Here is a 57,671-nt window from a genome sequence, read left to right as displayed (position 1 = left end):
AGGTGCAGGTTGTAGCGACCCGGCGCTTTCCCCACCAGCCCCAGCTCGGCCAGCATCGCGCGACCGCAGCCGTTCGGGCAGCCCGTCACGCGCATAACAATATGCTCGTCCGGAATACCGTGTTTTTCCAGAATCGCTTCCACTTTGTCAGTGAATGACGGCAGGAAACGCTCGGCTTCGGCCATCGCCAGCGGACAGGTCGGGAACGACACGCAGGCCATCGAGTTTTCACGCTGTGGCTTCACCGCATTCATCAACCCGTGCTCGCGCGCCAGCTCCTCAATTTTCGCCTTTTCGCTTTCCGGCACGCTGGCGACGATCAGGTTCTGGTTAGCGGTGATACGGAACTCGCCTTTGTGGATCTTCGCGATTTCCAGCAGACCGGTTTTCAGCGGGCGGCCCGGATAATCCAGAATACGGCCATTTTCAATGAACAGCGTCAGGTGCCAGTTATTGTCGATGCCTTTCACCCAGCCGATGCGATCGCCGCGACCGGTGAATTCGTAAGGGCGGATCGGCTCAAATTTGATCCCCGCACGACGCTCCACTTCCTCTTTGAACGTTTCAACGCCCACCCGCTCCAGAGTGTACTTGGTTTTCGCGTTTTTACGGTCGGTACGGTTGCCCCAGTCGCGCTGGGTGGTCACTACCGCTTCCGCCACGGCCAGCGTGTGCTCCAGCGACAGGAAGCCGAACTCGCTCGCGGTGCGGGCGTAGGTTTTCTTGTTACCGTGCTCAATAGACAGGCCGCCGCCCACCAGCAGGTTAAAGCCAATCAGCTTGCCGTTTTCGGCAATCGCCACGAAGTTCATGTCGTTGGCGTGCAGATCGATGTCGTTCTGCGGCGGGATCACCACCGTGGTTTTGAACTTACGCGGCAGGTAGGTCTGACCGAGGATCGGTTCTTCGTCGGTGGTGGCGACTTTCTCCTGATCGAGCCAGATCTCCGCATAGGCGCGGGTACGCGGCAGCAGGTGCTCGGAAATTTTCTTCGCCCACTCATACGCTTCGGCGTGCAGCTCGGACTCGTACGGGTTCGAGGTGCAGAGCACGTTACGGTTCATGTCGTTGGCGGTCGCCAGCGCGTCCAGACCCACGGAGTGCAGCATCTGGTGCACCGGCTTCACGTTCTTCTTCAGAATCCCGTGGAACTGGAAGGTCTGACGGTTGGTCAGGCGGATGCTGCCATAAATCGTGTTTTCACCTGCAAACTTGTCGATCGCCTGCCACTGTTTGGTGGTGATCACCCCGCCCGGCAGACGGCAGCGCAGCAGCATCGCGTGGCGCGGCTCCAGTTTCTGTTCTGCGCGCTCGGCGCGGATATCGCGGTCGTCCTGCTGATACATACCGTGGAAACGGATCAGCAGGAAGTTGTCGCCTTTGAAACCGCCGGTCAGGCCGTCATTCAGATCTTCAGCAATGGTGCCGCGCAGATAGTTGCTTTCCAGCTTCATGCGCTCGGCGTCTGTCAGTTTACCTTCGACCACCAGTGGCCCTGGATGTTTTTCGCTCATTAGTAGACATCTCGCTGATAACGGCGCTCAACGCGCAGCTCACTTAAAAATTCATCCGCCGCTTCGGCATCCATACCGCCGAATTCGGCAATCACTTCCAGCAGTGCCTGCTCAACGTCTTTCGCCATGCGATTGGCGTCGCCGCAGACATAAATGTGGGCACCGTCATTAATCCAGCGCCACAGCTCTGCGCCCTGTTCGCGCAGTTTGTCTTGTACGTATACTTTTTCTTTCTGATCGCGGGACCAGGCCAGATCGATGCGGGTCAGTACGCCCTCTTTGACGTAGCGCTGCCACTCAACCTGGTAGAGGAAATCTTCGGTAAAGTGCGGGTTGCCAAAGAACAGCCAGTTTTTACCCGGCGCGTCGTCCGCGGCACGCTGCTGCATAAAGGCGCGGAACGGCGCGATGCCGGTGCCCGGGCCAATCATGATCACCGGCGTCTCCGGATTCGCCGGCAGGCGGAAGTTGTCGTTGTGCTCGATAAAGACGCGCACCTCGCCCTCTTCTTCCACGCGGTCCGCCAGGAAGCTTGATGCCCCACCCGCGCGGGCGCGGCCTTCGATGTCGTAGCGCACCACGCCGACGGTAACGTGAACTTCGCTTTCCACTTCCGCCTGGGAAGAGGCGATAGAGTACAGGCGTGGGGTCAGCGGACGCAGCAGACCGATCAGCGCATCGGCATCCAGCTGTGCCGGAGAGAAACGCACCATATCGACAATCGGCGTCGTCGCGGCGTAATGCTGCAGCTTCGCTTTGTCGCCCACCAGCGGCAGCAGGGATTCGCTGCGCGTTAGGGTGGCATAATTCTCGACGATATTCGGGGTGTTCACCGTCAGCTCGAAATGCCACTGCAGCGCCTCTGAAAGTGGCTGGGGTTTGCCGTCAACGGTGACGGGCTCGTCACCCTTCAGCCACAGCAGTTCCACCAACTCTTTCACCAGCGCCGGATCGTTCTGATACCAGACGCCCAGCGCATCGCCAGGCTGATAGCGCAGGCCGGAGTCGCCAAGATCGATTTCAATATGGCGCACGTCTTTTTCCGAGTCGCGGCCCGTAATTTTCTGGTTCACCGACAGGCTCGCCGTCAGCGGCGACTCTTTGGTGTACGGGCTGGTGTGGATCTCATTGACGGTGCCCGCAGCGGTCACCGCGGCCTGTGCTGGCGTCTCTTTCGGGACGCGGGCTTTCAACACCTCAACGATGCGCGCACGCCATTCAGCGGCGGCAGTCTGGTATTCCACATCCGCGTCCACGCGGTCCAGCAGGCGCTCCGCGCCCAGCTCCGCCAGCTTGCTGTCGAAATCTTTACCGGACTGGCAGAAGAATTCATAGGAGGTATCGCCCAGGCTAAAGACGGCAAACGCCGTGCCGTTCAGCTTCGGCGCTTTTTTCGAGAACAGGAACTTGTGCAGCGCCACCGCTTCTTCAGCGGGTTCACCTTCCCCCTGGGTCGAGGCGACCATCACCAGCAGTTTTTCTGACGCGATTTGTTTGAATTTATAATCCCCGGCGTTGACCAGGTTCACGTTCAGTTTGGCGGCCAGCAGATCATCACGCAGCGCTTCGGCCACGCGGCGGGCGTTGCCCGTCTGCGAGGCGCTAATCAGCGTAATGGCAGGAATTTCCACGGCCGTTGCCGGTGCGCCAGCCACCGCGCCAGGCTGCTGGTTGAGCATTCCCCAGAAATAACCGGAGACCCAGGCAAGCTGAGTGGGAGAAAAATCAGAGGTGGCAGCCTGAAGGCGCGCCAGTTGCTCCGGGTTAAGGGGAAGCAAATTTGAAGGTGGGGCCTGTGTTGTCATGCGTCGTTATGTTCCAGTAGCCAAGCGGACTTTAAGCGAATAAATCCAAACTGAAGATAAGGTTAACGGCGTGGATAATAACAATTAAAGAAGGGATGGAAATAATAAATAACCAAATGGACTAACCTGTTTTAGTTATCGTTCTTAGCGATAAAAACGATTGAATAACCATTTGAAATAAAACAATAAAAACCAATAATCGCCCTGAATACCGGGCGTTCACCGTTCAGAGCCGTTTTAGTTAATGCTAAAAATTGTGCTTTCCGGTACTATGCGGCGGTTTTTTCCGCATTACTGAGAGCGATCATGTCCACCACACTGTTTAAAGATTTCACCTTCGAAGCCGCCCACCACCTTCCGCACGTTCCTGCAGGACATAAATGCGGCCGCCTGCACGGGCATTCGTTTATGGTGCGTCTTGAGATCACCGGTGAAGTTGATCCGCATACCGGTTGGATCATGGACTTTGCCGAGCTGAAGGCCGCGTTTAAGCCGACCTACGATCGTCTGGATCACTACTATCTCAACGATATTCCGGGTCTGGAAAACCCGACCAGCGAAGTGCTGGCAAAATGGATCTGGGATCAGATGAAGCCGCTGGTACCGCTGCTGAGCGCGGTGATGATCAAAGAAACCTGCACGGCAGGCTGCGTGTATCGCGGAGAGTAAAAAAAAGCCCGGCAAAACCGGGCTTTTTTTTAGGCAATATTCAGGTATTTGTGCGTCTGCATCGACAGCCGCCAGTTGCGCGCAATGCAGGTTTCAATGCACAGGCGCGTCGCATCCTCTTTCTGGCTGATCGGCTGCAGGGCGATTACCCGCTGCTTCTCATCCGTCAGCGTCGCCAGCAGTTCATCCAGCGCTTCGATATCACGTACGCGTCCTACCGGATGCTTAATTTCATCCGCGCGCTCCAGCGCCTGAGACAGCACGTCATACCCGCCACGCATATTCACTTTTGGCGATACCGTCACCCAGGTGGTGTGTGAACAGCGCACTTCATGGGTGCCGCTGGTCTCAATCTGGCAGCTGTAGCCGTTCTTTTCGAGCAGCTCGGTCAGCGGCGTCAGATCGTGAATGCAGGGTTCGCCGCCGGTGATGACGACGTGGCGAGCCGTCCAGCCCTGGCGACCAATAATGGCCAGCAGGTCTTCTGCACTGCCCGCGCCCCACTTATCGCTCTCTTTGGTTTTCGCCAGAATGCTAAACAGCGACACTTCCCGATCTGCGAGCTTATCCCACGTATGTTTGGTATCACACCAGGCACAGCCAACCGGGCATCCCTGTAAACGAATAAAGATAGCGGGAACGCCGGTAAAGTAACCCTCGCCTTGCAGGGTCTGGAACATCTCGTTAATCGGGTACTGCATAGTCATCTCAGTAAAGGGGATAAACGATAAGTATCGCAGATCCCCGCCGGATGGTCATGCTCCATCGGTGCTTTGCGCGCTAATCGCCGCCATAAAGCGCGCGGTAATTTGCTGTGGGCGGGTGATCGCCCCGCCGACAACGACCGTATGCGCGCCCAGCGCCAGACACCGGGCCGCGCGCTCGGGCGTATCCACGTTGCCTTCGGCAACCACGGGGACCGTCACGGCCGCCAGCACCGCTTTCAGGAACGCACAGTCATTCTCCGGAAGCGTATGGCCTGCCGTTTCCGCCGTATAGCCGTACAGCGTGGTGCCAACGCAGTCAAAGCCAAGCGTCTGCGCCGTCACGGCTTCGTCTACGGTGGAAATATCTGCCATCAGCAGTACCGAGGGGTAACGTGAGCGGATGGCCGTGACCAGTGTTTCCAGGGATTCACCGCCAGGACGTTCCCGCGCCGTCGCATCAAGGGCAATGATTTCCGGAGAGACGGCCATGAGCTCATCCACCTCTTTCATCGTAGCGGTGATAAATACTTCGCTCCCTGGATAGTCCCGTTTGATGATGCCGATAACCGGTAAAGATACCTGCTGCTTAATGGCCTCGATATCCACCACGCTGTTGGCGCGAATGGCGAAGGCTCCGCCCTGTGCCGCCGCCAGCGCCATTCGCGACATGATAAACGGGCTGTGCAGCGGTTCGTTTTCCAGCGCCTGACAGGAGACGACCAGTTTTCCCTTCAGGTTATCCAGTACATTTTTCATTACGATAAGATCTCTTCCACTTCGTTTTTGATAATCGTGACGTGCGGGCCATAAATGACCTGTACACCGTTACCGCGCACGATAACGCCGCGCGCGCCGGTGGCTTTCAGCGCCGCGTCATTCACTTTGCTGCCGTCTTTGACCGTCACGCGAAGCCGCGTGGCGCAGCAGTCCACCTCTTCCAGATTGTCTTTTCCGCCTAACCCGGCGATCACCGCCGCAGCGCGCTCGCTTTGCGGCAGGCTGACGTCATCAACCATCGCCTCCTTTTCACGGCCCGGCGTGGCGAAATCAAAGCGGTTAATCAGGTAGCGGAAAGTGAAGTAGTAGAGGAAGAACCACGGCACGCCGACCAGCGGAACGAACATCCAGTTGGTTTTGGCCTCCCCCTGCAATATGCCGAACAGCACGAAGTCAATAAAACCGCCGGAGAAGGTCTGCCCGATGGTGATGTGCAGCATGTGCGCGAGCATAAACGCCAGCCCGTCAAACAGCGCGTGAATGACGTAGAGCACCGGGGCAATGAACAGGAAGGAGAACTCGATGGGCTCGGTAATTCCCGTCAGGAATGAGGTTAACGCCGCGGAGAGCAGCAGCCCGGCAACGCGCTTTTTGTTCTCCGGTTTCGCCGTGTGGTACATCGCCAGACACGCGCCGAGCAGGCCAAACATCATCGTGATAAAGCGCCCGGACATGAAGCGTGACGTGCCTTCATAGAAATGCTGCGTGTTCGGGTCGGCGAGCTGAGCGAAGAAGATCCGCTGCGTGCCCTCAACCAGGTGGCCGTTGACGATCTCGCTGCCGCCGAGCGCGGTGGTCCAGAACGGCAGATAGAAGATATGGTGCAGACCAAACGGGCCAAGCATGCGCAAAATAAAGCCGTACAGCAGCGTGCCAGGATAACCGGTGGCATCCACCAGCCCGCCCAGACCAAAAATAAGCTTCTGGAAATGCGGCCAGACCACGGTCATGATCGCGCCAACGAGTATTGCCGCCAGCGAGCTGATAATAGGGACAAAGCGCGAGCCGCCAAAAAAGCCCAGGAACTGCGGAAGCGCTATCTTGTTAAACCGATGATGCAGCGCGCAGGTCACGAGACCAATCACCACGCCGCCAAACACCCCGGTTTCCAGCGTCTGAATACCCAGCGTCATGCCCTGCCCTACAGCGCCCGGGTTCTCGTGCGCCAGTTTGCCGGTGAGGATCAGCAGCGCGTTGATGGTGGCGTTCATCACCAGAAACGCGAGTAGCGCTGCCAGCCCCGCCGTGCCCTTATCGTTTTTTGCCAGCCCGACAGCCACCCCAACCGCAAACAGCACCGAGAGGTTCGCAAACACAATCGAACCCGCACTGCTCATGATGGTGAAAATGGCCTGCAGCCAGCTCACATCTAAAAACGGATAGGCCGCCAGCGTATTGGGGTTCGATAACGCCCCGCCGATACCGAGCAGCAGACCCGCCGCGGGCAATACGGCGATAGGCAACATAAAGGATTTGCCAAAGCGCTGCGCTTTTTCAAACCATCCACCCGACGAAGCGCCACTGAATATTTGCATCATTTTTTCATCCCCCATTAAAAGATGAAAATTTTTACCATATAAATATTATATAGTGAAAATTATCATCACAAACCAGGAGGCCGATCATACTTTTTTAAAATGACTGGCATCTTTCCCCCGCTTTCCGCCACACTAGTCGCAGTGAAACACATTAAGGACGTGGCATGTCGGACCATGAAAACCTGCTGCTGAAGCTCCGCCAGGAGGCTTCCGGGTACAGCCCAACGCAACAAAAACTCGGTGAGTTTGTCCTCAGCGACCCTGCCCGGGTGCTCTACCTGACCATCACCGAACTGGCGCGAGAGAGCCACACCAGCGAGGCCAGCGTGACGCGTCTTTGCCGGACGCTGGGGTGCAAGGGGTATAACGAATTCAAAATGGCGCTGGCGCTGGATATTCAGCAGGGTCAGCCCGCGCGTCAGGCGGGGGATGAGATTGACAGCGTGGTGGATGAATCGGTGCAGGCTCTGCAGGATACCGCGAGACTCCTCGACCGCGCGCTGCTTGAAAAAGCCGCACTGGCGCTGCATCAGGCGCAGTCCGTGCAGATTTATGGCGTCGCGGCCAGCGCAATCCTCGGGGAGTATCTGCATTACAAGTTATTAAGGCTGGGTAAATCCGCACAGCTGTTTAGCGATATGCACCGCGCAGCCATGAATGCGACCACGCTTTCGGCAGAGACGCTGGTGGTGGCGATCTCCAGCTCCGGTTCAACGCGAGATTTACTTCACGTAGTGAAACTTGCCCGCAAGCGCGGGGTGAAGGTTCTGGCGCTCAGCAACACGCCCCGCAGCCCGCTGGCGTCTCTTAGCGATATGCTGCTGGTGGCCGCCAAGCCAGAAGGCCCTCTTAGCGCGGGCGCGCTCAATGCCAAAGTTGGGGTGATGCTGCTGGTCGAATTACTTACGACATCCATGATTGCGCTGGATGGTCATTACGCTGACGTCAGCCAGCAAACGGCCAGCGCCACGCTTCCTCTTCTGCTCTGAAAACCCTTCGCAGGCTAAATAAAATAGCCTGCGTTTTATTTTTCTCAATTTAACTTAAGCAGAGCTCAATTCATTTATATGATAAATGTTTGGTGTAACAAATTATTTTATTTATTACAGTTTGAATTATTTCCCTCGCGCCACCCCAGAGACAAAAACAGATTAAAATCATTAATTTAAAATAAAAAAAGAATAAATTGAATTTTTCCGCTTTCTGCAATGTCCAATATTTTCACCTGATTTCCTTTCCTTAAAATAAGCTTAAGACGCTGTCGGTCCCGACGTTTTATTATTTAAACGCCGTTTACTTTTGCGCGCCTACAATCCGCCTCATCAATCATAATGAGACGGTAATAATGAAGATGTTATTAATTACAGGCGTGACCGGGTTTCTGGGCGGTGCAGTACTTGAAAAAATCCTGACCAGCGATCAATCCGTAAAACTCCTTTTGCTTGCCCGTGCCGGCGATCCGCAAAGCGGGCTGGCGCGCGTGCAGGAGAACATGCGTAAGTTCAACATTTCTGAGGAGAAACTGGCCTCCCTGAGCGTGGATAATATCCTCATCGGCGACCTCAGCCAGCCGGAAGCCTTTCTGAACGATCCCCGTCTGGACCAGGTTACGCATGTCGTTAACTGCGCGGCAGTTGCGTCTTTTGGCAATAACCCGCTGATCTGGAAGGTGAACGTAGAGGGTACGCTAGCGCTGGCGCGCCGCATGGAGCAGGTCGCAGGGCTGCAGCGTTTCCTGCATGTAGGCACCGCAATGTCATGCACGCCGGAGCAGGATTCGCTGGTCGCCGAAAGTGCGGAATTCAGAGAAAACGCTGAGCACCTGGTGGAATATACGTATTCGAAGTCAACCATCGAACAGCTGATGCGCCAGGAATGTCCTAACCTGCCGCTGCTCATCGCCCGTCCGTCCATCGTCGTCGGCCATACCCGCCACGGCTGCACGCCGTCGAGCAGTATCTTTTGGGTCTTCAGCATGGGCCTGATGCTGCAGAAGTTTATGTGCTCGATGGAAGACCGGATCGACGTTGTCCCGGTAGATTATTGCGCCGACGCAATGTTAATGCTGCTGAGCAGCAACGCGCGTCCGGGGGAAGTGGTACACATTTCAGCCGGGGAAGAGAACAGCGTTCGCTTTGCGGATATCGATCGGGCAATGGCGCAGGCGCTGGAGAAAGCGCCCGTTGGCGATAAGTATGCGCAGGTCAGCTACGAAACGCTGGTCAAAATGCGCCGTGAACTGAAAACCATTTTTGGTCCGTGCAACGAACGTCTGATGCTGAGAGCGATGCGCTTATACGGTGCCTTTGCCACGCTGAACGTGCGCTTCAGCAACGATAAGCTGCTCAGCATGGGGATGCCGAAGCCACCTCGTTTTACGGATTATATCGCCCGCTGCGTGCAAACCACCCGGGGACTGACCATTCCCGAGCAGATGGCGGTCGATTTTAAATAACCAAAAAAAATGCCAGTCATTCGACTGGCATTTTCATGTTAAGGCTTAAGCAATTATGCCTGGCCTTTGATCTCTTTACGACCGTTGTAAGGTGCTTTTTCACCCAGCGCTTCTTCGATACGAATCAGCTGGTTGTATTTAGCAACACGGTCAGAACGGCTCATAGAACCGGTTTTGATCTGGCCAGCAGCGGTACCAACAGCCAGGTCAGCAATGGTCGCGTCTTCAGTTTCGCCAGAACGGTGAGAGATAACAGCGGTGTAGCCAGCGTCTTTCGCCATTTTGATCGCAGCCAGCGTTTCGGTCAGAGAACCGATCTGGTTGAATTTGATCAGGATGGAGTTAACGATGCCTTTCTCGATGCCTTCTTTCAGGATCTTGGTGTTGGTTACGAACAGATCGTCACCAACCAGCTGGATTTTGTCGCCCAGTACTTTGGTCTGGTATGCGAAACCATCCCAGTCAGACTCGTCCAGACCGTCTTCGATAGAAACGATTGGGTACTGTTTGGTCAGGTCTTCCAGGAAGTGAGTGAACTCTTCGGAGGTGAACGCTTTGTTGCCTTCGCCAGCCAGAACGTATTTACCGTCTTTGTAGAATTCAGATGCTGCACAGTCCATCGCCAGGGTGATGTCTTTGCCCAGCTCGTAGCCTGCTGCTTTAACCGCTTCAGCGATAACAGCCAGTGCTTCTGCGTTAGAACCCAGGTTTGGCGCGTAGCCACCTTCGTCACCAACAGCAGTGTTCATACCTTTAGCTTTCAGAACTTTAGCCAGGTTGTGGAACACTTCAGAACCCATACGAACCGCTTCTTTCAGGGTTTTCGCGCCAACTGGCTGAATCATGAATTCCTGAATATCAACGTTGTTGTCTGCGTGCTCACCACCGTTGATGATGTTCATCATTGGTACAGGCATAGAGTATTTGCCTGGGGTGCCGTTCAGTTCAGCGATGTGCTCGAACAGTGGCATACCTTTAGCAGCGGCTGCTGCTTTGGCGTTCGCCAGGGAAACGGCCAGAATTGCGTTCGCACCGAAGTTAGATTTGTTTTCAGTACCGTCCAGATCGATCATGATCTTGTCGATGCCAGCCTGATCTTTGGCATCTTTGCCAACGATAGCCTGAGCAATAGGACCGTTAACAGCGCCAACCGCTTTCAGTACGCCTTTGCCCATGAAACGGGATTTGTCGCCATCACGCAGTTCCAGCGCTTCACGGGAACCCGTAGAAGCACCTGATGGAGCAGCTGCCATACCGACGAAACCACCTTCCAGATGAACTTCGGCTTCAACGGTCGGGTTACCACGGGAGTCGATGATTTCACGACCGATGACTTTAACGATTTTGGACATTAGATTTTCCTCAGTACAAGTTAAACTAAAACTCCAGACAAACAACGCGTACCGTTGGTACGCGTTGCCGTTCTAACTTTTTTACTTCGCCTGACGCTTCTGGTACTCGCTGGCGGCTTTCACGAAGCCTGCAAACAGCGGATGTCCATCACGCGGCGTTGAAGTAAATTCCGGGTGGAACTGGCAGGCAACAAACCACGGATGGTTTGGCACCTCGATGATCTCGACTAACTGATCGTCCCCGGAGCGACCCGCAACACGCAGGCCCGCGGCTTCAATTTGTTTCAACAACATATTGTTGACTTCATAGCGGTGACGATGGCGCTCGGTGATGACCGGCTCGCCGTACAGCTTGCGAACCACGCTATCGTCGGACAGCTGGCAGGCCTGCGCGCCAAGACGCATAGTGCCACCCAGATCGCTCTTCTCGGTACGGACTTCGACGTTACCGTCTTCGTCGCGCCATTCCGTAATCAGCGCCACGACAGGGTACTTACAGTCTGGCACAAATTCCGTAGAGTTCGCGTTTTCCATTCCCGCTACGTTGCGCGCAAATTCGATCAGCGCAACCTGCATACCCAGGCAGATGCCGAGGTATGGAATATTGTTTTCACGCGCATAGCGTGCAGTGGCGATCTTGCCTTCAACACCACGGTAGCCGAAGCCGCCAGGGATGAGGATAGCATCCAGATCTTTCAGAATTTCAACGCCACGTGTTTCAACATCCTGCGAATCAATCAGCTTGATGTTCACGGAGACGCGGTTCTTCAGACCACCGTGCTTCAGCGCTTCGATAACGGACTTATAGGCGTCCGGCAGTTCGATGTACTTGCCGACCATACCGATAGTCACTTCGCCTGCCGGGTTCGCTTCTTCATAAATAACCTGTTCCCATTCAGACAGGTTAGCTTCCGGACAGTTCAAGCTGAATCGTTTACAAATATAATCGTCCAGACCCTGTGATTTCAACAGGCCCGGGATTTTATAAATGGAATCGACATCTTTCATTGAAATAACGGCTTTTTCAGGCACGTTACAGAACAATGCAATTTTCGCACGTTCGTTCGCTGGAATGGCACGATCGGAACGGCAAACCAGGATGTCAGGCTGAATACCGATAGAGAGCAGTTCTTTAACGGAGTGCTGAGTCGGTTTGGTTTTCACTTCACCTGCCGCCGCCATGTAAGGCACCAGCGTCAGGTGCATGAACAGCGCGTGTTCACGACCAATGTCTACCGCCAGCTGACGAATCGCTTCGAGGAACGGCAGGGATTCGATATCACCCACGGTACCGCCGATTTCAACCAGCACAACGTCATGCCCTTCGCCACCGGCAAGGACACGCTCTTTGATGGCGTTAGTGATGTGTGGGATAACCTGCACGGTCGCGCCCAGGTAGTCACCGCGGCGCTCTTTACGCAGAACGTCAGAGTAGATGCGGCCAGTCGTAAAGTTGTTACGACGGGTCATTTTGGTACGAATGAAACGCTCGTAGTGGCCAAGATCCAGATCGGTTTCAGCGCCGTCTTCAGTAACGAACACTTCCCCGTGTTGGGTTGGGCTCATGGTGCCAGGATCGACGTTGATGTACGGATCCAGTTTCATCATGGTCACATTGAGGCCACGGGCTTCAAGAATGGCTGCGAGGGAGGCTGCGGCAATGCCTTTACCCAGAGAGGATACGACCCCGCCGGTCACAAAAATATAGTTCGTTGTCATGCTGAACCTGAGAAGTTAGGGTGAAACGATGGAATAACCAGGACGGGAAAGTAGTATACCCGAACACGGCGAGCGCCACAAACTTTCATTCTCCGTCTCCATTCCAGGCCATGACAAACATAAGGAGTGAGAAAATAGCCCCTTTTGGGTAAATGTTTTTGACGCAAATCAAGCGCTTGTCATTTAAAAAATCACACAAATTGCGCTTGATCGCAAAATTCCGTTAGAGATCAGATTCCTGGCGTTTTACTTCCTGCCAGACTTCTTCCATCGCGTCGAGGTCAATTCCGGTCATTTCCAGGCCGCGCGAGGCCACAATCCGCTCGACTTCACGAAAGCGTCGTTCGAATTTCAGGTTGGCTTTTTGCAGCGCGGTTTCCGCTTTTACCCCTAAATGGCGAGAAAGGTTGACGGTGGCGAACAGCAGGTCGCCCATCTCTTCCTCCAGCTTTGCTTCATCGACCACCGCCTGCTGCGCTTCGTGCATCACTTCGTCGATCTCTTCATGCACTTTATCCAGCACGGGTCCCAGGGAATCCCAGTCAAATCCTACCGCCGAGCAGCGCTTTTGAATTTTGTGGGCGCGCATCAGCGCGGGCAGGCTCAGCGGGATGTCGTCCAGCGCAGAGTGCTGGGACTTTTCAGCGCGCTCGGCGCTTTTAATCTGCTCCCAGCGTGCCAGCACCTCTGCGCTGTTTCCTGCGGTGGCATCGCCAAAGATATGCGGATGGCGGCGCTCCAGCTTGTCGCTGATAGCGGCACAGATATCGTCAAAGTTAAAGCGTCCTTCCTCCTGCGCCATCTGGGCGTAGAACACTACCTGGAACAGCAGGTCGCCGAGTTCACCGCGCAGGTCATCGAAATCCTCGCGTGAAATGGCGTCCAGCACCTCATAGGTCTCTTCGAGGGTATAAGGTGCGATGGTCGCGAAAGTCTGCTCCTTGTCCCACGGGCAGCCGTTTTCCGGGTCGCGCAGGCGTTTCATGATGCCGAGCAGGCGGTCGATTTGAGTCATGGTTTTTCCCATTTAAAAAAAGGGCCGGGTGGCAGCGAAGCTTTACCCGGCCTTCATAAGAGTGTGTTTAGCCGCCGTGCAGACGACGCGCGTCAATCACATCCGGCACCTGGTTCAGTTTGCCCAGCACGCGGCCGAGCACCTGCAGGTTGTAGATTTCGATGGTCATATCGATGGTGGCAAGCTGCTCGCGGGTATCGCTGCGGCTGGCGACGCCCAGCACGTTGACCTTCTCGTTGGCGAGAATGGTGGTGATGTCGCGCAGCAGCCCGCTGCGATCGTTGGCGGTGACGCGCACCACCAGCGAGTAACCGGCGGAATAGCTCTCACCCCAGACCGCTTCCACGATACGCTCCGGCGCGTGGGACTGCAGTTCGGCAAGCTGGTCGCAGTCGGAGCGGTGGATCGAGATCCCGCGCCCCTGGGTGATAAAGCCGACGATATCGTCCCCCGGAATCGGCTGGCAGCAGCGGGCAATGTGGTGCATCAGGTTGCCCACGCCCTCGACCACCACGCGGCCGTTGTCTTTGCTGCGCTGCTGCGGGGCATAGGTTTTCTGCTGCAGCTGCTTCAGCGCGGCCGCATCCTGCTCTGCTGCGCTTGGCTTGTTGAACTGCGCTTGCAGGAAGTTCACCATCTGGTTCAGCCGGATATCGCCGCCGCCAATGGCCGCTAACAGTTCGTCCAGCTCGTTGAAGTTGTAGCGCGGCAGCAGGAATTTCTCTGCTTCTTTCAGGCTGATCCCGATATGCTCCAGCTCGTCGTCAAGGATCTGGCGACCGGCAAGAATGTTTTTGTCACGATCCTGCTTGCGGAACCAGGCGTGAATTTTGGAGCGCCCGCGGCTGGTGGTGACGTAACCGAGGTTCGGGTTAAGCCAGTCGCGGCTCGGGTTTGGCTGCTTCTGGGTAATGATTTCAATCTGGTCGCCCATCTGCAGCTGATAGGTAAACGGTACGATACGTCCGCCGATCTTCGCCCCGATGCAGCGGTGCCCCACGTCGCTGTGGATGTGGTAGGCAAAATCGAGCGGGGTGGAGCCAGCAGGCAGGTCGACAACGTCCCCTTTCGGGGTAAAGACGTAGACACGGTCATCAAAGACCTGGCTGCGCACCTCGTCGAGCATTTCGCCGGAGTCGGCCATCTCCTCCTGCCACGCAATCAGCTTGCGCAGCCAGGCGATGCGGTCTTCGTGGCCGGAGCGTGCCCCGCCAGAAGTGCCCTCTTTGTACTTCCAGTGCGCGGCTACGCCCAGCTCGGCGTCTTCGTGCATCTGTTTGGTGCGGATTTGAATCTCGACCGTTTTGCCGCCGGGGCCAAGCACCACGGTATGAATGGACTGGTAGCCGTTCGGTTTTGGGTTCGCGACATAGTCGTCAAATTCATCCGGCAGGTGGCGGAAGTGAGTATGTACTATCCCCAGCGCGGCGTAGCAGTCCTGTAGACGCTCCGCCACGATACGCACGGCGCGCACGTCAAACAGCTCGTCAAAGGCGAGGTGTTTCTTCTGCATTTTGCGCCAGATGCTGTAGATGTGCTTAGGCCGACCGTAAACTTCGGCACGCACATTCTCTTCTTTCATGGCCTGGCGCAGCCCGCTGACAAACTCGTCGATGTAGTGCTCACGATCGATACGGCGCTCATGCAGGAGTTTGGCAATGCGCTTGTATTCTGCCGGATGCAGATAGCGGAAGCAGTAATCTTCCAGCTCCCATTTCAGCTGACCAATACCTAAGCGGTTCGCCAGCGGCGCATAGATGTTCGTACACTCTTTGGCGGCCAGCACGCGCTCGTCTTCCGGCGCATCCTTCACCTCCCGCAGGTGGGCAATACGCTCGGCCAGCTTGATGACCACGCAGCGAAAATCATCCACCATGGCCAGCAGCATCCGGCGGACGTTATCAACCTGCTCAGAGGAGACGGAATCGGTATGCGCGGCTTTTAGCTGGCGAATGGCCGCCATATCGCGCACGCCGTGGATCAGCGCAACGACGGATTTGCCGACGCTGTCGCGCAGCACATCTTCGCTGACCACATCCGCATCCGCGAGGGGGAACAGCAGCGCGGCCTGCAGCGTTTCGATGTCCATGTTCAGCATGGACAAGATTTCAACCATCTCCACGCCGCGCCATAAGAGTAGATCGGCATCCGGGTGTCCCTGCGTGGTGCGCAGACAGTAGGCCCAGGTTTCGGTTAAGCGTTCACACGACTGCTGGCTGGAAATTCCCAGACTTGCGATCCATTTTTGTGGGTCAAACTCCCCAGCTTTATTGAGATGTGCACTTCTTACCGCAACCATTGTCCTCTCCTTTAGGGACCAGGGCCTGTCGAAGTCGACAAGCCAAACAAATTAGATGTGCTCGAACAACGCCATCGATTCCAGATGTCCAGTGTGCGGGAACATGTCCAGCATTGCCAGACGTCGAATCTGGTAACCCGCGCTGATTAACGCCTCACTGTCACGGGCAAGCGTTGCCGGGTTACAGGAAACATAGACCACGCGCCTGGGCGCGAGTTTAATAATATGCGCCATGACGCCTGGGGCACCTGCACGCGCCGGGTCGAGCAGGATTTTGTCGAAACCCTGCTTTGCCCACGGCTGTTGAGTGACATCTTCCTCAAGATTTTGATGAAAGAATGTCACATTTTGCAAGCCGTTCTGCTCTGCGTTTTCCTGGCCTTTGGCCACCAGCGCCTCAACGCCTTCCACACCGACCACGCCTGCCGCTCTGCGCGCCAGCGGCAGGGTAAAGTTACCCATGCCGCAGAACAGATCGAGCACACGGTCAGTGGGCTGTACGTCAAGCCATTCCAGGGCCTTCGCCACCATCTGCTGGTTTATGCCGTCGTTGACCTGGATAAAATCTCGCGGACTGAACGTTAAGCGTAGCCCGTCTGACGCATACCAGGGAGCTTCGCCCGATACCTGTTCAAGTATCTCGCTTTGCGGCGCGAGGAAAAGCGCAAGCTCATGAGAATGCGAAAAGCGTTCCAGTTTTTCGCGATCTTTTTTCGACAGCGGCACGGTATGGCGCAGCACCATCAGCGGGCCGTTGTTCGCCAGCACCAGTTCAACGTGGCCCAATGAACGCACCCCGTCGAGCGATGCAAGACAGCGGTGCACGTCCGGAAGTAACGCCTCAAGATGGGGCACCAAAATGGGGCACCGCTTCACGTCTACAATATCGCTGGAGGCCGCTTTGCGAAAACCCATCTCCAGCCGCTCCGTTTTGAGCTGATAGCTCAGGCTCAGGCGCGCGCGGCGGCGATAGCCCCAGGGCTCATCGGCGATAATCTCGTCAACCTCGTGTTTAAGGAGGCGCGCCAGCGCGCGGCTTTTACTTTTTTGCTGTAATTCTGTGCTCGCATGCTGTTGCTGGCAGCCTCCGCACACGCCAAAATGGGGACAGCGGGGCTCCACGCGCTCCGGGCTCGCGTTGAGGCGACGCTTCACCTGTCCGCGCGCGTACTGACGCTTGTCTTCCGTCAGCGTAATTTCTGCTCGTTCTCCTGGCAGCAAACCTGTTATAAACAGAGTCTTACCGTTGTGACGAGCCACTCCCTGACCAAACGGATCAAGGTCCGTGGCTTCAACAGTAATGATTTGACGCGTCGTCACGCGTCGCTTTGCAGAGTAGAATTGCGCCATCGCCGAGATTTTTCTCACATAAACATAATTATCTTTATTGTCCCATAACGGAACGCCATGACCAACTACAGCCTGCGCGCGCGCATGATGATTTTGATCCTCGCCCCCACCGTTCTCATCGGTTTGCTGCTGAGTATCTTCTTTGTGGTGCACCGCTATAACGATTTGCAGCGACAGCTGGAGGACGCGGGCGCCAGCATTATCGAACCGCTCGCCGTCTCAAGCGAGTATGGGATGAACCTGCAAAACCGTGAATCCATTGGGCAGTTAATCAGCGTGCTTCACCGTCGCCACTCGGATATCGTCCGTGCCATTTCCGTCTACGACGAACATAACCGCCTGTTTGTCACCTCAAACTTTCATCTCGATCCGACCACGCTGAAGATCCCTGACGGTACGCCCTTCCCGCGCCACCTCACCGTACTGCGGCGCGGCGACATCATGATCCTGCGCACGCCGATCGTGTCGGAAAGCTATTCACCCGATGAGTCTGCGCAATCCGATGCCAAATCCAGCAATAACATGCTGGGATATGTAGCGCTTGAGCTCGATCTCAAGTCGGTACGGCTGCAGCAGTACAAAGAAATTTTTATCTCCGGCGTGATGATGCTGTTCTGTATTGGTATTGCGCTGATCTTCGGCTGGCGTCTGATGCGCGACGTCACGGGCCCCATCCGCAACATGGTTAATACCGTTGACCGCATCCGTCGGGGACAGCTCGACAGCCGCGTGGAAGGGTTTATGCTGGGCGAGCTGGATATGCTGAAAAACGGCATTAACTCGATGGCGATGTCGCTGGCGGCCTATCACGAAGAGATGCAGCATAACGTTGACCAGGCCACCTCTGACCTGCGCGAAACGCTGGAGCAGATGGAGATCCAGAACGTTGAGCTGGATCTGGCGAAAAAGCGCGCTCAGGAAGCGGCGCGTATTAAGTCTGAGTTTCTGGCCAATATGTCGCACGAGCTGCGTACGCCGCTCAATGGCGTGATCGGCTTTACCCGCCTGACCCTGAAAAGCGAGCTGAATCCTACTCAGCGGGATCACCTGCACACCATTGAACGTTCGGCCAACAACCTGCTGGCGATCATTAACGACGTGCTGGACTTCTCCAAGCTGGAGGCCGGCAAACTGATTCTGGAGAGCATCCCGTTCCCGCTGCGCAGTACGCTCGATGAAGTAGTGACGCTGCTCGCGCACTCGTCGCACGACAAGGGCCTTGAGCTAACGCTCAATATTAAAAACGACGTGCCGGACAACGTTATTGGCGATCCGCTGCGCCTGCAGCAGGTCATTACCAATCTTGTCGGGAATGCCATTAAATTCACCGAAAGCGGCAACATCGACATCCTGGTAGAAAAACGCGCCATCAGTAATAACAAGGTGCAGATTGAGGTTCAAATCCGCGATACCGGTATCGGCATTCCGGAGCGGGATCAGTCGCGTCTGTTCCAGGCCTTCCGCCAGGCAGACGCCAGCATTTCCCGCCGCCATGGTGGTACCGGACTGGGGCTGGTGATCACGCAGAGGCTGGTAAACGAGATGGGCGGCGATATCTCTTTCCACAGCCAGCCAAACCGCGGCTCAACCTTCTGGTTCCATATTAACCTCGACCTCAATCCGAACGTGCTGACCGACGGCCCGGTGACGGACTGTCTGAAAGGTAAGCGCCTGGCCTACGTCGAGCCTAACGCGGCAGCGGCGCAGTGCGCGCTGGATATCTTAAGCACCACGCCGCTGGAGGTGGTTTACAGTCCAACCTTCTCAGCCCTGGCCGTTGATCATTACGACATTTTGCTGATGGGGATCCCGGTGACCTTTACCGGCGAGCTGACCATGCAGCAGGAGCGGCTGGCGAAAGCCGCGTCGATGACCGACTATCTGCTGCTGGCGCTGCCCTGCCACGCCCAGCTTAATGCGGAAGAGTTGAAAAACGACGGGGCGGCCGCGTGCCTGCTTAAACCACTCACCGCGACCCGCCTGCTGCCCGCCCTCACGGAGTATTGCCGTCTTAGCCAGCACGCACTGCCGTTGATTAACGACGAGCAAAAACTGCCCATGAGCGTGATGGCGGTGGATGATAATCCGGCAAACCTGAAGCTAATCGGCGTATTGCTGGAAGACCAGGTTCAGCATGTTGAGCTGTGTACCAGCGGCGCCCAGGCGGTCGAACTGGCTAAACAGATGCAGTTCGACTTAATTCTGATGGATATTCAGATGCCGGGCATGGATGGCATTCGTGCCTGCGAGCTGATCCACCAGCTCCCGCATCAGCAGCAAACCCCGGTGATTGCGGTCACCGCGCATGCGATGGCCGGTCAGAAAGAGAAGCTGCTGAGCGCCGGGATGAATGATTACCTGGCGAAACCTATCGACGAAGAGAAGCTTCATAACCTGCTGTTACGCTATAAGCCGGGGCACATTGGCGGAACATATACGGTTTTCAGCGAGCCGGTTGAGGTAAGCGTTAATCAAAATGCGACCTTTGACTGGCAGCTGGCGCTGCGCCAGGCGGCAGGGAAACCCGATTTAGCACGCGAGATGCTGCAAATGCTGGTCGCGTTTCTGCCGGAGATCCGTAATAAGGTTGAAGAACAGCTGGTGGGCGAGAACCCGGAAGAGCTGCTGGAAGCGATCCACAAGCTGCACGGCAGCTGCGGCTACAGCGGCGTACCGCGGCTGAAAAACCTCTGCCAACTGCTGGAGCAGCAGCTGCGCGCGGGTACGCCGGAATCGGAGCTTGAACCGGAGTTCCTGGAACTGCTGGATGAGATGGATAACGTGACGCGGGAAGCGATGAAGGTGTTGGGGAGCTGAGGAAAAAGCCCGGTGGCGGCTTCGCCTTACCGGGCCTACGATTGCGGGTGCGGCCTGATGCCCTCACCCCGCCCCTCTCCCACGGGGAGAGGGAGAACTACATCCCCTGCCCCACTTTCAGCACCGCCGCGATATTCCTTGCGGCCATCTGTACATTCTCGCTGGCATTTTCCAGCGCGTCCTCCAGCGAGCAGATGGTGTAGATCACGCTAAACACCGCGTCTAAGCCGTGATCGTGTACCACGCCAACATCCGCCGTCAGGCTGCCTGCAATGCCGATAACGGGCTTATTAAAGCGTTTCGCCACTTTCGCCACTCCTACCGGCACTTTGCCATGGATCGTCTGGCTGTCGATGCGGCCTTCCCCGGTGATCACCAGATCCGCATCGGCCACCTGGTCGGCCAGGTGTAGCGCATCGGTCACAATCTCAATGCCCTGGCGCAACTCCGCGCCACAAAAAGCGTACAGCGCTGCGCCCATGCCACCCGCCGCACCGCCGCCAGCAAGGTTGAGCACATCAATGTCCAGATCCCGGGCAATGACTCTCGCATAGTGCGCAAGCGCGTTGTCCAGGGTGACGATCATCTCGGGTGTAGCGCCCTTTTGCGGGCCAAATACCGCTGACGCGCCATCCTTACCGGTGAGCGGATTCGTCACATCGCAGGCGACTTCTATCCGGCACTCCGCCAGACGCTGGTCGAGGCCGCTCAGGTCGATCCGCGCAAGATTATCCAGCTCGCCCCCGCCCTGCCCCAGCGGCTGTTCATTGTCGTCCAGCAGCTTAGCCCCCAGCGCCTGCACCATCCCGGCGCCGCCGTCATTGGTTGCGCTGCCACCGATACCGATGATGATATGCTTAACGCCCGCATCCAGCGCGTGGCGGATAAGTTCCCCCGTGCCCCAGGAGGTCGTTTTCAGAGGGTCACGCAGTGAAGGGGCTACCAGTTCCAGACCGCTTGCCGCCGCCATTTCAATAAAGGCGCTCTGCTCGTCACCGGATATTCCATAAAATCCGTCCACGCGCTCGCCCAGCGGACCGGTCACCGGAACGTGCACAATGCGTCCCCGGGTTGCCGCGATCATCGCCTCAACCGTGCCTTCACCACCATCAGCGACCGGCAGTTTGACGTACTCCGCCTCAGGGAAAATCTCGCGAAAACCGCGCTCGATCGCTGTCGCAACCTCAAGCGCACTCAAACTTTCCTTATACGAGTCCGGTGCGATAACAATTTTCATAAGCCATCCTTACGCATAGTCGTTACGTTAAGCATACACCACGTAGGAAACCGCTCATGGGAGCGGTCCCAATGCGTTTATCGTACCATGCACGGACGTTTATTGTCGAATGTCCAGTCAGGGATCAGGTACTGCATCGCCATCGCGTCGTCGCGCGCGCCCAGACCGTGTTTTTGATACAGCTCGTGTGCTTTCATTACCTGATCCATATCCAGCTCAACGCCCAACCCCGGCGTGGACGGCACCTGCACCATGCCACCTTTGATCTCAAACGGCTCTTTGGTGAGGCGCTGATTACCCTCCTGCCAGATCCAGTGCGTGTCGATAGCGGTAATAGCGCCCGGCGCGGCGGCGGCAACGTGGGTAAACATCGCCAGCGAGATATCGAAGTGGTTGTTGGAGTGCGAACCCCAGGTCAGGCCAAACTCGTGGCACATCTGCGCCACGCGCACCGAGCCCTGCATTGTCCAGAAGTGCGGGTCCGCCAGTGGGATATCCACCGATTGCAGAGAGAGCGTGTGCCCCATCTGACGCCAGTCGGTGGCGATCATATTGGTCGCGGTCGGTAGCCCCGTAGCGCGACGGAATTCCGCCATGACTTCGCGGCCCGAAAAGCCTTGCTCAGCCCCGCACGGATCTTCCGCGTACGCCAGCACGCCTTTCAGCTGCTTGCCAATATCGATCGCTTCATCAAGCGACCACGCGCCGTTCGGATCCAGCGTCACGCGCGCCTGCGGGAAACGTTTTGCCAGCGCGGTAATGGCTTCCGCCTCCTCTTCCCCCGCCAGCACGCCGCCTTTCAGTTTGAAATCATTGAAGCCATATTTTTCATACGCGGCTTCTGCCAGCCGCACCACCGCATCCGGGGTCATCGCTTCTTCGTGACGAACGCGGTACCAGTCACATTGGTCATCTGGCTGGCTCTGATACGGCAGCGGCGTCAGCTTGCGGTCGCCGACAAAGAACAGATAGCCGAGCATCTCCACTTCACTGCGCTGCTGGCCCTCGCCCAGCAGCGACGCGACGTTAACGCCCAGGTGCTGGCCCAGCAGATCCAGCATCGCGGCTTCAATGCCGGTCACCACGTGGATAGTGGTGCGCAAATCGAAGGTTTGCAGGCCGCGTCCGCCGGCATCGCGATCGGCAAAGGTATTGCGCACGGTGTTGAGGACATTTTTGTACTCACCCAGCGTTTTGCCCACCACCAGCGGAATGGCATCCTCCAGCGTTTTGCGGATCTTCTCCCCGCCTGGAATTTCACCCACGCCGGTATGGCCGGCATTGTCTTTGATAATGACAATATTGCGCGTGAAGAACGGCGCATGCGCCCCGCTCAGGTTCATCAGCATGCTGTCATGACCTGCGACCGGAATGATTTGCATGGAGGTGACGACAGGGGTCGTAAAAGTACTCATCGTGTAATCCTTTTATCAGTGACGTCCAAAAACAGGGCGCTTACGGTCAAATGTCCAGCCGGGGATAAGGTACTGCATCGGGCCCGCGTCGTTACGCGCGCCGCCCGGTAGCTTTTTATACGCCTCATGGGCTTGATGAACCTGATCCCAGTCAAGCTCCACACCCAGCCCCGGCGCATCGGGTACGGCAATTTTACCGTTTTTGATCTCCAACGGATTTTTCGTCAGGCGAGCTTCGCCTTCCTGCCAAATCCAGTGGGTGTCGATGGCGGTCGGGTTACCCGGCGCCGCCGCGCCAACGTGGGTAAACATTGCCAGCGAGATATCGAAATGGTTATTGGAGTGGCAGCCCCAGGTCAGGCCCCAGTCATCGCACAGCTGCGCCACGCGAACCGCGCCGGAGAGCGTCCAGAAGTGCGGGTCTGCCAGCGGAATGTCGACGGCGTTCAGCATCACCGCGTGGCCCATTTCACGCCAGTTGGTGGCGATCATATTGGTCGCAACCGGCAGCCCGGTTGCGCGGCGGAATTCGGCCATCACTTCACGGCCTGAGAAGCCCTGCTCGGCGCCGCACGGGTCTTCCGCGTAGGTCAGCACGTCCCCGAGACCTTTACACAGGCTAATCGCCTCATCCAGCAGCCAGGCGCCGTTCGGGTCAACGGTGATGCGCGCCTCCGGGAAGCGTTTTTTCAGCGCCCGGGCCGTTTCAATCTCCTGCTCGCCGGGCAGCACGCCGCCTTTCAGCTTGAAATCCTTAAAGCCGTAGCGATCCTGCGCTGCTTCAGCCAGGCGCACAACCGTCTCGCTGGACAGCGCTTCCTGATGGCGCAGCTGATACCAGTCGTGGTCACCCGGTGAACGAGCCAGATAGGGGAGATCGGTTTTATTGCGATCGCCAACGAAGAACAGATAGCCCAGCACGGTGACCGCATCGCGCTGTTTGCCCGGCCCCAGCAGTTCGCAGACCGGAACGTTAAGGGCTTTACCGAGTAAATCCAGCAGCGCCGCTTCCAGGGCGGCGACCGCATTGACGCGCAGTTCAAACGTCCACGCGCCCTTGCCGAAGGTATCAAAGTCCGCCGACTGATTGCCCTTATGCACCCGCTGAACCACCTTGTTCAGACGAGCCACTTCCTGGCCTACAACCTGTGGAATAGCCTCTACCAGGGTCTGGTAGATCACTTCCCCGCCGGGGGCTTCACCTACCCCGGTATTGCCTGCACTATCGGTCAGCACCACGATATTGCGGGTAAACCATGCGTTATGCGCGCCGCCAATATTGAGCAGCATGCTGTCCTGACCGGCCACCGGGATAACTTTCATTTCCGTAACGACAGGGCTTGATTGTGTTGTCATCATCCGCGCTCCACAACAGGTTTAAGTTCGACGCGTTTAATATCACCCACCAGCACCAGGTAACTCAGCACCGCCACCAGGGCATGCACACCGACGTAGATCAGCGCGCCGTTGAAAGACCCCGTGGTGCCGACGATGTAGCCGATAGCGATAGGTGTAACAATCCCGGAAACGTTGCCGAACATATTGAACAGACCGCCGCTCAGGCCGCTGATCTCTTTCGGTGCCGTATCCGCCATCACCGCCCAGCCCAGCGCGCCAATCCCTTTGCCGAAGAAGGCCATCGCCATAAAGCCGATAATCATCCACTCGGCACTGACGTAGTTACAGAACACCATGGTCATGGAGAGCAGCATGCCGAGCACAATCGGCGTTTTACGCGCGATGTTCAGCGAACCCGTGCGGCGCATCAGCCAGTCGGAAATGACCCCGCCAAGCACGCCGCCGATGAAGCCGCAGATTGCCGGGACCGAGGCAACAAACCCCGCTTTGAGGATCGACATGCCGCGCGCCTGCACCAGATAAACCGGGAACCAGGTGATAAAGAAGTAGGTTAAGGCGTTGATACAGTACTGACCGAGATAGATACCGATCATCATGCGCGAGCCGACGAGCTGCTTGATCTGCGCCCATTTCTGGCTGAAGGGGACTTTTGCTTTGTCAGATTTCTGATCCATATTGATCAGCGCCCCGCCCTCAGCAATGTATTCCAGCTCCTTCTTGTTCACGCCAGGGTGCTGATTCGGTTCGTGGATCACTTTCAGCCAGATAAAGCTGATGACGATCCCAAGCCCGCCCATAAAGAAGAAGACGTGCGACCAGCCCACCTCATGCGTCAGCCAGCCCATAATGGGCGCAAAGATCACCGTCGCGAAATACTGGGCAGAGTTAAAAATTGCCACCGCTGTTCCCCTCTCCTGCGCAGGAAACCAGGCCGCGACAATGCGGCTGTTGCCCGGGAAGGAAGGGGCTTCCGCCAGGCCTACCAGAAAGCGCAGCGTAAAGAGCGCCACGATAATGCCAAAGCCGCTGAAGATATCGACGAAACCCTGCAAAAGGGTAAAAGCAGACCAGATAAAGATGGACCAGAAATAGACGCGTTTAGAGCCAAAACGGTCCAGCAGCCAGCCGCCAGGAATTTGGCCGATGACGTAGGCCCACGAGAATGCAGAAAAAACGTAACCCATGCCCACCGGATCAAGGCCGATGTCTTTTGCCATTTCCGAGCCGGCAATCGACAGCGTGGCGCGGTCACCATAGTTAAAGGACGTGACGATAAACAGCATCACCACTATCCAGTAGCGGGCATTAGTGCGCTTTTCAGCGCTGCTCGCTGCGTGGCTTAATGTACTCATTGTTGCACTCCTGAAACATAGCTTTCGCCTGTTCATTCTGTACAGCACCGGTAGGGTAATCAGAATGAGATAAGTTTTGTCGTTTTAGTACGGCCTGGAGCCGTTTTATTGTGACCGGAAAAGTATATGAAGGAGTGACAGGTTCGCTCACCGTGCAGAAACACAACATTGAGGAGTGTGGGGAACGTGGTTTGAGGCATAAGCCCAAAGCAGTGGAAGATACTTCACGGAATTGAGGATTTGATGCGGCTTTGTTGCCGGGTGGCGGCTACGCCTTACCCGGCCTACGAAACTATTTAAGTAGCGTTGCCCAGTGTTCAACCCACGGGTTCGACTCGCTTTCGGGTTCAGGATGCTCACCGGCATCAATCAGCAGCATCTCGCCGACGCGCTGGGCGCTCTGTTCCTGAAGAAGCGCATCGAACTGCTTGCCGCCACCGCAGAAGTTGGCGTAAGAGCTATCGCCAAGGGCAATGATGCCGTAGTGAACGTCCGGCTGGTAGCCAAGCCGATCTTTAATGCCCTGGAAAAGCGGCACGATACTGTCCGGGAGATCGCCCTGACCGGTGGTGGAGGTCACTACCAGAATGTATTTATCTTTATACTTTTCCCAGTCCGCCAGCTCCGGGTCTTCATAGACCGTGGCTTTATGGCCCTGGCTTGTCAAAATCGCCTCAGCCTCTTCCGCTACCAGCAGCGAGTTGCCGTACATTGTGCCGACAAAAATGCCTACTTCAGCCATGCTTTGCTCCCGTAATTATTGCGCTTACCGTTCATCCTGAACGTTGCCTGATACAAACTCAACCCTTTCATTTTCGGGGAGTTGTCCCCGCCAGCCAAACTGTGACAGCGCCTGCGTCCAGACGTCGTCCAGCCCGGCACGAATAATCAGTGGTTCACCGGTAAACGGGTGAGTCAGGCTAAGCTCGCTGGCGTGCAGCATCAGTCTGTTACAGCCAAAATGCTCTGCCGCGCTGCGGTTCTGGCGCAGATCGCCGTGCTTGCTGTCGCCAATAATCGGGTGGCGCAGGTGCGCAAGATGACGGCGAAGCTGGTGCTTGCGTCCGGTTTTGGGCAAAAGCTCAACCAGGCTGTAGCGCGTGGTGGGGAATTTGCTGGTTGCTACCGGCATTTCCGTTGTCGCCATGCCGCGATAATCCGTCACCGCGGGCTGCGGGCCTTTGTCATCGCGGGCAAATTTATCGGCGATTTTGTCCAGCTCCTCCACCAGCGGATAGTCCAGCGTGGCGGATTCGGTCAGCCAGCCACGAACGATCGCGTGGTAGCGCTTCTGGATCTTGTGCTGTTCGAACTGCTGCGCCAGCAGGCGGCCCGCCTCGCTGGAAAGCCCCATCAGCAGCACGCCGGAAGTCGGTCTGTCGAGGCGGTGCGCGGTAAACACATGCTGACCAATCTGGTCGCGCACGGTTTGCATCACCACCACTTTCTCGTCGCGATCCAGCCAGCTGCGGTGCACCAGCCAGCCAGACGGTTTATTCACCGCCACCAGCCACTCGTCCTGATAGAGGATTTCCAGCGTCATGCCTCTTCACCGGCAAACAGGGCGTCCAGTTTTTCCAGTTCAACCAGCATCACATCGCGAGCAGGGTGCGTCGCCTCAAGCGCCATTTCATAGTAGGGAGAAACGGCGAACGCCTGCGGCAAAGGGTGGCCGCCTTCCAGCAGCGCGTGCATGCGCGGGATTAATACCCACTGAAGCCACTCGAACGGTGCCAGCGTATCCAGGCAGAATGGCTGGGTACTGGCAAACGCTTCCGGATTCGGCGCGGTCTCCTGCCACAGCTGATGCTGGCGCAAAAGGGCTTCGATGGCGTGCAACTGAGCACGAACGCTATCGTGTTGCGTCATAGTAACCTCAACTGAAAAAGTGAACGGCGCGCAGCATAGCATTGCGGAAGACAGAAATAAAAAAGGGAGCACTGTAAAAACAGTGCTCCCGGTTCGTTTCGCAGCATTCCAGCTACAATTCGTGCTCCCTGCTCTTCCGTGACAACTTTTCCTGATGCCCGAAGGCCTGGTCATCCTTATACCTTTTGCATCCTGCACACATCTTCCTGACGTGTTTGTTTCGTCCTGAAACGTCCTGGCCTTCCTGACCCACCGACCATCCTGTTCGGTTCTCGTTCTCCTTCCTGGAGGTGTCCCTTACGCGTCCTGCGTTATCCTTTTGCTTCATCCTGAAGCCTTCCTGCAGCGCCATCCTGGCGTGTCCTGAGTAAGAAACGCCATCATCCTGATGTTCGTTTCTCGTGTCGGCATCCTGTCGACGGAGATAGAATCCGCTATTCCGCTTCGTCTTACAACCCACCCTTGCAGCACTGTAAGCCGTAAGAAATCCCTAAAAAAGATGCGATGAACAACTAATTCTTTGAAAAACAGAGTGATATTAATCTGAATTAAATAAGGCAATACTGAATGATCCAGCGATCTCTCACAAACCTTGTAAGAGATCTCTCACACGCGTCGTAGCATCATGGATTACAGAAGTGGCTCAAGCCGGGTAAGGAAATCCGCAAGAGAGGGGGCGAGCGTTTCGCGATTGCGGGTACCGATGGTCTCTTTAATCACTTCCCCGGACAGGTTGCAGACGGATATCACATCCAGTTCGCTGTCCAGCGTGGCAATAAAGAGCGTCGGAGAAAGCTTAAGGCGTTTTTGCGTGACCAGATGACCAATCAGGTTTTCCTGAACACGCTGCAGATCGTCTTCGCTCCAGGTCTGCAACAGCGTCAGCGTCAAATCACCCAAGCGCGCGGGCATATCACCTGCAAACTGCGTGGCATAAAACGCGTGAACCGCTGGTTGTACCACAAGGTCCATAGCCCGTTCAACTGCATTTACATTTTGCTCAGCGGTATTGGGCTTCGGCTGCCAGATAACATAGTCATCCTGCGAAGAGATAATGCACGGCGACGGCACGCCATATAAATCAGCGCTTTGCGGCCATGTTCCGTGCTTTTCATGCCACGCGTCGCAATAGCGGGTTGTGAAGGTAGTAAGGGCATTTGCAGTTTCGATGTCCACCGATTTCTCTCTTCTTGTAAGACAGGATAAACTCTGCCCATAAGTGTACCTGTAAAGTGGCTATGAAACATGTCTTACGAAAATCATCAGGCGTTAACCGGCCTAACGCTGGGTAAATCGACCGATTACCGCGATACCTACGATGCAAGCCTGCTGCAGGGCGTGCCGCGCAGCCTGAACCGCGATCCTCTTGGACTGCATGCGGACGCATTGCCGTTTGTCGGCGGCGATATCTGGACGCTGTACGAACTCTCCTGGCTTAACGCGCACGGTCTGCCGCAGGTGGCCGTGGGCCACGTTGAGCTGGACTATGCCAGCGTGAATCTGGTCGAGTCCAAAAGCTTTAAACTCTATCTCAACAGCTTCAACCAGACCCGATTCAACAGCTGGGACGAGGTTCAGCAAACGCTGGAGCGGGATTTAGCCGCCTGCGCGCAGGGGAACGTGTCCGTCTCGTTATACCGCCTGCACGAGCTGGAAGGACAGCCCATTGCCCACTTCCACGGGACCTGCATCGACGAGCAGGACATCGAGGTGGAGAATTATGAATTCAGCGCCGATTACCTCGAAAACGCGGCGGGCGGAAAAGTGGTTGAAGAGACGCTCGTCAGCCATTTGCTGAAGTCCAACTGCCTGATTACCCACCAGCCGGACTGGGGTTCGGTGCAGATCCAGTACCGCGGCCCGAAAATTGACCGGGAAAAACTGCTGCGCTATCTGGTGTCGTTCCGCCATCACAACGAATTTCACGAGCAGTGCGTGGAGCGTATTTTTAACGATATTCAGCGTTTCTGCCAGCCGGAGAAACTGAGCGTTTACGCGCGCTATACCCGCCGTGGCGGGCTGGACATTAACCCGTGGCGCACCAACACCGATTTTGTGCCAGCAACGGGCCGGCTGGTGCGTCAATAATATAAATATTTTCACAATATGCGTGCGGTATTCCGCCGAAGTGTTGTGAAACGTCACGCGCCAGGGCTATTGTAATCAAAGGGAATGACGATAATCGTCCCATAAGGAGCTCACTTGATTACACATATTAGCCCGCTTGGCTCAATGGATATGTTGTCGCAGCTGGAAGTGGACATGCTTAAACGCACGGCCAGCAGCGATCTTTATCAACTGTTTCGTAACTGTTCACTTGCCGTACTGAACTCCGGAAGCCTGACAGATAACAGTAAAGAACTGCTGTCCCGCTTCGAAAGCTTTGATATTAACGTGCTGCGCCGCGAGCGTGGCGTGAAACTGGAAGTGATCAACCCGCCGGAAGAGGCCTTTGTCGACGGGCGTATCATTCGTTCCCTTCAGGCCAACCTGTTTGCCGTCCTGCGCGACATCCTGTTTGTTAACGGGCAGATTCACAACGCGGGCCGCTTCCAGCATCTCGACCTGGAAAGCTCCGTTCATATCACCAACCTGGTGTTCTCTATTCTGCGCAACGCCCGCGCCCTGCACGTTGGCGAAGCACCAAACATGGTCGTCTGCTGGGGCGGCCACTCGATTAACGAAACCGAATATCTCTATGCCCGTCGGGTCGGAACGCAGCTTGGCCTGCGCGAGCTGAATATCTGTACCGGCTGTGGTCCGGGTGCAATGGAAGCACCAATGAAAGGTGCAGCCGTGGGTCATGCGCAGCAGCGTTACAAAGAGGGGCGGTTTATCGGCATGACCGAGCCGTCAATCATCGCCGCTGAGCCGCCTAACCCGCTGGTCAATGAGCTGATTATCATGCCGGATATCGAGAAGCGTCTTGAGGCGTTTGTTCGTATCGCTCACGGGATTATCATCTTCCCGGGCGGCGTGGGAACGGCGGAAGAGCTGCTCTATCTGCTGGGGATTCTGATGAACCCGGCCAACAAAGATCAGGTTCTGCCACTGATCCTGACCGGCCCGAAAGAGAGCGCCGACTACTTCCGCGTGCTGGACGAGTTTATCGTGCATACGCTGGGAGAAGCCGCGCGTCGTCACTATCGCATCATCATTGATGATGCGGCGGAAGTGGCTCGCCAGATGAAAAAAGCGATGCCGCTGGTGAAAGAGAATCGTCGTGATACCGGTGATGCGTACAGCTTTAACTGGTCAATCCGTATTGCGCCTGACCTGCAGATCCCGTTCGAGCCGACCCATGAAAATATGGCGAACCTGAAACTCTACCCGGACCAGCCGGTGGAAGTGCTGGCCGCCGACCTGCGTCGCGCCTTCTCCGGGATTGTGGCGGGCAACGTGAAGGAGATGGGCATCCGCGCGATTGAGCAGTATGGTCCGTACAAGATCCACGGCGACCCGGAGATGATGCGCCGTATGGACGACATGCTTCAGGGCTTTGTGGCTCAACACCGCATGAAGTTGCCAGGTTCAGCCTACATTCCGTGCTACGAAATCTGCACGTAACGCTCAGTTTCTTCTCCTCAAAGCCGGGGCACCCTGTAGCGGATCCCGGCTTTTTTTATTACCGAATCAATTCATAGGCTTCACTTATAAATTTAACAAACTTACGGCAAACGCAATCGATTACCTCCATTTAACAACCGTAATTTATCAGCCTTAAACTAAATTACCCGCAAGAAAATCCTAAAAACCCATATCTTTACAGCGGAAGACACCTATATTGCGGGCCGCTCTTTTAGCCCACATGTCGTTGGTGGTAGCCTTCGCGCCCGTAAATTCTATTTGATGTTTTTTTAACAGATAAATGGTCTAAAGATGCCCACATCATAAGTGGATTATTGCATTTGGGATCGCGATCACTGATAGATTCATAACGAGAATGTATCTTTCCGCCCGCCAATAGTTACGGGCGAAAATTATTAAAAAACCGTCACTGAACGAATTTCATATTACCGTCAGGCACTTTTTCATCGGATTTGACTAAAAACCTGACAATTTGCTTCCTCCAGGAGATACAGATGGAAACCACTCAAACCAGCACCGTTGCTTCGATTGAATCCCGAAGTGGTTGGCGCAAAACGGATACCATGTGGATGCTGGGCCTTTACGGCACGGCAATCGGCGCTGGTGTACTGTTCCTTCCTATCAACGCAGGCGTCGGCGGTCTGATTCCGCTGATCATCATGGCCATCATCGCCTTCCCGATGACCTACTTCGCACACCGCGGTCTGACCCGCTTCGTGCTGTCCGGTAAAAACCCGGGCGAAGACATCACCGAAGTGGTTGAAGAACATTTCGGCGTTGGCGCAGGTAAACTGATTACCCTGCTCTACTTCTTCGCGATTTACCCAATCCTGCTCGTCTACAGCGTGGCGATCACCAACACCGTTGAAAGCTTCATGACGCACCAGCTGCACATGACGCCGCCACCGCGTGCCATTCTGTCTCTGATCCTGATCGTCGGCATGATGACCATCGTGCGCTTCGGCGAGCAGATGATTGTTAAGGCCATGAGCGTGCTGGTCTTCCCGTTTGTGGCTGCGCTGATGCTGCTGGCCTGCTACCTGATCCCACAGTGGAACGGTGCAGCGCTGGAAACCCTGTCCCTGAGCAGCGCGTCTGCGACCGGTAACGGCCTGCTGATGACCCTGTGGCTGGCGATCCCGGTAATGGTCTTCTCCTTCAACCACTCCCCAATCATCTCCTCTTTCGCCGTGGCGAAACGCGAAGAGTACGGTAATGGTGCAGAGAAGAAGTGCTCCAGCATCCTGGCCCGCGCTCACGTGATGATGGTGCTGACCGTGATGTTCTTCGTCTTCAGCTGCGTACTGAGCCTCTCCCCGGCGGACCTGGCGGCAGCGAAAGAACAGAACATCTCTATTCTGTCTTACCTGGCGAACCACTTTAACGCACCGCTGATTGCGTGGATGGCACCGATCATCGCGATGATCGCCATCACCAAATCCTTCCTGGGCCACTACCTGGGCGCGCGTGAAGGCTTCAACGGTATGGTGATTAAATCTCTGCGCGGTAAAGGCAAGAGCATTGAAATCAACAAGCTGAACAAAATCACTGCACTGTTCATGCTGCTCACCACCTGGGCGGTAGCGACCCTGAACCCAAGCATCCTGGGCATGATTGAAACCCTGGGTGGCCCGGTTATCGCGATGATTCTGTTCCTGATGCCGATGTACGCAATTCAGAAAGTGCCTGCCATGCGCAAGTACAGCGGCCAGGTCAGCAACGTGTTTGTGGTTATCATGGGCCTTATCGCTATCTCTGCGATCTTCTACTCCCTGTACACCATGTTCTGATGAACGCCCGCGCCGCCTTCGGGCGGCGCACTCCTCCCCCTCTGACTGAAAGCAATGGACGCATCATGATTAGCGTATTCGATATTTTCAAAATCGGTATTGGTCCTTCCAGCTCTCACACCGTCGGACCAATGAAAGCCGGTAAGCAGTTCACGGATGACTTGATTGCACGCGGCATTCTGCACGACATCACCCGCGTGGTTGTCGATGTGTACGGCTCGCTTTCCCTGACCGGGAAAGGCCACCATACCGATATCGCCATTATCATGGGCCTGGCGGGAAATCTGCCGGATACCGTTGATATTGACGCGATCCCTGGCTTCATCCAGGACGTGAACACCCACGGTCGTTTGCTGCTGGCAAACGGTGAGCATGAGGTTGAATTCCCGGTTGACCACTGCATGAATTTCCATGCGGACAACCTGTCGCTGCACGAAAACGGCATGCGCATTACCGCGCTGGCCGGCGACAAAGCGGTTTACAGCCAGACGTATTACTCCATCGGCGGCGGCTTTATCGTCGACGAAGACCACTTTGGTCAAACCACCACCTCTTCTGTTGAGGTGCCGTATCCGTACAAAACCGCGGCAGATCTCCAGCGCCACTGCCAGGAGACGGGGCTTTCCCTCTCCGGCCTGATGATGAAAAACGAGCTGGCCCTTCACAGCAAAGAGGAGCTGGAACAGCACTTCGCTAGCGTCTGGGAAGTGATGCGCGGCGGCATTGAGCGCGGGATCACCACCGAAGGCGTTCTGCCGGGCAAGCTTCGCGTACCGCGTCGTGCGGCGGCGCTGCGTCGTATGCTGGTGAGCACCGACAAAACGACAACGGACCCGATGGCCGTCGTCGACTGGATCAACATGTTCGCCCTGGCGGTGAACGAAGAGAACGCCGCAGGGGGCCGCGTCGTCACGGCGCCAACCAACGGTGCCTGCGGTATCGTTCCCGCCGTGCTGGCGTACTACGACAAGTTTATCCGTGAAGTGAACGCTAACTCCCTGGCGCGTTACCTGCTGGTCGCCAGCGCGATTGGTTCTCTGTACAAGATGAACGCCTCCATTTCCGGTGCGGAAGTAGGCTGTCAGGGCGAAGTCGGCGTGGCATGCTCCATGGCGGCAGCGGGCCTGGCGGAACTGTTGGGCGCAAGCCCGGCGCAGGTCTGCATCGCTGCGGAAATCGGCATGGAACATAACCTGGGGCTAACCTGCGATCCGGTTGCCGGACAGGTACAGGTGCCGTGCATCGAGCGTAACGCCATCGCCTCCGTCAAGGCGGTGAACGCGGCGCGTATGGCGCTGCGCCGCACCAGTGAGCCGCGCGTCTGTCTCGATAAAGTTATCGAAACCATGTACGAAACCGGTAAAGATATGAACGCCAAATACCGCGAAACCTCTCGCGGCGGCCTGGCGATGAAGATCGTAACCTGCGATTAAGCCTCTGAGGAAGCCTCGTTTTGCGAGGCTTCTTCCTGTTTTCCCTCACGCTATTCGTTTCATCCTGCCGACAGTGATACCCTTTACCCATTAGATTTAAGGGAGAATATCTGTGGCTGTTCATTTGCTTATCGTCGACGCGCTCAATCTGATTCGCCGAATCCATGCGGTACAAGGCACGCCCTGCAAGGACACCTGCCTGCACGCGCTGGAGCAGCTTATTCGCCACAGCGAGCCGACGCACGTCGTGGCCGTGTTTGATGACGAAGCGCGCAACAGCGGCTGGCGACATCAGCGCCTGCCCGACTACAAAGCCGGACGCGCACCGATGCCGGACGATCTGCATGCCGAAATGCCCGCCCTGCGTGCCGCCTTTGAGCAGCGTGGCGTCCCCTGCTGGGGTGCACAGGGCAATGAAGCCGACGATCTCGCGGCCACCCTGGCCGTAAAAGTGGCAAGTGCCGGGCATCAGGCCACTATCGTTTCAACTGACAAAGGCTATTGCCAGCTGCTCTCCCCCACGATCCGCATTCGCGACTATTTTCAAAAACGCTGGCTGGACGCGCCGTTTATTGCCAGCGAGTTCGGCGTCTTGCCTGAGCAACTGCCGGATTATTGGGGTCTGGCAGGCATCAGCAGCTCTAAGGTTCCGGGTGTCGCCGGTATTGGACCAAAGAGCGCCGCCCAGTTGCTGACCGATTTTCAGAGTCTGGAAGGGATTTACGCCCGTCTTGATGAGGTGCCAGAAAAGTGGCGCAAGAAGCTGGAGGCGCATAAAGAGATGGCGTTTATCTGCCGTGAGGTGGCGACGCTACAGACAGATTTACAGCTGGACGGGAATTTACAGCAGTTGCGGTTAGAACGTTAAAACGTCAACACCGTTTTGTAGGCCCGGTAAGCGCAGCGCCACCGGGCAAAACAAAGCACGCACTATCGCTCGTCGCGACGTCCGCCTACAGCCGCCCACCAGCGACGGATGTGTACCGTCACCTCTTCGCGGTCGTGGTACAACTGACGCGCCTGGATCTCCACGTTAATACCGTGCTCATCCAGCTGTGCCTGAATGTAGGCCAGGTTCTGGGATACCTCCTCGTAGCGCTTTTTCATCGGCAGCTTGAGGTTGAAAATGGTCTCACGGCACCAGCCGTTCACCAGCCAGGAGGCCATCAGCGCGGCCACTTTCGCCGGCTTCTCCACCATGTCGCACACCATCCACGAGATGTTGTTGCGGGTTGGGCGATAGCGGAAACCGTCTTCTCGCAGCCAGGTGACCTGTCCAGTGTCCATCAGGCTTTGCGCCATTGGGCCGTTATCCACAGACGACACCCACATGTTGCGTTTCACCAGCTGATAGGTCCAGCCGCCCGGGCACGCGCCAAGGTCGACGGCATACATGCCGTTAGCCAGACGCTCGTCCCACTCATCTGCCGGGATAAAGACGTGAAACGCCTCTTCCAGCTTCAGGGTAGAACGGCTCGGCGCATCTGCCGGGAACTTCAGGCGCGGGATGCCCATAAAGAATGGCGAATTGTTATTGGTGTACGAATAGCCCGCATAGCAGCAGCCTGGAGCGATAAAGAAGATATGCACCACCGGACGCTTCGGCGTTTCGTAGTTTGTCAGTATGCCCGCGTCACGCAGCGCTGCGCGCAGCGGCACGGTGAACTTACGGCAAAACTTCATCAGCTCTTTGCTTTCGTTGGTATCGGCAACCTCAACGCGCAGGTCGCCGCCCTTCTCCACCACGCCCTGCAGCATGCCCACAATCGGCGTGATGCGATCTTCCGGCGGAAGATCTTTCAGCAACTCACCCGCGACGAACATCTGGCGGGCGAAAATCAGCGAGCTGAACGGCAGCTCGCGCGCCAGCTTGTCGGCGTCTTCAGGCTGATAACACTCGAATACCACATAGCCCGCATTTTCTTTTACGCGAGCAAAGCCGAAGACTTCGCGCTTCGCCGCTTTATCGGTAATTTCCGCGGCGCACTCTTTCTCAAACCCCGGGCGACAATATAAAACAACCTTATTCATGAACAACGCCCTTGCGTTTCAGACGGATAGCTCCGATAAACATTAATACCCAACCCGCCAGGAAGCTCACGCCGCCGACAGGTGTAACAAACGCCCACAGGCGCAAATGCGAGAGGGCCAGACAGTAAAGGCTGCCGCTAAACAGCACGGTACCCAGCGCCATAAATACGCTACTCCAGTAAAACCAGATGCTTATCCGGCGCTGCATCGCTACCGCCAGCCCAAAAATAGCCAGCGTATGAAACGCCTGGTATTCAAGGCCGGTCTGGATCCAGCCCATCTCGACGGCGCCCAAAGACTTGCTCAATACGTGCGCGCCAAAGGCGCCCAGTGCAACAAAAATAAAGCCACTCACCGCGGCAAAAATCAGCATGAATCGGCTGGTCATGTTTAAGTCCTGAATTAATGCGTGCCCGGCACACAAACGTTATTGTTCATACCTGAAGCGGAATTTTTCTTGCTCGCTTGCCGCTTTCGCCAGTATCCACTGCCGGAAGGCGGCTATTTTACCCAGTTCTGCCTGACTGTCATGACAAACCAGATAAAATGCATTCTTGCTGACCAGTACATCATTAAAAGGGCAAACCAGACGGCCTGCCTCAATTTCGGACTGCGCCATCACGTTGTTCGCCAACGCCACGCCCTGTCCGTGAATGGCAGCCTGTAGCACCATCGCACTATGGCTAAAAATGGGGCCCTGCTGCACGTTTATATGACTAAGACCTAATTGACGGGTATAAGTTTGCCAGTCGCGGCGAGAGGCATCATGTAAAAGCGTATGCTGCGCCAGGTCAGCGGGTGTTTTCAGCGCCTTGTCGCCTGTTAAAAGCAGAGGCGAACAGACCGGCAGCAGATATTCTGCGTATAATTTCTCGACACGCAAGCCCGGCCAGTTGCCGCGACCATAAAAAATGGCGACATCCACATCATCGGCCAGCTTGTCTTCCTGACGATCCACCGCCTGGATTCGAACGTCGATCCCCGGATAAGCTGAGTTAAAGCTTGAGAGTCTAGGCACCAGCCACTGAATGGCAAAACTGGGCAATAAACTAACAGTCAGGGCACCTTTTGCACTGCGGGCCTGCAGCTTACGCGTGGCTTCCGTGAGCTGGGAAAAAATCTCTTTAATATCCTGAAAATAGCTCTGCCCCTCTTCGGTCAACAGCAAGGAACGATTACGTCGGCGGAACAGCTTAAGGCCCAGGAAATCCTCCAGGGACTTGATTTGGTGACTTACTGCGGCCTGTGTCACAAAAAGCTCATCTGCCGCACGGGTGAAGCTCAGGTGACGTGCTGCTGCATCAAAAACGCGTAATGCATTAAGGGGTGGCAATCGCTTTGACATGGTTATCTGGCTTAGATGTTAACGGAATTTAACAAACAGGAAACAACGTTTAACCTATTAGTTTTTTTTATCTGAGCCATTATAATTTGTCCGTTGAGGAACTACCAGCAAATACCTATAGTGGCGGCACTTCCTGAGCCGGAACGAAGAGCTTTTTTCGGAATGCGTGTTCTGAAGGGCTTTTGGCTTACGGTTGTGATGTTGTGTTGTTGTGTTTGCAATTGGTCTGCGATTCAGACCACGGTAGCAACGCTACCAATTTTTCACTTCCTGTACATTTACCCTGTCTGTCCATAGTGATTAATGTAGCACCGCCAATTTGCGGTGCTTTTTTTTCGCCTGCGATCGGTTAATGCTCGATCTCTTTCATCTCTTTCACGTCCGTGCGGTTGATCTGCTGCTTGTTCCCGTTAGCATCTTTGTACGAAATCATCCCGGTATCGTTATCGGTAGTCGGTTTCCCTTCCGAAACGATAGAACGACCATCGTTTGTGTGCATCACGTAGTTGTTACCAGAACAGGCGCTCAGGGCAAAAGTAAACGCACAGGCAGAAATGATTGCAGCTGTCTTATTCATGATTATTCTCCTTTAGCAATTAATGCTATTCAAACCTCGATTTATAACAGGCTAAAATATCCGCCTAACACTATTTAGCATAACCTGCTTTTTCGATGTCGCCAGGATAAGCAGACAAATCTGATAGATATCAACCTCCTTGCCCTGCCGCTGAAATTGCGCGACGATCTCTCTATCGACACGAGGAATTCCATGAACGCTTTCAGTCCTGCGCAGTTTCGCGCACAGTTTCCGGCGCTGGCCGATGCCGGTATTTATCTTGATAGCGCCGCCACGGCCCTGAAACCCCAGGCGGTGATCGAGGCCACGCAGCAGTTCTACAGCCTGAGCGCCGGCAACGTACATCGCAGCCAGTTTGCCGAAGCGCAGCGCCTGACCGCGCGCTATGAAGCCGCACGCGATCAGGTTGCACGCCTGATCAATGCCGAAAGCGGGAAAAATATCGTCTGGACGCGCGGCACGACCGAAGCCATCAATATGGTGGCCCAGTGCTATGCCCGCCCGCTGCTGCAGCCAGGGGACGAGATCATTGTCAGCGAAGCAGAGCACCACGCTAACCTGGTGCCGTGGCTGATGGTGGCTGAGCAAACGGGCGCGCGCGTTGTTAAGCTCCCCTTGAGTGCAGACTTCCTGCCTGACGTGGCCCGTCTCCCTGAGCTGATTACCCCCCGCAGCCGCATTCTGGCGCTGGGGCAGATGTCCAACGTCACCGGCGGCTGTCCGGATCTGGCTCGCGCCATTGAGATTGCCCATGCCAGCGGCGTGGTGGTGATGGTCGACGGTGCTCAGGGCGTGGTTCATTTCCCCGCTGATGTGCAGGCGCTGGATATCGACTTCTACGCCTTCTCCGGACACAAACTCTACGGGCCAACCGGGATTGGCGCGCTGTACGGTAAGCCAGAACTGCTGGCAAAAATGACGCCGTGGCTCGGCGGCGGCAAAATGATTACCGAAGTGACCTTCGACGGTTTTAAAACGCAGGAGGTGCCTTACCGTCTGGAAGCGGGCACGCCGAACGTGGCCGGGGTCATCGGCCTCAGCGCCGCACTTGAATGGCTGGCGGAAACGGACGCGGTTCAGGCGGAAAGCTGGAGCCGAGGACTGGCGACGCTGGCAGAGGAAGAACTGAAAAAACGCCCGGGTTTCCGCTCGTTCCGCGTTCAGGATTCCAGCCTGCTCGCCTTTGATTTTGCTGGCGTGCATCATAGCGATATGGTGACGCTGCTGGCCGGATACGGCATTGCCCTGCGCGCAGGACAGCACTGCGCCCAGCCGCTGCTGGCGGCGCTCGGCGTAAGCGGTACGCTGCGCGCCTCGTTTGCGCCGTATAATACCCAAAGCGATGTCGACGCGCTGGTTAGCGCCGTTGACCGCGCCCTTGAAATACTGGTGGATTAATGACTAGCGCTGCTTTAGCCGGACATCCGTTTGGCACGGTCATCACTGAAGAGACCTTAAAACAGACCTTCGCCCCGCTCCAGCAGTGGGAAGATAAATATCGTCAGCTGATCCTGCTGGGTAAACAGCTCCCAGCTCTTTCCGACGATCTTAAAGCGCAGGCGAAAGAGATTGCGGGCTGTGAAAACCGCGTCTGGCTGGGCGTGAGCGTCTCCGGCGAGAAGCTGCATTTCTTCGGCGACAGCGAAGGGCGCATCGTCCGGGGCCTGCTGGCGGTCCTGTTAACCGCCATTGAGGGGAAAAGCGCGGCGGAATTGTCAACGCACTCGCCGCTGGCGCTGTTCGACGAGCTGGGGCTGCGCGCACAGCTTAGCGCCTCGCGCGGTCAGGGCCTGATCGCGCTCAGCGACGCGGTGCTGGACGCCGCACGTCAGGCTCAGGCCTGACGTTCCGCCTTCGCCATCATCTTCTTCAGGGCGTGAGAGACCGCCACAAAGCCAAAAGAGGCGGTTACCATGGTGGCCGCCCCAAAGCCTGACGCGCAGTCCATGCGTTTTGGCCCTTCCGCCGTGCTTTTCATCGCACAAACTGAACCATCCGCCTGCGGGTAGACCAGCGCTTCGGTGGAGAACACGCAGTCAACGCCCAGCTTGCCCTTGCTGTTCTTCACCACATTGAAGTCGCTCTTCAGGCGTTCACGCAGCTTGGCAGCCAGCGGATCCTGAATGGTTTTCGCCAGATCGGCAACCTGGATCTGCGTAGGATCGATTTGCCCGCCCGCGCCACCAGTCGTGACCAGCGGCACCTTGTAACGACGGCAGTATGCGATCAGCGCCGCTTTAGGCCGCACGCTGTCGATGGCGTCAATCACATAGCTGTAGCCTTTGCTCATGTACTCCGCGACGTTATCTGCCGTCACAAAGTCGTCGATCACCGTCACCCGACACTCCGGATTGATGAGGCGAATGCGCTCCGCCATCACCTCGGACTTCGCCAGGCCGACGTTATCACGCAGGGCGTGGATCTGACGGTTAGTGTTGGTCACACAAACGTCATCCATATCAATCAGCGTGATTGCGCCAATCCCGGTTCTCGCCAGCGCTTCCGCCGCCCAGGAGCCGACACCGCCAATGCCCACGACGCAGACGTGCGCATCCGCAAACAGCTGCAGGGCTTTTTCACCATAGAGACGTGCCGTGCCGCCAAAACGCTGGCGCCAGGCATCGCTGATTACCACAGACATAAAACCTCAGATGTAAAAAGGGTGAGGTTTTCCTCACCCTGAACAGTAATCCGTATTGCGCTCAGAATACCACAATCAGCCGCTGAATACGTTTCCGGTGCCCGGCGCGGCCTTCAGCACCCATACGCGTCCGTAGTGGTTATACCAGCCTGCACGGTGACCGGCATCCGGGCCAATGCCCTGATAGATATCAAAGTGCTGTCCCTTAATCGCTCCGCCCACATCCAGGGCTACCATCAGACGCAGCTCATATTTGCCGTTGAACTTGCCGTTGTTGTCGAGCAGAGGGACTTCCGCTAGCAACGTGGTACCCGCAGGAATGATAGAACGATCCGATGCCACCGACGCGCGGCCAATCAGCGGCACGGCGCTGGCCCCTTTCACCGGGGCGAAGTTTTGCGGCTTGAAGAAGACGAACGATGGGTTCTGCTCCAGCAGTTCGCGCACCTCGGCTTCACTGTGCTTTTCGCCCCACTCGCGGATCGCCTGCATCGACATATCTTCTTTTTTCACTTCGCCGCGGTCAATCAGCACCTTACCGATGCTGCGGTAGGCATGGCCGTTTTTCCCGGCATAGCTGAAGAAGTTAAGCGGTGAACCGTCGCCAAAATCAATGTAGCCGCTGCCCTGCACGTCCATGATGAAATTATCCATCAGGGAGTTGCTGTAGGCCAGGACGTAGTTTTCGCTCAGCGCACCGGCGTAGATTTCGGCGCGGGACGGCAGACGGCCGCGTTTTGGCGGCATACGGTAGATAGGGTACTGGAACTCGCCCTGGCGTGTGTGTCGCGCCTGAACCACGGGCGTGTAATAGCCGGTGAACTGGACGTTGCCGTAGTTATCCGCCCCTTCCATTTGCCAGGCATCAATACCAAACTGGCGCATGTTGCGCGTATCGCCGCCCGCCTTCAGCCAGTCCTGTACCGCGCTATAAACATTGTTCTGTGAGCTATACAGACGCGGCGAGGCATTGCGGATCTGGTAGACCTGCTCGGAGAAATCACCGGCGTTGATCGGCGCGCCAACGGCGTCAGGCTGATTAACTAAAGAGAAAGGCTGGGATAACTTCCCGTCTTTATACTGCTGACCGCGATCGGTCGGTTTGGAAGAACAGGCCGCAAGAATCGCTACCATTGCGCCCGCCATCAGATACTTCGCCCAACGTCCTTTCATTATATCTCGTCTTTAAGTTGCCCATTTCCGCGTGATGAAGATAACAAACCGACAAAGCGAATGAAATGCGATCGCATGCCCTTTGGCAAATTCAGAGCAAAAAATAGTCTAAATGTCGCAATGCCGTTCACTTTACATACAAAGTTAATGATTTATGTGAAAAAGGGGTTGCATCACAAACCTATCCGAGTATAGTGCGCTTCCACGGACGCGGGGTGGAGCAGCCTGGTAGCTCGTCGGGCTCATAACCCGAAGGTCGTCGGTTCAAATCCGGCCCCCGCAACCAACACTTCTGAAAACAATAAACACCCTTAAGGGTGTTTTTTTGTATCTGCCGTTTGTGAATTTGCCGGGCATTTCACCCGGCTAAAAACCTACCCGCGCCGCGCCAGCGTCGCCCCGTCTGAGAAATACGCCCGTATCCCCGCCAGAATCGACTCCGCCACCTCCTGCTGGAACTTTGCCGTCTTGAGCTTACGCTCTTCTTCAACGTTACTGATAAACGCGGTTTCTACCAGAATGGACGGGATATCCGGTGCCTTCAGCACCGCAAACCCGGCCTGCTCAACGCTGTTTTTGTGCAGCTTATTGATGTTCCCCAGCTTGCCCAGCACCGCTTTACCAAACTTCAGGCTGTCGTTAATGGTCAGGGACTGCACCATGTCGAACATGGTGTGGTCGACGTAGCGGTCGCCGCTTTTGCTCACGCCACCGATCAGGTCCGAGGCGTTCTGGGTGTCCGCAAGGTATCGCGCCGCGGTACTGGTCGCACCCTTGGTTGAGAGCGCAAACACCGACGAGCCGCTCGGCTGGCGGCTGGTAAAGGCATCCGCATGGATCGAGACGAACAGATCGGCACGCTGCTTCTGCGCTTTCGCCACCCTCACCTTCAGCGGGATAAAGACATCCTCATTGCGCGTCATGTAGGCGCGCATATTGCCCTCTTTATCAATTAACGCCTTCAGACGACGGGCAATTTGCAGCACCACGTCTTTTTCACGCGTATGGTATTTCCCCACCGCACCGGAGTCTTCGCCGCCGTGGCCGGGATCGAGCATGATCACAATCGGACGATCGCGCCCTGCTTTCCCGGGCTGCGGGCCGCTTTGCGCAGGCGGCACCTGACGCTGAAGATCGCCTTTGTTGTAATCCTCCAGCAGGGCGAGAAGCGGATCCTGAATATCCGTCGCATTCGCCGGGTAAAGATCCATCACCAGACGCTCTTTAAACGTCGCGACGGGCGCCAGGGCGAACAGCTGCGGCTTAACGTTCTGCTTAAGCTCAAACACCATGCGCACGGTTTGCGGATCAAACTGACCGACGCGCGCCGATTTAATAAACGGATCGTCACCGCGGATCTGCGCCGCCATGCCTTTCAGCACGGAGTTGAGGTTCACCCCTTCGAGATCCACCACCACGCGTTCAGGGTTGCTGAGGGCAAATTGCTTATATTTCAGCACGCGATTGGATTCAACCGTCACGCGCGTATAGGTCGACGACGGCCAGACGCGCACCGCCACCACCTGACTCGTGGCGGCAAGACCGACCTGGCTGACGCTAAGCAACCACATTGCCCCGGCCCCTTTTAACAAACGGCGGCGGCTTATTGCTGAATTGGATCCCGACATGCTTCTCCCGAGCAAGAAAACAAACTGATATACAAAAGTGCAGATTGACCGAAAACTTTAACGAATGACGCATAAACTGTCATCTATAAAAGGGTAAACAATCATACGTTAACGCACGGATTACTTATTAATTTCTGTAGGTCGCAGAAAATTTGCACTTGCACACGCGCCCACAATCGAATAAAAATACATAAATTACGAATAAACATTCATTAAGGGTTGTGCCATGGTGAAGGAACGTAGAACCGAACTGGTCCAGGGATTCCGCCATTCTGTTCCCTATATCAACGCCCACCGGGGAAAAACGTTTGTCATCATGCTGGGCGGCGAAGCCATTGAGCATGAAAATTTTTCCAGCATCGTCAATGACATTGGCCTGCTGCACAGCCTCGGGATCCGCCTGGTGGTGGTCTATGGCGCGCGCCCGCAGATCGACGCCAACCTGGCCGCTCACCACCACGAGCCGATTTACCACAAACATACCCGCGTCACGGATGCCAAAACCCTGGAGCTGGTGAAGCAGGCGGCGGGTCTGCTGCAGTTGGATATCACCGCTCGCCTGTCGATGAGCCTGAACAACACGCCGCTACAGGGCGCGCATATCAACGTCGTGAGCGGCAACTTTATCATTGCCCAGCCGCTCGGCGTGGACGATGGCGTAGATTACTGCCACAGCGGCCGCATTCGTCGTATTGATGAAGAGGCCATTCACCGTCAGCTCGACAGCGGTGCCATTGTTCTGATGGGGCCGGTGGCGGTTTCCGTAACCGGTGAAAGCTTTAACCTGACGTCCGAAGAGATTGCCACCCAGCTGGCGATCAAGCTGAAGGCGGAAAAAATGATTGGGTTTTGCTCCTCCCAGGGCGTCGTAAACGATGAAGGGGTGATTGTGCCGGAACTCTTCCCGAATGAAGCGCAGGCCCGCGTTGAAGCGCTGGAAGCCGAAGGGGATTACCACTCCGGCACCGTCCGCTTCCTGCGTGGCGCCGTGAAGGCCTGCCGCAGCGGCGTGCGCCGTAGTCACCTGATCAGCTATCAGGAAGACGGAGCTCTGCTGCAGGAGCTGTTCTCCCGCGACGGTATTGGCACCCAGATTGTGATGGAAAGTGCAGAGCAGATTCGCCGCGCGACCATCAACGATATCGGCGGCATTCTGGAGCTGATCCGTCCGCTGGAACAGCAGGGTATTCTGGTTCGTCGCTCCCGCGAGCAGCTGGAGATGGAGATCGACAAATTCACCATTATCCAGCGCGATAACCTGACCATTGCCTGCGCCGCCCTCTATCCGTTCCCGGAAGAGAAAATCGGAGAAATGGCCTGCGTGGCGGTGCACCCGGATTACCGCAGCTCTTCACGCGGCGAAATGCTGCTTGAGCGCGTGGCGGCACAGGCGCGTCAGATGGGGCTGAGCAAGCTGTTCGTCCTGACGACGCGCAGCATTCACTGGTTCCAGGAACGCGGGTTCACGCCGGTGGATATTGATTCTCTGCCGGAAACGAAGAAAGAGATGTACAACTATCAGCGCCGTTCGAAAGTGCTGATGGCCGACCTGGGGTAATCCTTTCTTTGCCGGCGTCGTTCAGAGAGAGTCAAATATCGCGCTCAGCCCGCTTCGGCGTTCCGTGCGAGTGGCAATCGCCTGTACCAGCACCCGTTCATCGGTATACAGCGACAGGCGCTGACGCGCGCGCGTAATGGCGGTATAGATCAGCTCGCGGGTAACGACGGGGGAAAGCTGTGTGGGCAGGATAAGTGCCGCATGGTTAAACTCAGAACCCTGGGATTTATGCACCGTCATCGCCCAGGCAGTTTCATGCTCGGGCAAACGGCTCGGCTGGAAGGACTTCACGCTACCGTCCGGCATCTGGAACCAGACGCGGAGCCCCTGCCCGCGATCGAGCGCAATCCCGATATCCCCGTTAAACAACCCCAGCGCGCTGTCGTTGCGGGAGATCATCACCGGCCGGCCTTCATACCAGCGCGAGTGCGGAGTACGGTTGATTTTACGCTTTTGCGCCAGCAGCTGTTCCAGCCTGTCGTTCAGGCCGCTGACGCCAAAGGGCCCTTCCCTCAACGCGCAGAGCAGCTGGTATTCGCCAAACGCGGCAATGACCTGCTCCGGCGTGCTTTGCTGCTGTACGCCCGTCAGAAAATGTTGATACCCCAGCAGGGCGTCATCCAGCATCGCCTGATACTCTTCCCCGGTTTGCAGCGATTTTTTCTCAATATCGGTAAAGGTACCGTCAAATACCGCACAGGTAGCGTGCCGGTCGCCCCGGTTCACCGCCGCCGCAAGCTGACCAATGCCGGAGTCGCTGCCAAAACGGTAGCTTTTTTGCAGCAGACACAGGCTGTCGCGCAGCGCCCCCGCAAGTAAATGGTTTTCAGCCGCGAGCGAACATCCGGTCAGGCGCGCCAGCTCCTCAGCGCGTTCTGCGGTATACCCCAGGCTGGCATAGGTGCAGATATCGCCCAGCACGGCCCCGGCCTCAACGGAGGCAAGCTGATCGCGGTCACCGAGGAAAATGACGCGCGCGTGCGGCGGTAACGCATCAATCAAACGCGACATCATCGTCAGGTCAATCATCGACGCTTCATCCACCACCAGCACGTCCAGATGCAGCGGGTTACCGGCATGGTAGCGCAGACGCTGGCTACCCGGCTGCGCACCGAGCAAGCGGTGCAGCGTGCTGGCTTCGTTAGGGAAAAGCGCAAGCCGCTCCCCGGTGAGCGGCAGTTTTTGCAGCGCGCCGCCTAACGACTCCGTCAGACGTGCAGCCGCTTTACCGGTAGGTGCCGCCAGGCGGATACGACACTTTTGCTCACCCGATAACTGAATCAGCGCGGCAAGCAGCTTAGCCACGGTGGTCGTTTTACCGGTGCCCGGCCCGCCCGAAATCACCGATATCCGCCGCGTTAACGCCACTGCTGCCGCCACTTTCTGCCAGTCTGTCTCGTCGTCAGAGGTAAACAGCGTATCCAGCGTTTGTCGGAGCAGTGCTTCATCGCACGGAAGCGGAGTATTGGTCTCGCTGAAGAAGCGCGCCACCGTCAGTTCGTTACGCCACAGCCGGTTCAGATACAAACGTTCACCCGTCAAAATCATTGGCGTACCGGTATCGGCGCTGCTGACGGCGGGCGAGCGGAGTAATATTTCTTGCCAGTCCACTGCCTCACCCAGAAGCGCGAAACACGCCTGTAAAGCCGGCGGCATTTTCTCATCCACCACCAGACGTGAAAGCGGCAGACAGACATGCCCTTCTCCCGCATCTTTACTCAGGATCGCCGCGGCAAGCATGACGGCAGGCTCTTCGCTCGCCACCATCATGGCAAATTGTACGTCCAGGTGGCGAAGTGCACGTTGTTCAATTGCGTCCAGCAGTAGCGCCTGCATCGTCATGCTACTTCCTCCGTGCTTGCAGCAAACAGGTTATCCATCTTTTCAATCAACTCCGCAGCCGGGCGGGTGCTGAAGATACCCGAACGCGGGTCGTTAGCATCCACGCCGCGCAGAAACAGGTAAATGACGCCGCCAAAATGATCTTCATAGCGATAATCGGCCATGCGATGGCGCAGGTAACGGTGCAGCGCCAGGGTGTAAAGCTGATACTGCAGATCGTAGCGATGCATTTGCATCGCTGAGGCCATCGCCTGCTGGGTATAAGCTTCGCTGTTTGCCCCCAGCCAGTTCGATTTGTAATCCAACAGGTAGTAGCGCCCTTCATGGCGGAAAACCAGGTCGATAAAGCCTTTCAGCATCCCCTGCACCTGGCGAAAATTCAGCGGCGGACACCCGGCGGATAACGGATCGTACTCGCGGATCAGCGCATCAAGCGCCTCGGCCCTGAGCGGGCTGGCGATGGGGAGGTAAAACTCCATCTCCACCTGCTTATCTTTGGCGGTCAGCTGGCTCAGCGAGATCCCCTGCGCCGTGAGCGGCGCGTGCAGAACAGCGCGGATCCATTCAGTGAGAACAGGCTGCCACTGTGCGTCGTAGCCTCCGCTCTGTAACATCTTCAGCACCCACTCTTCTGATACCGGTTGGGTAAAATCCAGCTCTTCAAACAGGCTGTGCAAAAACGTGCCCGGCGAGGCGCCGCGCGGAAACTGATGCGGCGTGAGCGCCGGCTCGACGGGCACGCTCCCGGCCCCAGCGGCATCCACGTCCAGTTTTGGCATCAGATCCTGCGCAATACTCTGTCCGTGCTGCTGTAAACCGGAGTAACTGGTGACGCGCCAGTCGTCAGCGATTGTGCGAGCCACCTCGCGGGCATGCAGCGCTGACTCTCCCTGCTCCGGCGTCTGCCAGCGGCTGCTGTCGGGCTGGGAGGGAATATGCAGGGCAACATGCTCTGAGCAAAGTGATTCGATGCACTGGCGCAGCCCTGCGGCATCTTTAGGCTCGCCGCGCTGAATAAGCCGCCCCAGCGCGCTCAGATGAAAATCACTCTCGCCGCTCTTTTCGCCACGGCGACGGAACAGCGGCGCGACGCCCAGGGAACAGTGCCAGACCGAACGGGTCAGCGCCACGTATAGCAGGCGCAGGTCTTCCGCGAGACGCTCCGCTTCGGCCAGCTCGACGCTGGACTCCGCGTTGCTGAGGTCGAGTACCGCTTCGAACGACTCGCGATCGTGGTAAAAAGCCTGGTCCTGCACGCGATAATTGGCGATAAACGGCAGCCAGACCAGCGGATACTCCAGGCCTTTCGACTTGTGAATGGTGACGATCTGCACCAGATGTTTATCGCTCTCGAGGCGCATCTGCTGGCTGGAAGAATTGCTGTTAGGGTCGGCAATCTGCTGGGCCAGCCAGCGCACCAGAGCATGCTCGCTCTCCAGTTGCGTACCCGCTTCCTGGAGCAGCTCGCTGATGTGCAAAATATCGGTCAGACGGCGTTCGCCGCCCGCTGTCGCCAGCATGTTTTCCGCAATGTGACGCTGTGCCATGAGCTCGCGCACCATCGCCATCACGCCGCGCTTCTGCCATTTTTCACGGTAGCGCACAAACTCTTCTACCACAGCATCCCACGCGGATTCGTCAGTATTAAGCGCATCAATGTCACGCGCGTTCAGCCCGAGCATCGCGCTCGCTAAGGCGCTGCGGAGCGTGCTTTCACGCTCCGGGGCCAGCACAGCCTGCAGCAGCCATAGCATCTCGAGGGCTTCCAGCGTTTCAAAAACGCTGTCGCGGTTGGAGAGGTAGACGGACGGTATATTCAATAGCGTCAGGGCGTCGCGGATAAGCGCGGCCTCCTGACGGCTGCGCACCAGCACCGTGATATCAGATGCCTTTACCGGGGCTGGTTTATCCTCCTTCCACAGCAGCGCATCGCCGCGCGCGCCTGCGCTGAGCCAGTCCCTAATTTGCGCCGCACAGTGCTGGGCCATAGCATTTTGATAGTCCGCGACGCCCCAGCCTTCCCCATCAAGTAGCCAGAAGTTCATGGCTGGCTGCGTTTCGCCATTAACCTCGAAGCGCAACGCGGTATTTTTAGGGGCGAACTTGACCGGCTGGAAAGGGATCTCCCGGAACATAAACGCCGTATCCATGCGGCTGAAGAGCGCATTGACGCTTTCCACCATGCCGGGAGAAGAGCGCCAGTTGGTGTCGAGCGTGTAGTGCGCGTCAACCTCGCTACGGGCTTTCATGTAGGTAAAAATATCCGCACCGCGGAAGGCGTAAATGGCCTGCTTAGGATCGCCGATTAACAACAGCGCGGTGCCGGGCTGCTGGCGCCAGATACGGCGGAAAATGCGGTACTGCTGTGGGTCGGTGTCCTGAAATTCGTCAATCATCGCGACCGGGAAGCGGGTGCGAATCGCGGCGGCAAGCGCTTCGCCATTTTCACTGCACAGCGCCGCATCAAGTCGGCTCAGCATATCGTCGAACCCCAGTTCGCCCCGGCGACGCTTTTCACGCGCGACGGCGTCGCGGATCTCCGTCATGGCGCGAGTGATCATCAGATCGTTGAGCGTCAGGGGCTCCGCCAGCAGGGTTTCAATCGCCAGAAACAGGGGATGTTCAGGCACGATGCCGTCTGCTTTGGTCCGCTCAACCAGGAAACGCCGGGAGAATTTCTCCAGCGCATCCGGGAGCTGGTAACCGCGCGTCTCTTCCTGCGCCCACGCGCTGATCTTATCGATCCATTTGCCCTGGTTGCCGCGATTGAACTTACGTCGATCGATCCCGGAATTCTCGATGATCGCGTCAATCTCACCGACTGACTCAATCCATTTTTGTTTGATGTCGGCAATTTTAGCGATGATTTTTTCATGGCGTGAGGCCAGGGTTTCATCCGCCGGGGGCGGAGATTTGATGACCGGCGCTTCCCCCTGAAGATAACGATCGATGGCGCGCAGCAGCGCTTCGGGCCCCTTCCACAACGCATGTACCGCTTCCGCAATATCCCGCTGTAACGGATAACAGTGGCGACGCCAGAAATCCGCGCAGGCCTGATAGCGAAGCACGGATTCATCTTCAATAAGCTGCTGCTCAAACAGCATGCCGGATTCAAACGCATTCAGGCTCAGCATGCGCTGGCAAAAACCGTGAATGGTGAAGACGGACGCTTCGTCCATCTGCCTTTCTGCGAGGAGCAGCCACTGGGCTGCCTGTTGCTTATCGGCGATCTCTTCCAGAAGGCTCGCATAGAGAGGGTTATCCGTGCTCTGGCGCAGACAGGCGATACGCAGTTCGTGGATATTGCTCCGAATACGGCCGCGCAGCTCAGCGGTGGCGGCCTCGGTAAAGGTAACAACCAGTAGCTCTTCAACGCTCAAAGGACGAGGAAAAGCGGCGTTACCGCCAAGGCCTAACAGCAGGCGCAGATAGAGCGCGGCGATGGTGAAGGTTTTTCCCGTTCCCGCTGAGGCTTCAATCAATCGTTCACCCTGCAGAGGTAAACGTAAGGGATCAAGGGACTCAGCGGTATCGGTCATTCTTTCTTACTCCAGGGCATAGATTGCTGCAACGCGCTGACGCTCTTCCAGACTTTCCAGCCTTTCGGGTTCACGTAGTCCGTTTTCCCGTTCTGGCTACCGGAAACCTGAGACAGGATAGTGATGCCCTGCGGCTTAATCACGGCCTGATGGAAGAAATCGGCAGCCTTCTGCGGCGTCAGCTGTTTTATCTCGGCCACTACTTTATCACGCGAATCAAATTTCAGATTACCGCGATCGAAATCTTTGCTCAGCTGTGACGCCTCTTCGCCCAGCGTCTGCGGCGGCTGCATCACCTGCGCGATGACGGCCTGCTGGATCTGAGCAAACTCTTCCGGCTTCATGGCCCGCAGTTTTGCTTCCACCTGCGGGAAGAACGCCTGATAGCGGTGCCAGAGATAGGCTGGCTGTTTGTCGCTGCTTTGCAGCAGGAAGCCCAGCCCCCATTGACGCCCCACGTTCATTGAGAAAGCAAATACCGCATAGCCAAGCTGCTCTTCTGTGCGCAGCTGGTTATAGAACCACGGCTGAATAATCTGACCCAGAACGGCGCTCTGCGCAGAGCTTGCGAATTCATCATAGCCCGTTGGCACAAACACCGCGGCCAGCGCGGAATCGGTGCTGCTCCCCGCTTTTTCAAAGATCACATTCTGTTTTTTCTCAACCAGCACGTCCTGGTTACGGCACCACTCGTCCCCTTTCGAACCGAGCTGCGTGCGAACATTTTCTGCCAGCGTTTTGGCCTGATCTTCGCTCATGTTGCCGACGATAAGAAACTCCGGGCGCGTGTTGGTTTTTAGCGAGTCACGGTAAGCCAGCACCTCTTTTAATGAGATTGATGGCAGCAAGGCACGGCGTTCTTCACGCTGGAAATAAGGTATTTGCGACAGCATTTGCGCCGGCATAAGCGCCTGATCGTAAGCTTTGCCCTTTTCTGCAGAATCCATCATCTGCGCATACCAGGATTTAGCCTGCTCAAGCTGCTCTTCCGTTGGCGTGTAGCTGAAGTAACCCTCGAGCAGTGCCTTGAAAAGCTGAGGCAGACGCTGAGTATAGCCATTTGCATTAAGCATCAAACCGTTGTTGGCATTGGTGGAGAAGCTGATCCCGCCCACGGCCGCCTGGTTGCTGAGCTGATCGAGCGCGATACCGGCCAGATAGTCATTGAGCGCGAACATCACCTGATTTTTGGCGCTGTTCATCGCTTTCGGGTTACGCAGGACCACGCTGACATCGGCCTTTGGCTCGCTCGCAAAATAACGGCTTGGGGTATACACCACGCGCAGCGTCGGTTCATCAATAATGAGCTCCGGGTGCGGATAATCCTTAGTCGTTTTGATCAGCGAGAAATCATCCGGGATATAGGGGTTCAGCTCCGGCAGCTTCAACGCAATCTCACCGGCCTTCTTCTGCCAGTCGGCGAAGGTCTGGTCGCTGATTTTGTCTACCTGATAAGGGGCATCAACAAAGTATGCCGTCTTGTTATGCGGTTCGTTCGGGCTGATGTACCAGATGCGGGCATTTTGCGGCGTCATCATCGCCAGGCGCGCTTTAACCGCCTCGGCATCATAACGATCGGCAATATTGACCGCGTCGAGCGTGTGCGCCACCGGCACGCGGATCATGGTATCCGCCAGCCACTCCACGTAATCCATATCGCGGGTAATGGACGGGTAACGGAAATCGAGATCCAGCACGTGCGCGAGTTCATCAAAATAGCGCTTATCGACGCCTTTCTCGCGCAGTAAAGAGAGGTAGCTAAAGATAGCCGCCACCACTTCATCACGGTTGGCCTGACCTTTGTCGGTCAGGGTGGCGGAGATCGCCAGCACGCCGCTGTTGCCGTTTACCACGGGATCGGAATCGGCGCGGATCCCTTCCACCAGCCCCTGTTTTTGCAGCCAGTCAGATAAGGTTCCCGGGCTGCGGTTACCAATCAGGTAGGTCACCAGCTCGTCGGTTTTACTGCGAAACTGGGCTGTGTTGTTATCAATGCGGAACTCAACGCGCAGCACTTTGCGGGGCATGGCAGGGACGTAGTGGATGACGATCCCTTTTTGCGCGTCCGTGACAACCGGTACGTCTATCTTCGGCAGGTCAATATTTTTATTCGGCACCCGGCCAAACGTTTGTGCCGCCAGTCCGGCAAGCTCCGGCAACGGTTTGTTGCTGTAAATAACCGCCTTCATCAGGTTGGCGGAGTAGTATTTGTCACGAAACGCATGCAGGGCGTCAATGACCGGGCTTCCCGGTTTATCGCTCAGCGTCTCCAGGTTACCGCCCGAGAAACGTGAGCCCGGATGCGCCGGGTTGATGGTCTCGGCGCTGACCTGCGCCATACGCATACCGTCCCGGGTACGGGCCATGGTCAGCTCCGCATTGACGGCATTGCGCTCGCGGTCGGCGTATTTTTTATCCAGCAGCGGCGCGGCGATAGCATCGGCAAGACGATCAACCGCCCCTGCCAGCGCGTCATTTTCGACTTCGAGATAAAAGGCCGTGCGGTACGGTGCCGTGCTGGCGTTGTGGCTGCCGCCGTGCATTTTCAGGAATTCAGAAAGGCTATCCGGCTGCGGATATTTTTTAGAGCCCATCAGCGTCATGTGTTCGAGGTAATGCGCCAGCCCCGGATGCGCCTCAGGATCTTCGAGCGATCCAACCGGCACCACTAACGCCGAGAGGGATTTCACCGCCTGCGGATCGGAAACCAGCAACACGGTCATACCGTTATCGAGGCGGATAGCCTGATACTGACGGGTATCTTTTTCGCTCTTACGGATAGTTTCCTGAACGGGTTGCCAACCGGAGTCTGCCTGAGTGACGGGAGCCCAAAGGGCGACAAACAAAACAAACGCTTTGAACAAGGTGCTGCCTGGCATTACGACCTCTTTATCACGGCTATCCCGTCATACTTCAAGTTGCATGAGCGTCGGCTGCATGCGTTCACCCCAGTCACTTACTCATGTAAGCTCCCGGAGATTCACACCCTTGCCGCCTTCCTGCAACTCGAATTATTTAGGGCAAACATCATTAACAAACTGCGTGCTGGACACGCCAACATCTCTTTATTTAGGTACATCAGTCCGTGATAAGAAGTGCATCATAAATGAACACCCCATACTGCGCAATTTTTATACAGCGCTCAGGACTGATTAAACTTAAACAACGGTAACAGGTAGCGCTGTGCCTCTTCCGTAATAGCCTCGAAGTATTCTGGCTCAAGCGTTCGCCATAGACGTTGATACCAGACATCCTCACCTTCACCGCGTACCATCATGTTTCCTTCATAGGCCTGCATAAATTTACTGCGCGCTTTCTGCAGCGAAGCCTCATCCGTTAACATCGCATCATTCTGCGCGTCATAACAGGCTTTTATCCACGCACCGCCACTTTCGGGTAGTAACAGGAGGGGTTTGTTCATTCCCTGAAGATAGCCCTCAATATACAAGGACAGATAGCGTAACGCCTGTTCTGCCTCCATAGGTGGGAAGCGCCATTCGCCCTCTTTGCGCACGAAGATCCGGCTTTCACCTTTATTCCCACCCGCACTGTAGACAAGATGTTCCAGCCAGAGTTGCAATCCTTGTGAAACGCTGAGCAGAGAAGGCCGCCAGCGCAGTAGCCCATCCGGTTGAACCTGGGTTAGCCAGCCCGTGAGCTGTATGCCCTTGCAACTGAGATCGATTTCGATGCTTTGTCCGGGCTGGCGGTGCTCCCTGACGCGCTCCGCCAGAGCGGTCATCTCCTGGCACTGCGCCTCCCAGACGATTTCCCCAAACGCACCGTAAGGTAGTTGCCCTGCGGCACGGTAGCGGCGGTAAAGTTTGTCTGCATCTTCCTCTTCAACCAGCGCATTAAGCAGCTGGAGGTTTAGCTGATAGCGCTCCAGCCCTTCCAGAGTAAAGGGTTCTGCATCAGGAATTTCGCTCTCTTCAGAGCGGAAGTTGACCTGTAATCGCTGCTGGAAGAAGGCGCGCACCGGATGCGCCCAAAACCGCTGAAGCTGTTCGAAAGTCAAAGTATTAATGGGCAGCGGATCAAGCGGCTGAATAAAATCCGTATGGGCTCTCCCCTCTTTTTTCGCTGCTGGCAGCCATTCGCGGGCATAGCTCTGCTGTTCGCTGACAATATAGTTTACCGGGTCAAACGGCATGCGGCTGTGGATACAGGTAATGTGCGCCTTCACCCGCTGCTCGCTTTCATCGCAGTTAAGCGCCTCATCCCCAGCCAGATAGTGGCTCTGGCCGATATAGTCCACCAGTTCCTGCACCAGAACGGAGGGGAAGCGCTCGCTGTTGTCCTGAATGGAACGACCGATATAGCTGATATAGAGCTTACTTTGAGCGGAGATAAGCGCTTCAAGGAAGAGATAGCGGTCATCATCACGACGGCTACGGTCACCCCGCTTTGGATCTGCGTTCATCAAATCGAACCCCAGCGGTGCCAGGGCCCGAGGATAAATACCGTCGTTCATGCCGAGCAGGCAGACCACCTTAAAGGGAATTGAGCGCATTGGCATCAGGGTACAGATATTGATGGGGCCTGCCAGGAAACGCTGGCTGATTCGCTCCTGGTCAAGGCGCTGCGTCAACTCATCTCTCAGCAGCGACAAAGGAATCGCTTCGCGATAGTGGGAATTCACGCCCTCGTCAACGATAGCCTGCCACTGCGTTTCAATGAGCGCCATCGCCGCTTCGGTGTCGTTGTCTGGCAGGAAGAAATCATTAAGTAACGCCCTGCACACCGGGAGCCACTCTTCAAGAGGACGCGGCTGCATTAGCTCACGGCGCCAGCGGTTAAGCTGCATCAGCAGAGAAGCTAAATGCCCTACCAGGTCAGCAATCAAACCACTGGACTCATCGTAAGGCAGCACTTCGTTCCACTCGCCCTGGCTGCTCTCCATGGCGTAGCCCAGCAGCATACGCGTCAGGCCAAACCGCCAGGTATGCTGGCCGGTTGGGGGAAGCTCGAACTCCTGAACGTTATCGTCATCGATGCCCCAGCGAACGCCTGATTCGTTTACCCACTGGCGAAGGTAGCGCAGCCCTTCTTCATTGATGTTGAAGCGGGCTGCCAGCACGGGAACATCCAGTAACGCCAGAACATCTTCGGAGATAAACCGGCTATCCGGCAGTGAAAGCAGGGTGATAAATGCCTGCAATGCCGGGTGCGACTGACGGGCACGACGGTCAGAGATGGCGTAAGGCAGATATCGCTCACCCGTCGCACTGCCGAAGACGGCCTGAATAAAGGGACTGTAGCTGTCGATGTCCGCCACCATCACCACGATATCGCGCGGCGTCAGTTCAGGGTCGTCCTGCAGCATCGCCAGCAGTCGATCGTGAAGCACTTCGACCTCACGCTGCGGGCTATGACAAACATGGATCGTGATACTGCGATCCTCAGCGTCCAGCTTCCGCTTGCTGTCGCTGCGCTCAAACTCTTTCGCCGTCACGCCCATGACGGCGCGGTTCTCCAGATCCAAAATATCTAACTGAATATTATGCAGCAGACTATCCGGGGCGATCTCGACAAAGGCGTCAACGTCACCTTCGCCTGATGACGTAATATCGGAGAGCATGTGAATGTAATCACGCCCCAGCTTCCCCCATGAGGCAAGCAGTGGATTGGGCAGGTTCTGGATGCCGTCTTCATCAAAAAGCTGCCCGGCAGTCGAGCCGTCTTTAAACAGCGGGACGGATCGTTCTTCAAAAAGGCGCTTTCGCTGGCGAGTCACCAGCCGCGCAAGCCAACGTTCGTCGAGGATATCCCCCCAATACTGTCGGCAAGGGTTGGTGAACAAAATATGAATATCGATATGTTTACCCAGCGCATTCAACGCTTTCAGATAAACAGGCGGTAATGCGGATATCCCACAGATAAAAACGCGTGACGGCAGTCGGGCTGGACGCGCCGACGCATTCTCGAGTATTGAGATAAACCGATCGTAGAGGTTGGCACGGTGCCACTTAGGCTGCCCAAGTTTCTCCGTATGCTCGACCAGCGCTTTCCAAAGCGGTGCCTGCCATATTTGCGCCTCCGGTAACCCTTCAACCAGTTCGCCCGCTTCCCAGCGAATTAACCAGTCAGAACGGTAAACAAGGTATTGGTCGTAGAGATCGGCGGTGCGCGACGCCAGCTGGAACAGCTTGCGCTTATCGGTATCGTCATTGAGGTAGTGGCGCAGCATGCCGAATTCATCGTGCTGGAGCATCTCCGGCAGCAGCGCCATCAGCTTCCAGCTCATGCCCTGCTTGTTGAAGGCGCTCTGCTCGGGGATGTCCGGTAACACGCGAACAAACATCTCCCAGATAAAGCTCGCGGGCAGCGGGAAATCAATATTCGCGGCAATGCCAAACTTACGGGAAAGCGACATTTGCAGCCACTGTGCCATACCGGTGCTCTGCACCAGCACCATTTCAGGCTCAAAAGGATCGTCGAGCCGCTCGCGCTCAACAATAAATTCCATCAGTGCTTCCAGCACATCCAGACGATTTGAGTGGTAGACCCTTAACATAGACGCTCCCGACTACTGGCTAACCGGGCAATGCAGACGCGTTATTTCACCGCGTCGCCCCAGAGGAGAAATAAGTGTAACCGTGATGCTGACACATCCTGCGTGCGTTGTCTGCACCCGACTGGCCTGCCAGCCTGCGGGCAGAACATTTGTTGAGAGCTGAGCCTGATTCCAGGCGTGGTGCCAGAGCTGACGATACTGGTTAAACTGCGTAAACCGCGCCGCCAGCGCCCGATGATAACCGGCCAGTGCCGTGACGATGATGACCAGCAGCATCATCGCCAGCAGAACCTCAACCATGCTAAATCCTTTTTCTTTGCTTACGGCAGCTGGCATAGCGAACGCTCCTTTAGCGGGCAAAAATCACTCCAGCCGTGAGGCGAAAAGCGAATATTACCGTCAATAATCTCTCCTGAACGCCAGAGCAGCAGGTCGTTGACTCCGGCAATCAGTAAAACAGTGGTCTCACTCAGCCGCCGCAAACACACTTGCCAGGCGAGTTCCTTTTTGCACTGGACTTCAGGATCGGGTGACCAGCTCTGAACGCGTCCCCACTCAAGCGCTGACTGTACAGAAGCCTGCTGCTGCAGCGAACGGCTCTCACCGCCAACGAGCGCGCTGAACGTTGTCAGCTGCTGGTTAAGGCCGGTGAGGATCAGCGTACCAAGCACCAGTAAAAGTAGAACCAGCGCCAGCGAAGACATACCGAGTTGACGGTTCACAGGTTGTACCCCGTGACCGTATACAAAGCCTGATAAGG

General features: G+C 56.3%; 44 protein-coding genes and 1 tRNA gene (2 of these 45 only partly in view). 13 read left to right on the top strand and 32 right to left on the bottom strand.

Features of this window, described 5'->3' with window-relative positions; translation table 11 throughout:
- Both cysI and cysJ read right to left on the bottom strand, forming a co-directional pair.
- Positions 1-1,514, bottom strand: the 5' portion of a protein-coding gene (gene cysI / locus IM299_RS14105; protein ID WP_193357659.1) for an assimilatory sulfite reductase (NADPH) hemoprotein subunit. Its footprint begins 199 nt before the window's first position; 1,514 of the gene's 1,713 nt are visible here — the first part of the coding sequence; its start codon is at positions 1,512-1,514; its stop codon lies off the left edge, out of view.
- Positions 1,514-3,319 (bottom strand): NADPH-dependent assimilatory sulfite reductase flavoprotein subunit, encoded by a 1,806-nt coding sequence (gene cysJ, locus IM299_RS14100; RefSeq protein ID WP_193357658.1) that lies wholly within the window; start codon positions 3,317-3,319, stop codon positions 1,514-1,516. The genes cysI and cysJ overlap by 1 nt, the downstream gene beginning before the upstream one ends.
- Before the next feature lie 306 nt (positions 3,320-3,625).
- Between cysJ and queD the strand changes: the two genes are divergently transcribed.
- Positions 3,626-3,988, top strand: coding sequence for a 6-carboxytetrahydropterin synthase QueD (gene queD / locus IM299_RS14095; protein ID WP_003862700.1), 363 nt, complete (start codon positions 3,626-3,628; stop codon positions 3,986-3,988).
- Between the two features lie 29 nt (positions 3,989-4,017).
- Here queD and queE read toward each other — a convergent pair whose 3' ends face one another.
- From queE to IM299_RS14080, 3 genes are read right to left on the bottom strand one after another with little or no spacing between them, the layout of a single operon-like run.
- Positions 4,018-4,689 (bottom strand): 7-carboxy-7-deazaguanine synthase QueE, encoded by a 672-nt coding sequence (gene queE / locus IM299_RS14090; RefSeq protein WP_028014249.1) that lies wholly within the window; start codon positions 4,687-4,689, stop codon positions 4,018-4,020.
- 54 nt (positions 4,690-4,743) lie between these two features.
- Positions 4,744-5,451, bottom strand: coding sequence for an N-acetylmannosamine-6-phosphate 2-epimerase (locus IM299_RS14085; protein ID WP_045261276.1), 708 nt, complete (start codon positions 5,449-5,451; stop codon positions 4,744-4,746).
- A complete protein-coding gene (locus IM299_RS14080; RefSeq protein WP_193357657.1) occupies positions 5,451-7,010 on the bottom strand; it encodes a PTS transporter subunit EIIC in 1,560 nt (519 codons plus the stop codon). Before IM299_RS14080 ends, IM299_RS14085 begins: the two co-directional genes overlap by 1 nt.
- A 164-nt stretch (positions 7,011-7,174) precedes the next feature.
- On the opposite strand from IM299_RS14080, the gene IM299_RS14075 reads away from it, so the two are divergent.
- Both IM299_RS14075 and IM299_RS14070 read left to right on the top strand, forming a co-directional pair.
- On the top strand, positions 7,175-7,999 hold the full coding sequence (locus IM299_RS14075) for a MurR/RpiR family transcriptional regulator (RefSeq protein WP_028014252.1): 825 nt from the start codon (positions 7,175-7,177) through the stop codon (positions 7,997-7,999).
- Positions 8,000-8,355: 356 nt separating this feature from the next.
- Entirely contained in the window at positions 8,356-9,465 is a 1,110-nt protein-coding gene (locus tag IM299_RS14070; protein ID WP_041908416.1) for an SDR family oxidoreductase, read from the top strand.
- 53 nt (positions 9,466-9,518) lie between these two features.
- Here the strand turns inward: IM299_RS14070 and eno are convergent, their stop codons facing one another.
- The 5 genes from eno to rlmD all read right to left on the bottom strand — a co-directional run bounded on the left by eno (position 9,519) and on the right by rlmD (position 17,200).
- Positions 9,519-10,817 (bottom strand): phosphopyruvate hydratase, encoded by a 1,299-nt coding sequence (gene eno / locus IM299_RS14065; protein ID WP_006811784.1) that lies wholly within the window; start codon positions 10,815-10,817, stop codon positions 9,519-9,521.
- A gap of 81 nt (positions 10,818-10,898) precedes the next feature.
- Positions 10,899-12,536: a glutamine hydrolyzing CTP synthase gene (pyrG, locus tag IM299_RS14060; RefSeq protein ID WP_028014254.1), complete on the bottom strand. Its 1,638-nt coding sequence runs from the start codon at positions 12,534-12,536 to the stop codon at positions 10,899-10,901.
- Between the two features lie 223 nt (positions 12,537-12,759).
- On the bottom strand, positions 12,760-13,551 hold the full coding sequence (gene mazG, locus IM299_RS14055) for a nucleoside triphosphate pyrophosphohydrolase (RefSeq protein ID WP_045261274.1): 792 nt from the start codon (positions 13,549-13,551) through the stop codon (positions 12,760-12,762).
- Between the two features lie 67 nt (positions 13,552-13,618).
- On the bottom strand, positions 13,619-15,850 hold the full coding sequence (relA, locus tag IM299_RS14050; RefSeq protein ID WP_193357656.1) for a GTP diphosphokinase: 2,232 nt from the start codon (positions 15,848-15,850) through the stop codon (positions 13,619-13,621).
- Positions 15,851-15,901: 51 nt separating this feature from the next.
- Positions 15,902-17,200 (bottom strand): 23S rRNA (uracil(1939)-C(5))-methyltransferase RlmD, encoded by a 1,299-nt coding sequence (gene rlmD / locus IM299_RS14045; RefSeq protein ID WP_193357655.1) that lies wholly within the window; start codon positions 17,198-17,200, stop codon positions 15,902-15,904.
- 57 nt (positions 17,201-17,257) lie between these two features.
- Here rlmD and barA point away from each other — a divergent pair, with 57 nt between their 5' ends.
- Positions 17,258-20,017 (top strand): two-component sensor histidine kinase BarA, encoded by a 2,760-nt coding sequence (barA, locus tag IM299_RS14040; protein ID WP_041908411.1) that lies wholly within the window; start codon positions 17,258-17,260, stop codon positions 20,015-20,017.
- Positions 20,018-20,114: 97 nt separating this feature from the next.
- Here barA and IM299_RS14035 read toward each other — a convergent pair whose 3' ends face one another.
- The 8 genes from IM299_RS14035 to syd all read right to left on the bottom strand — a co-directional run bounded on the left by IM299_RS14035 (position 20,115) and on the right by syd (position 28,425).
- Positions 20,115-21,254 (bottom strand): glycerate kinase, encoded by a 1,140-nt coding sequence (locus IM299_RS14035; RefSeq protein ID WP_045629951.1) that lies wholly within the window; start codon positions 21,252-21,254, stop codon positions 20,115-20,117.
- A 77-nt stretch (positions 21,255-21,331) separates the two neighbouring features.
- Positions 21,332-22,669, bottom strand: coding sequence for a glucarate dehydratase (gene gudD, locus IM299_RS14030; protein WP_193357654.1), 1,338 nt, complete (start codon positions 22,667-22,669; stop codon positions 21,332-21,334).
- Between the two features lie 15 nt (positions 22,670-22,684).
- A complete protein-coding gene (locus IM299_RS14025; protein WP_059355344.1) occupies positions 22,685-24,025 on the bottom strand; it encodes an enolase C-terminal domain-like protein in 1,341 nt (446 codons plus the stop codon).
- Entirely contained in the window at positions 24,025-25,380 is a 1,356-nt protein-coding gene (gudP, locus tag IM299_RS14020) for a galactarate/glucarate/glycerate transporter GudP (RefSeq protein ID WP_041908405.1), read from the bottom strand. Before gudP ends, IM299_RS14025 begins: the two co-directional genes overlap by 1 nt.
- Positions 25,381-25,672: 292 nt before the next feature.
- Positions 25,673-26,122 carry a flavodoxin gene (locus IM299_RS14015; RefSeq protein WP_028014263.1) on the bottom strand — a complete coding sequence of 150 codons (450 nt, stop codon included), beginning with the start codon at positions 26,120-26,122 and terminating at the stop codon, positions 25,673-25,675.
- 24 nt (positions 26,123-26,146) lie between these two features.
- Entirely contained in the window at positions 26,147-26,923 is a 777-nt protein-coding gene (truC, locus tag IM299_RS14010; RefSeq protein ID WP_193357653.1) for a tRNA pseudouridine(65) synthase TruC, read from the bottom strand.
- Positions 26,920-27,249 (bottom strand): YqcC family protein, encoded by a 330-nt coding sequence (locus tag IM299_RS14005; protein ID WP_028014265.1) that lies wholly within the window; start codon positions 27,247-27,249, stop codon positions 26,920-26,922. Before IM299_RS14005 ends, truC begins: the two co-directional genes overlap by 4 nt.
- A gap of 630 nt (positions 27,250-27,879) precedes the next feature.
- Complete coding sequence (gene syd / locus IM299_RS14000) at positions 27,880-28,425, bottom strand: SecY-interacting protein (protein WP_028014266.1); 546 nt, start codon at positions 28,423-28,425, stop codon at positions 27,880-27,882.
- A gap of 69 nt (positions 28,426-28,494) precedes the next feature.
- On the opposite strand from syd, the gene queF reads away from it, so the two are divergent.
- The 5 genes from queF to xni all read left to right on the top strand — a co-directional run bounded on the left by queF (position 28,495) and on the right by xni (position 34,928).
- Positions 28,495-29,337 carry an NADPH-dependent 7-cyano-7-deazaguanine reductase QueF gene (gene queF, locus IM299_RS13995; protein ID WP_193357652.1) on the top strand — a complete coding sequence of 281 codons (843 nt, stop codon included), beginning with the start codon at positions 28,495-28,497 and terminating at the stop codon, positions 29,335-29,337.
- A 114-nt stretch (positions 29,338-29,451) separates the two neighbouring features.
- A complete protein-coding gene (gene ppnN / locus IM299_RS13990; RefSeq protein WP_023309027.1) occupies positions 29,452-30,816 on the top strand; it encodes a nucleotide 5'-monophosphate nucleosidase PpnN in 1,365 nt (454 codons plus the stop codon).
- 515 nt (positions 30,817-31,331) lie between these two features.
- Positions 31,332-32,627 carry an HAAAP family serine/threonine permease gene (locus IM299_RS13985; RefSeq protein ID WP_028014268.1) on the top strand — a complete coding sequence of 432 codons (1,296 nt, stop codon included), beginning with the start codon at positions 31,332-31,334 and terminating at the stop codon, positions 32,625-32,627.
- A 65-nt stretch (positions 32,628-32,692) separates the two neighbouring features.
- On the top strand, positions 32,693-34,060 hold the full coding sequence (gene sdaB / locus IM299_RS13980; protein ID WP_028014269.1) for an L-serine ammonia-lyase II: 1,368 nt from the start codon (positions 32,693-32,695) through the stop codon (positions 34,058-34,060).
- Between the two features lie 112 nt (positions 34,061-34,172).
- Positions 34,173-34,928: a flap endonuclease Xni gene (xni, locus tag IM299_RS13975; RefSeq protein WP_028014270.1), complete on the top strand. Its 756-nt coding sequence runs from the start codon at positions 34,173-34,175 to the stop codon at positions 34,926-34,928.
- Between the two features lie 62 nt (positions 34,929-34,990).
- Here xni and rlmM read toward each other — a convergent pair whose 3' ends face one another.
- The 4 genes from rlmM to IM299_RS13955 form a co-directional block, all read right to left on the bottom strand.
- On the bottom strand, positions 34,991-36,091 hold the full coding sequence (gene rlmM / locus IM299_RS13970) for a 23S rRNA (cytidine(2498)-2'-O)-methyltransferase RlmM (RefSeq protein ID WP_028014271.1): 1,101 nt from the start codon (positions 36,089-36,091) through the stop codon (positions 34,991-34,993).
- Positions 36,084-36,479: a DUF423 domain-containing protein gene (locus tag IM299_RS13965; RefSeq protein WP_028014272.1), complete on the bottom strand. Its 396-nt coding sequence runs from the start codon at positions 36,477-36,479 to the stop codon at positions 36,084-36,086. Before IM299_RS13965 ends, rlmM begins: the two co-directional genes overlap by 8 nt.
- A 39-nt stretch (positions 36,480-36,518) precedes the next feature.
- Positions 36,519-37,436 carry a glycine cleavage system transcriptional regulator GcvA gene (gene gcvA, locus IM299_RS13960; RefSeq protein ID WP_014885066.1) on the bottom strand — a complete coding sequence of 306 codons (918 nt, stop codon included), beginning with the start codon at positions 37,434-37,436 and terminating at the stop codon, positions 36,519-36,521.
- A gap of 349 nt (positions 37,437-37,785) precedes the next feature.
- A complete protein-coding gene (locus IM299_RS13955) occupies positions 37,786-38,013 on the bottom strand; it encodes a YgdI/YgdR family lipoprotein (RefSeq protein ID WP_008499648.1) in 228 nt (75 codons plus the stop codon).
- A 192-nt stretch (positions 38,014-38,205) separates the two neighbouring features.
- Between IM299_RS13955 and csdA the strand changes: the two genes are divergently transcribed.
- Together csdA and csdE are read left to right on the top strand one after the other, a co-directional pair.
- Positions 38,206-39,411, top strand: a complete 1,206-nt coding sequence (gene csdA / locus IM299_RS13950) for a cysteine desulfurase CsdA (RefSeq protein ID WP_059355331.1) — start codon at positions 38,206-38,208, stop codon at positions 39,409-39,411.
- Entirely contained in the window at positions 39,411-39,857 is a 447-nt protein-coding gene (gene csdE, locus IM299_RS13945; RefSeq protein ID WP_028014274.1) for a cysteine desulfurase sulfur acceptor subunit CsdE, read from the top strand. The genes csdA and csdE overlap by 1 nt, the downstream gene beginning before the upstream one ends.
- Here csdE and tcdA read toward each other — a convergent pair.
- The gene (gene tcdA, locus IM299_RS13940) at positions 39,848-40,654 is read right to left on the bottom strand and encodes a tRNA cyclic N6-threonylcarbamoyladenosine(37) synthase TcdA (protein ID WP_006811804.1); all 807 of its coding nucleotides are present in this window, start codon (positions 40,652-40,654) and stop codon (positions 39,848-39,850) included. The genes csdE and tcdA overlap by 10 nt on opposite strands.
- Positions 40,655-40,729: 75 nt before the next feature.
- Entirely contained in the window at positions 40,730-41,827 is a 1,098-nt protein-coding gene (gene mltA / locus IM299_RS13935; protein ID WP_028014275.1) for a murein transglycosylase A, read from the bottom strand.
- A gap of 209 nt (positions 41,828-42,036) precedes the next feature.
- Between mltA and IM299_RS13930 the strand changes: the two genes are divergently transcribed.
- Positions 42,037-42,113 (top strand) — tRNA-Met (locus IM299_RS13930).
- Between the two features lie 88 nt (positions 42,114-42,201).
- On the opposite strand, the gene amiC is transcribed toward IM299_RS13930, so the two are convergent.
- Positions 42,202-43,455: an N-acetylmuramoyl-L-alanine amidase AmiC gene (gene amiC / locus IM299_RS13925; protein ID WP_014885071.1), complete on the bottom strand. Its 1,254-nt coding sequence runs from the start codon at positions 43,453-43,455 to the stop codon at positions 42,202-42,204.
- A 226-nt stretch (positions 43,456-43,681) separates the two neighbouring features.
- On the opposite strand from amiC, the gene argA reads away from it, so the two are divergent.
- The gene (gene argA / locus IM299_RS13920) at positions 43,682-45,013 is read left to right on the top strand and encodes an amino-acid N-acetyltransferase (protein WP_014885072.1); all 1,332 of its coding nucleotides are present in this window, start codon (positions 43,682-43,684) and stop codon (positions 45,011-45,013) included.
- A 21-nt stretch (positions 45,014-45,034) separates the two neighbouring features.
- On the opposite strand, the gene recD is transcribed toward argA, so the two are convergent.
- The 7 genes from recD to IM299_RS13885 all read right to left on the bottom strand — a co-directional run.
- Positions 45,035-46,855, bottom strand: a complete 1,821-nt coding sequence (gene recD / locus IM299_RS13915) for an exodeoxyribonuclease V subunit alpha (RefSeq protein WP_045629959.1) — start codon at positions 46,853-46,855, stop codon at positions 45,035-45,037.
- Positions 46,852-50,394, bottom strand: a complete 3,543-nt coding sequence (gene recB, locus IM299_RS13910) for an exodeoxyribonuclease V subunit beta (RefSeq protein ID WP_193357651.1) — start codon at positions 50,392-50,394, stop codon at positions 46,852-46,854. The genes recD and recB overlap by 4 nt, the downstream gene beginning before the upstream one ends.
- On the bottom strand, positions 50,391-53,273 hold the full coding sequence (gene ptrA, locus IM299_RS13905; RefSeq protein ID WP_041908387.1) for a pitrilysin: 2,883 nt from the start codon (positions 53,271-53,273) through the stop codon (positions 50,391-50,393). The genes recB and ptrA overlap by 4 nt, the downstream gene beginning before the upstream one ends.
- Positions 53,274-53,536: 263 nt before the next feature.
- Positions 53,537-56,911: an exodeoxyribonuclease V subunit gamma gene (gene recC, locus IM299_RS13900; RefSeq protein WP_193357650.1), complete on the bottom strand. Its 3,375-nt coding sequence runs from the start codon at positions 56,909-56,911 to the stop codon at positions 53,537-53,539.
- A gap of 12 nt (positions 56,912-56,923) precedes the next feature.
- The gene (locus tag IM299_RS13895; protein ID WP_041908385.1) at positions 56,924-57,247 is read right to left on the bottom strand and encodes a prepilin-type N-terminal cleavage/methylation domain-containing protein; all 324 of its coding nucleotides are present in this window, start codon (positions 57,245-57,247) and stop codon (positions 56,924-56,926) included.
- Positions 57,232-57,633 carry a DUF2509 family protein gene (locus IM299_RS13890; RefSeq protein ID WP_193357649.1) on the bottom strand — a complete coding sequence of 134 codons (402 nt, stop codon included), beginning with the start codon at positions 57,631-57,633 and terminating at the stop codon, positions 57,232-57,234. Before IM299_RS13890 ends, IM299_RS13895 begins: the two co-directional genes overlap by 16 nt.
- Positions 57,630-57,671, bottom strand: partial view of a prepilin peptidase-dependent protein gene (locus tag IM299_RS13885; protein WP_193357648.1) — the end only. The gene runs 519 nt beyond the window's last position; only the last 42 of its 561 coding nucleotides appear in the window; its start codon lies beyond the right edge, outside the window; the stop codon is at positions 57,630-57,632. The genes IM299_RS13890 and IM299_RS13885 overlap by 4 nt, the downstream gene beginning before the upstream one ends.

Source organism: Enterobacter cloacae complex sp. P47BA, assembly GCF_014930485.1.
Classification (GTDB): Bacteria; Pseudomonadota; Gammaproteobacteria; order Enterobacterales; family Enterobacteriaceae; genus Enterobacter; species Enterobacter bugandensis.
Note: the sequence above shows the minus strand (reverse complement) of the source record. Positions and strands in the feature narration are given on the sequence as shown.

What these genes read in the sequence shown, in the direction of transcription:
- IM299_RS14080 (WP_193357657.1), bottom strand. Translation starts at nt 7,010, where the DNA reads ATGATGCAAATATTCAGTGGCGCTTCGTCGGGTGGATGGTTTGAAAAA.
- IM299_RS14015 (WP_028014263.1), bottom strand. Translation starts at nt 26,122, where the DNA reads ATGGCTGAAGTAGGCATTTTTGTCGGCACAATGTACGGCAACTCGCTG.
- relA (WP_193357656.1), bottom strand. Translation starts at nt 15,850, where the DNA reads ATGGTTGCGGTAAGAAGTGCACATCTCAATAAAGCTGGGGAGTTTGAC.
- IM299_RS13955 (WP_008499648.1), bottom strand. Translation starts at nt 38,013, where the DNA reads ATGAATAAGACAGCTGCAATCATTTCTGCCTGTGCGTTTACTTTTGCC.
- ptrA (WP_041908387.1), bottom strand. Translation starts at nt 53,273, where the DNA reads ATGCCAGGCAGCACCTTGTTCAAAGCGTTTGTTTTGTTTGTCGCCCTT.
- mltA (WP_028014275.1), bottom strand. Translation starts at nt 41,827, where the DNA reads ATGAAAGGACGTTGGGCGAAGTATCTGATGGCGGGCGCAATGGTAGCG.
- sdaB (WP_028014269.1), top strand. Translation starts at nt 32,693, where the DNA reads ATGATTAGCGTATTCGATATTTTCAAAATCGGTATTGGTCCTTCCAGC.
- mazG (WP_045261274.1), bottom strand. Translation starts at nt 13,551, where the DNA reads ATGACTCAAATCGACCGCCTGCTCGGCATCATGAAACGCCTGCGCGAC.
- rlmM (WP_028014271.1), bottom strand. Translation starts at nt 36,091, where the DNA reads ATGAATAAGGTTGTTTTATATTGTCGCCCGGGGTTTGAGAAAGAGTGC.
- IM299_RS13895 (WP_041908385.1), bottom strand. Translation starts at nt 57,247, where the DNA reads ATGCCAGCTGCCGTAAGCAAAGAAAAAGGATTTAGCATGGTTGAGGTT.
- queF (WP_193357652.1), top strand. Translation starts at nt 28,495, where the DNA reads ATGTCTTACGAAAATCATCAGGCGTTAACCGGCCTAACGCTGGGTAAA.
- IM299_RS13965 (WP_028014272.1), bottom strand. Translation starts at nt 36,479, where the DNA reads ATGACCAGCCGATTCATGCTGATTTTTGCCGCGGTGAGTGGCTTTATT.
- IM299_RS14005 (WP_028014265.1), bottom strand. Translation starts at nt 27,249, where the DNA reads ATGACGCAACACGATAGCGTTCGTGCTCAGTTGCACGCCATCGAAGCC.
- IM299_RS14085 (WP_045261276.1), bottom strand. Translation starts at nt 5,451, where the DNA reads ATGAAAAATGTACTGGATAACCTGAAGGGAAAACTGGTCGTCTCCTGT.
- IM299_RS14035 (WP_045629951.1), bottom strand. Translation starts at nt 21,254, where the DNA reads ATGAAAATTGTTATCGCACCGGACTCGTATAAGGAAAGTTTGAGTGCG.
- IM299_RS14025 (WP_059355344.1), bottom strand. Translation starts at nt 24,025, where the DNA reads ATGACAACACAATCAAGCCCTGTCGTTACGGAAATGAAAGTTATCCCG.
- barA (WP_041908411.1), top strand. Translation starts at nt 17,258, where the DNA reads ATGACCAACTACAGCCTGCGCGCGCGCATGATGATTTTGATCCTCGCC.
- recB (WP_193357651.1), bottom strand. Translation starts at nt 50,394, where the DNA reads ATGACCGATACCGCTGAGTCCCTTGATCCCTTACGTTTACCTCTGCAG.
- gcvA (WP_014885066.1), bottom strand. Translation starts at nt 37,436, where the DNA reads ATGTCAAAGCGATTGCCACCCCTTAATGCATTACGCGTTTTTGATGCA.
- queD (WP_003862700.1), top strand. Translation starts at nt 3,626, where the DNA reads ATGTCCACCACACTGTTTAAAGATTTCACCTTCGAAGCCGCCCACCAC.
- recC (WP_193357650.1), bottom strand. Translation starts at nt 56,911, where the DNA reads ATGTTAAGGGTCTACCACTCAAATCGTCTGGATGTGCTGGAAGCACTG.
- csdA (WP_059355331.1), top strand. Translation starts at nt 38,206, where the DNA reads ATGAACGCTTTCAGTCCTGCGCAGTTTCGCGCACAGTTTCCGGCGCTG.
- recD (WP_045629959.1), bottom strand. Translation starts at nt 46,855, where the DNA reads ATGACGATGCAGGCGCTACTGCTGGACGCAATTGAACAACGTGCACTT.
- pyrG (WP_028014254.1), bottom strand. Translation starts at nt 12,536, where the DNA reads ATGACAACGAACTATATTTTTGTGACCGGCGGGGTCGTATCCTCTCTG.
- gudD (WP_193357654.1), bottom strand. Translation starts at nt 22,669, where the DNA reads ATGAGTACTTTTACGACCCCTGTCGTCACCTCCATGCAAATCATTCCG.
- gudP (WP_041908405.1), bottom strand. Translation starts at nt 25,380, where the DNA reads ATGAGTACATTAAGCCACGCAGCGAGCAGCGCTGAAAAGCGCACTAAT.
- amiC (WP_014885071.1), bottom strand. Translation starts at nt 43,455, where the DNA reads ATGTCGGGATCCAATTCAGCAATAAGCCGCCGCCGTTTGTTAAAAGGG.
- rlmD (WP_193357655.1), bottom strand. Translation starts at nt 17,200, where the DNA reads ATGGCGCAATTCTACTCTGCAAAGCGACGCGTGACGACGCGTCAAATC.
- truC (WP_193357653.1), bottom strand. Translation starts at nt 26,923, where the DNA reads ATGACGCTGGAAATCCTCTATCAGGACGAGTGGCTGGTGGCGGTGAAT.
- IM299_RS13985 (WP_028014268.1), top strand. Translation starts at nt 31,332, where the DNA reads ATGGAAACCACTCAAACCAGCACCGTTGCTTCGATTGAATCCCGAAGT.
- IM299_RS14070 (WP_041908416.1), top strand. Translation starts at nt 8,356, where the DNA reads ATGAAGATGTTATTAATTACAGGCGTGACCGGGTTTCTGGGCGGTGCA.
- tcdA (WP_006811804.1), bottom strand. Translation starts at nt 40,654, where the DNA reads ATGTCTGTGGTAATCAGCGATGCCTGGCGCCAGCGTTTTGGCGGCACG.
- eno (WP_006811784.1), bottom strand. Translation starts at nt 10,817, where the DNA reads ATGTCCAAAATCGTTAAAGTCATCGGTCGTGAAATCATCGACTCCCGT.
- argA (WP_014885072.1), top strand. Translation starts at nt 43,682, where the DNA reads ATGGTGAAGGAACGTAGAACCGAACTGGTCCAGGGATTCCGCCATTCT.
- cysJ (WP_193357658.1), bottom strand. Translation starts at nt 3,319, where the DNA reads ATGACAACACAGGCCCCACCTTCAAATTTGCTTCCCCTTAACCCGGAG.
- IM299_RS14075 (WP_028014252.1), top strand. Translation starts at nt 7,175, where the DNA reads ATGTCGGACCATGAAAACCTGCTGCTGAAGCTCCGCCAGGAGGCTTCC.
- queE (WP_028014249.1), bottom strand. Translation starts at nt 4,689, where the DNA reads ATGCAGTACCCGATTAACGAGATGTTCCAGACCCTGCAAGGCGAGGGT.
- csdE (WP_028014274.1), top strand. Translation starts at nt 39,411, where the DNA reads ATGACTAGCGCTGCTTTAGCCGGACATCCGTTTGGCACGGTCATCACT.